The sequence below is a fragment of the Mesorhizobium sp. WSM4840 genome (assembly GCF_055811755.1).
This window is the reverse complement of the sequence record NZ_JBVVQD010000040.1, coordinates 1-52,661: the sequence shown is the minus strand read 5'-3', so window position 1 is coordinate 52,661 and position 52,661 is coordinate 1. Positions and strand designations below refer to the sequence as shown.

Genomic DNA, 52,661 nt, shown 5'->3' with positions numbered 1-52,661 from the left:
GCCGGCGCGACAGACCTTCAAGCTCCTTGCGTTCCTCGGCGCTCAAGTCGATGGTTGCAGCAACTCGTCCCATGCATTGCATCTCCAATCGAATCAACGCAATAATCGCACGAATTACGCGATCATGACACTAGCAGCCTATCTGAAACAGGCCGTTAGCCGTAAGTAGATATCGGGGAAAATGGAGAATGGATGCGCAAAGTCCCGCAATGGGAATTTGATTTTTACGCGTTGTCGCTCCCGCGCGGCCACGACTTCGGTTCCGAACCGCCGGTCGCGGCCTGGGGCGGTTCGGACGGTCGCAGCTGCGGTATCGTCACACACGACGCTACCGCCGACGCGTTCAATACCCTTCTCATGCGACGGCGGGTGGACTCGGTCTGGACCGTCACTCGACAGGAAAGCGGCTTCGCAAATATCGACGCCGCGCGTGACGCTTTGGAGCCCTTTCTCGTTGAAGGTCAGCCGCCTGAGCCAATGCCGGCCGGAGCCATCCGCCGGCCGCCGCTGTTCGATCTGGCCGGACGACAGCCAAGCGAGGTGTTTCGATTGCTTGCCACAACGGCGCGTCGGCCTGCCGGGTGGGCGTTGAACCAGCTTTATCTCGCCATGCCGAAGCCTGACCGCAACTGGGCTAGTGACTGCCAGACTACCAATTTTCACACGCGCCTATGGGAAGCGCATCTTCTCGCGTCATTTCGGGAGCAAGGACTGCTTGTCGAACAGCCGTTTGAATCGCCGGATTTCTATATTGCGAATCGCTTGGGCGAGGAGGCCTGGGTCGAGGCCGTCACCGCTAATCCGCAGGTGCCATACAATCACGTTAACGCGCCCTTCGCGGATGTGCCCACCGAAAGAGAAGAGATATTCTTCGGCACGGCCGCACTACGATTCGCCAAAACCATCGGAAATAAGCTTGAACGACGATACGATCAGCTTCCTCATGTCATTGGAAAACCGTTCATGCTGGCAGTCGCGGATTTTCATGCATCCGGTTCGATGATGTGGAGCCGCGAAGGCTTGATTGGCTATTTGCAGGGCTCAGGCGCAACTGTGGCCGAGGTGGATGGTCGAAAACAAGCTGTGCCAATGCCGGCTGAGTACCTGCTCGGGCCAGCGCAGTTCCCGGCGGGGCTTTTCGCCAATGATCGCCACGGCGAATTATCGGCTGTCATCTCCTCTAATGCCTGCTCGATCTCCAAGCTCAATCGGGTCGCGATCTCCGGCGGCGGTGCGTCTGAGGGTTATCGCTACACAAGACTGGGACATTTCTTCGACCGAACGCCCGGCTCCCTGCGGGGCATACCGTTCTGCCTCGACGTCACTGGCGACGAGTATCGAGGGCTCTGGCCGCACGGCTATGAGCCGTGGACGGCGGAGATTGAGGTTTTTCATAATCCCTTCGCGCGCCATCCAGTCTCCTTCGATTTGCTGCCTGAAGCGCAACATTGGTTCGAAGAGAACGGTGAATGGTTATGCAGCTCGGTTTATGGGACGTCGATCTTATGGTCGCAAACTCTAATCACGAACGCGAATAGGCCGGCACCAACGCTGCAAGATCTAATAGGCGTGGATCTGCATTTCGAAGCCGACTAGACACGGGTCACGACATTCATCTTGCCACCAGTGTCACTTTCCTCAACGAGAAAGCCTGAGGTTCATGGGTAAGTTCCTTCTGCCGCTTAGTGAATACAACCGGATCTATCAGGTAACCCATGGCGTGCTTCAGGGCGTACCAGACGCGTCCGCCGAGAGGGCATGCCTCTTCTTTGCGGCCGTTGGCGGCTATGTTCTTAACCAGTGCTATAAAATCAGAACGGAGGTTATGGGGGGTGCATTCTGCCTTTGCGTGGGTGACGGTGGAGGCGAGGTTGCCACCTTCGGAAAATTGGAGAATGGGCAGTTAGCGTCCGGGCACGATGCATTCCACGTGTGGCTCCAGACCGACACTCATATTATCGATTTCATGGCTCCAATCTATCGAGAGGCATTTGCTGATTACCCGAAATCAGCGGACCTGCCGCGCAAGATGATGCAACGGCGCCTGGATGAAGAAGCCCCCAACCTCGATGCCTTGGCGCACACCGGCGACTTTCGTTATTATCCCGATCCGGCTCTGACGGACAAATTGCTCGACGGTTTTCTCGCCAAGCGGTTCAACGAGGATCTGATCAAAGTTGCGATGGCATGGTACGGGAAACGGCGCGCGAAACAGATGCCGACCTTTGCGATGCAAGACGAGAGAGGCCTTGTGACCCGGCTGTCACTTGCCGCGACGGTCGCCACCAGCTCTTGGTAATCGGCGCTGTGTCGGATCGGAGCATTGACCGTTATGTTGGTGTGCGTGACTGATCCCCCCGCTTGTCCACTGTCCCGGGACTGCGGACAAAGCTCGAAGGCCTCGAACTTATCGGCGTTTTCTCCACCAACTCTGACCAGCTCAATCGGTAAAGCTCCGCTATTGTGGGTAATCTTCGACACGGGTTGGACCCTCTCCGCGATCCTCCAGCTGGAGTAGACCGTTCGGCCTTGATGAGAGGGTCCGTTGAACCGCAAACGGCTCACCTAAGCTGATATTTGGTTCAGACTTCCATGCGGGTCACGACAGTGCCCCCTGGTCCGGCTGCCGCGACGACCGTCAGTCCGGTACCACCCGGGCCAGCAAGATAGAGTACGTGGCCGGCATCCGTCGGCTGAGCGACGGCTTGCGAGCCCACCGACGCCCCGTGCCAGTTAGACGTTCCCGGAACTCTTTCGATTCCGGCCACGGCAAGACCTGTAAGCAGTACCGCAACGGCGGCGCGGGCCGCTATGGACGCGGCCGGCTTGGGCGGTGGAGCGGCAACTTTCTCAATAACGCCAAGACTCAGCAAGGAACGGTAGGTCGGGAGCTCTCGTACTCGAACACGTTCACCGTCACAAGGACGGAGAAGCTCAGCGACGGCTTCGGCGACGACACTCGTGAGCCGTGCGTTATTCTGCGGAGTTCCATTGGAGGTCAGTCCGGCGGCGGCAGCACTCGCGATGGCCAGCGACAGAACCGCGTGGTTGTTGGTGATCCTGCGCTGCCAACCTGCTCCCGGGAGAAATTCCAGAAGTGTGCCGCTGAACTGCGCCAACTCCGTCTCCGACGGAAGCAGTGTCGCCGCCCATTGCAGCGTCAACGGATGACTGGTTTCATCTCGGGCGAGCTCCCAGCCATTTTCCTCGTTGAGAAGTGCAAGGTTGAAGAGCTGCTCTGAGCAGGCAGCCCGCATCGAAACCGCGCGGGCCGCGATCAAGGCGGCTGCACCCTCGGCAACTTGGTAGACACCAGAGCGGACGCCTTGCGCGAACTTTTCAAAGCGATCCAGCGATCGCTTGAAGGTCAGGACGCAGGATTGGCGTACCTCCTGCCGCGTGCGTCCGCCGAGACAGGCCATCGCGGAGTTCATGGCGTCCCATTGCAGATCCGCTTCCATGTACGCGGCCATGGCATAATTCCAGGCACTTCCAGCACTGGCAACTTCGACGAATTCATGAAGCAGCAAGAGGAACCCCTCAAGCATGATTGGGGCACCTCCGTTCGCGAGCTCTTCGCTCAGCCGTTCGTAGGTCTCGCGCCAGAACAGCTCGCGGACAATCGCTTCCCGCGGCAGGCCGAGGATCTCGGCCGAGATCGGGATCATTTGCAGACGAGTCTTGCTCTGTTGGTTGCTCTTGCCGGCGACGACACGGCCAATAGCCTTTTCGTCCAGCCGCAGATTGGAGGGGCTGGTGGCCGCCACGAGTTCCAGCATCCCGGCTTGTGTTCGGCCACATTTGCGGCCGATCGCGACTCCAATCACTTCGGTGTACAGACGTCTCGACACGATTACCTCCAGAGTTCAGGTTCACGCGAGATTTGGCATCAACTTTCCACGAGGAGCCATACCAAAATCGGAAACTTTGGGTGATGAGATCGCAATCCTCAGATCCGTCCCGAAAGCAAAAGGTATGTCCTCCACCATGAAGCGGCGCTGAACGAAATTGCGGCTAACGAATCGCATTTCGGGAGCCGCATCGTGAGCACACTTGACAAGCTTCGCCGCAATATCGCCAATTCTGTGTCCGTGATGTTCGGTCACAGATCAGCTCACTCCGCACCAATCAAAGCCAGCGCCAAACGGCGAATTTTCGTGATCGGAGGCGGTCCAGTAGGCCTCGCTTTTGCAACGTCGCTTCATGAGCTCGCCGGCGATCGCATGGAGATCACGATAGCGGATGGTAGATGGGCATTCGAAGGTCGCGGAATTCGCTGGAGAAGCGCTTCCGAGGGCGTCAATCGCCGTCAGCAAGTGGTGACAATCCAGTCTCTCGTGTTCAGTCGTCTCCCGGCAGCGGTCCGCTCGGCTATGTTCCCGGCCGGTGGCTATGGTGAGATTTGGCCGATCAGCCGAGAATCCCCCACCGGCCTTGGCTATCCAAGAAACGTCCGCATTCATGATCTCGAGGATCGCCTCCTCGAATTGGCCCGTTTACAACAGCTGCGTTTACTCCCCCAGCAGGTGAACGCGGCAGAGCTTTCTCTCGGCGAATGGGACCTCGTGGTGATAGCCGATGGCGCCAATTCTCGAACGCGAGAGCACTTTGCGGCGGCCTTCGGACAGGCTGACGCCACGCCTTATAGCCGACAGGGCGTCCAGGTTGTTGACACCGTACTCGGCTTGCGGGTTCGCTCTGGGATGTCGAGTGCTTCCACCGTTGTGATGACGATCGCTCAGCAGCGTTTCCTCTTCAATGGTCTACCTGACGGCAAGGGACTTCTATACATGCGCCTGACCGACGAGGAGGCAGCCGAGGTCCGTGGCCGCGTGCCAGGAGAGCACGAATTCCGGCCCTGCATGCAGTCGAATCCTTGCCAAGTAACCTGGCGCGCCAACTCCGCGAGCGGGGCCTTCGTATGCGCTAGGCGCGGATCCGAATTCGTACCTGCAAGAAATCCTGATTCCTTCCTGTGGCCGCGCGTGCTTGAGGGACTGAAGCTCTTCGGCATGCCGCAGGAGACGCTCGACGCGATCACCACTTTCCCGCTTGCCATGACCCGACGCGGCGCTTTTAGCGCTGAGATCACGCCGACCGGCACCGCCCATCGTGTCTTCGGAGCACTAATTGGCGACGCCGCAGGCGTAACGCATTTTTGGCCTGGTCGCGGGCTCAATCGTGGCCTCTCCTCGGCTTATGCATTAGCGGTCGTTGCAAGCTGTTTCGATCCCGCAGGCGATCTACGGAGCGCCGACTTCGCGGAATTCGAGGGTGTCATGGCGCAGCTCCAAAGTCGCCACCAAGATCGAGCTTGGCGAGCAATGGTGCAGATGCGCGCGGGCCATGTAGTGCCCGTAAAGACGATCATCGGGGAAGCGATCGCAGGGCCACGCGCCGGCCGCCAGAACCACCTGCGCGAGATGCAGATTCGTACCGCCAACCTTGCCGCAGGGCTGAAGGGCCGGCTTCCATCTCCTCCGGCACTCTCAGAACTCTTCGCCGCTTACGACCTGGTCGATGACGAAACGCTCGCCATCCTCGCGGCCACCGGTCCTTGGGAAACCGTCGGTTCCGGCGGCGCAGAGGTCGACGTCGACGCTATTTTGCGTGTCGAAAAGGCTCCCGGAGCCGACGATGTTCCTCAGGCGGGACCGCTGTTTCAGGTATCCTCGCCTATCTCATCGTCCGCCGTCTCTGTCGCGCCGAACAAAGATTGACCCTCGAAATCACCTGCTAGAAGCCTCTCTTTGCTAAGGAGGCCCGCATCCTCGAGCGCCTCGAAATCCGGAAGGTCGCGCAGAGTGTCGAGGCCGAACTCCAGCAGGAATTCTTTCGTCGTGACATAAGTGTAGGGTGCACCGGGCGTCGGGCTGCGCGGCCCGGAGGCGATCAAGTTTGCGCCGCGTAAATGGCCAATCAGGTCACGCGAAACCTCCTTTCCAAAAAATGACGACAGTTCTCCACGCGTGATGGGCTGGAAGTAAGCGATGCACATCAGCACCAACACTTCGGGCTGCGACAGGTCGGACGGCTTTTCACTGCTGCCTACAGCGGCGCGTATGGCGTCGGCATAGACCGGCCGGGTCAAATGTTTCCAGCCGCCGGCGACGGAAACCAGATCATAGGGTCGACCGCGCAGCTCTTCGCGAATATCGTCGATCAGAAGCTCGATGGCGCAGCCTTTGCCGACGACGCGCGCCAGCGCCTCGCGACCGACCGGTTCACTGGCTGCGAAGATCGTCGCCTCGACGCGATGCATCCATTCGCGCCAGCGCGCCTCAGGCGGCAGATGGTCTAATTCGCGGTCGAACAGTGCATCCCCGGCTGGCTGGCCCCGTCGTTTACGCGCTGCCTCTGCCATGATCGTCACAGCCCGTAGATGCGGAACGCGGGACGGCCGGACAGCTCGCGGACGGCGCCGAGCTCGACCAGCCGGTCGACCAGGCGGCGCAGGCCGCGTCGCTCATTCCGGCGATCTTTTCCGAGGCAACGATCGCGTCGTCGGACAGGAGCTTTTCGACAACAGCATCCGCCGCCTTGGCCCTGAGTTTCGGCGCAACGGCAAGCAGGCGGCCCGCGCGGCGCTCAAGCTCGGCGGAAAGATCAATGGCGCGCAGCGCAGCGCGCGCCTGCGCGGCCAAAAGGCTTTTGGCCCGATCGGATTCCGTTTCGGCACCCGCAGCCAGAGCGGCAGTCACTGGTCGACGCGGCCGGCCGGTACCCACAGCTAAGGCCTCCTCGCCGCCCAGCAAAGGGATTGCATGCGTCCAGCCCAGCCGCTGCGCGAGCAAGGCATCGGCAAGCCAGGCTGCGAGGACGCGCCCGAAGCCATAACGCTCCGCGGCCGCGAAGGCCCCGACCAGCGTTTCGACCGTTCCGGTGTTGGCGGCAAGCTGTCTGAGATCATCCGCTAGTTCGCCGACTGCGTCGTGGTCGCGGCGGAGACCGAGGTCATCCAGCACCGCGCCGATGCTCGCCTCGGTCAGCAGTTTCTCGGCAGGCGTGCCGGCCAGCCGGCGCCAGGCAAGCAGCATCGATCCGGCCGGGCCGACAGACAAAAAATCGCCCGGGCGTGTGAGCAGCACGGCGTCGCGCAGTGCCCTTACATCCTCGACGCGGCCGGCCTGCTTCGCCGTTGCCGCGGCCGCTGAAAGCGCCAAGCGCTGCCGCCAGGCGCCGGCCCAACGCTCCTGCCGACGGACCGCCGCATCGAGCGCGCCGATGGCGGCGCCGGCGGTGAGCGCCACATCGTCAACATCTTTTCCAGCAAGGCTTTGCGCATCCGGGATGGCCCGGCGCAGCCAGGCCGGCACCGTTGCCGTCGGCGCAGGCGAAGGGGCACCGGCAAGCGAGGCGAGGTTGCGTTGGGAGGGCCTGGGACGCAGAATCATCGAAAACACGATGAATCATGGCGGCGCTTTTGGCAACGGAAATAGGCAAAAAGCGCTGTACCTGTCGCTGGAACATAACGAACGATAATGTTGCATTATCGTTCTTACTGACAAGAAGAATGTCGATTATTTCACCGACTGCCGGGAAGTCCTGGGCACCATCCCCTCTTCTCCCGACAGTCTTCAGGTAGGCAAGATAGATCTCGATTCTCATCTATCTCGGTGTCAGCATCTGAGCCGTCGATGTCGGGGCACGGGCGCTTTCGAGCTCTCGGACCTTCTCGTCCGCGATTCCCTCCAGCGCTTTCAAGCGGAACATGACCCGACCGAGATCAACGAAGGCGGCGCTCCCTTGATCATTGTCATAGACCCCGTTCTCGACGTCTGCGATCAGGCGGGCGTTTTGCATGCCATTCCAGGCCAAAGTGGCGCGGTCTTCGCAGCTCTCGTTGGCCACACCCGCCAAATCAAAGTGCTGCGCGGGCAATTGCGGGTTGGTCGCCGCCTCGCGCAGATCATTGGCCACATCCTGCCGGAATTTTGCATTGCCAGAGTTCGCGTTTTCGGCGGCGGTGTTCGCCGGCCCTCGATAACGGCTCAAGTTTCCACGCTAAAGGAGGCGTCGAAGGCGGGGCGAGGAATGCATTGCGGAGCCGTCCGCCGATAGCTCTCCTGCCGTGATCCACCCGTTCACACGTTGCCGCCAGTTTACGCCGAACGAACTTAGTCAGACCGCTTCCGCTTAAGGCCCTTTCCTTCTAAGTCGGCACGACCACTCGCTAGGAACGGCAAGGAGGATGCGGCTTTGTGCTTCGACACCAATACGCCAGGCACCTCAGAGGCGAGACAGCGCGCCCATGAAGAGTGATGCAATCTCATATCCCCCACGAGGTCTAACTCGTGAGGAAGCAGCTCGCTACATCGGTGTCGGAACAACGCTTTTTGATGAAATGGTTGCCGATGGGCGCATGCCGAAGCCCAAGCGCATCAACAGCCGCGCCGTTTGGGATCGTGTGGCCCTCGACTTAGCTTTCACCTCGTTGCCGGATAAAGGTAGCGGTCTTCAAGAACTACTGGAAAGAAGCAAACGGGACAGAGAAAGAAGAAAATAAATACGCTCGTTGCGTATATGCCGCAGGCGTAGTATGGAGATTGCCTGCGAAAGGCATGACATGAACGAGAATGAGAAACTGGCGCAAGAAGTCAAAGCCTGGCGGGCCACGGAAGGGCTCACTGCTGAAGCCGCGGCCAAGGTGCTGGGAATACCGAAGCGCACCTTTGAAGGCATCGAGCAAGGCAGAGGGTTCCCTTACCCGGTGCTCCTGCGCGTTGCCATGGAAAGCAAGGCCGTTTCGTATGATCCGATTCATGAGAAGGTGCATGGTGGTGGGCAACCCCAGCAGAAGCCTCGAAAGATCGTTTGATGGCTAAACATCCTGACTACCCTGGGGCTTCTTCCCGCGTCGTCAACGGCAAGGAGTACTGGCGCTTTCGTGCAAATCGCCATGCTCGGCAGATCGCCTTGCCCGGACAGCCGGGCGACGAAGCGTTTGAAGCCTGCTACCGACGTGCCGTCGAAGGTTGCATAGGCAAGTCGGAAATCATTGACATGCCGGGACGTGTCCTGCCGCGTTCGTTCGGGCACGCAGCACGGCGACTTGAAACCACGATGGAGTGGGCTGACTTCGATCCGGCTACCCAAGCCAAGAACAGCAACTTAATAGAGCGCTTCCTGAATATGCCTGTCGACCCCGAACATGTGCTGACATGGCGCGATGTGCCGGTTGAGTACATGGATGCCGACAGGCTTCGCACGATCATCGAAGGTATCTTTAAGACAAACCGCACCGTCGCCAAACACATGCTGGTAGCCGTCAAAAAGCTCCTCTGGGTGGCTATCGAAGTCGAGAAATGGATAAAGCCGCAGGATGATCCATCGTTGTCGATCCGCGTGCGCATACCAAAATCGACCAAGAACCCGGCTTGGCCAATTGCGATCCGAGAAAAGTATGAAGAGAGACATCCGATCGGTACACCCGCTCGGACCTGCTATGCGCTGGGTTTCTGGCTCGGCAACCGACGAGGGGACATCGCTGACCTTGAATGGGATGATCTGGTGACTGAAGAGATCGAACTATTCGATGGTTCCTTGGCATTGATCGAGGCGTTTGCCTTCAGACAGAAGAAGAATCGTAACCGCCATGGCGGGAGGGAGATGTTCATTCCCGTGGTGGACAAGCTGGCGGCAGCGCTGGACCCACTTGACCGCTCGAAGGGTGGAACCGTCTTGAAGAACGGCTATGGCAACCCGTTTTCAGAGAAGAGCCTGACAGGCATGATGCAGCATTGGGCCCGGCAGGCTGACATTCCTGACGGCTATACACTTCATGGCCTGCGCCGCACGTTCGGCACCTACCTCGCCGAATGCAACATCCAGGCACGCGCTATAATGGAAGCGATGGGACATTCTTCCATGACGGTGACGGACGATTACGTGCGCGAGGCTAACAAAAAAAGAATTGCAGTCGACATTGCGATGGCGATCAACCAGCGTGAGGAAAAGCGCGATCAGATGAAGCGGCGGGCGACTTTGCGGGTCGTGCGGTGAGCCAGAACCTCGAAGCGACTTATGAAAGCGGCTTTCGTCGCTCTCTTCCTCGCCGTGCGTGCCGTGGGCAAAGCGTGGGCAAAGCGTGGGCAAAAGCCGATTTTTCGCAATAAAATCAATGGTCATGGTGGGCCCGGAGGGACTCGAACCCCCAACCAAGCGGTTATGAGCCGCCGGCTCTAACCATTGAGCTACAGGCCCCACACGCGGCTGGATTAATGTTTTTCCCCGAATCGCACAAGGCTTTCCGAACTGGCTGGCCGAGATCGTCCAAATCAGCCCATATTCAGACATTAGAGCGATGTGCGTCCACTTAGACGCGCGAAGCTCTAACGCTTTGAATCTACGCATCGTGCTTCCCGAAATCGATTCCGATTCTTGGGCCGATGCGGTAGTCGACAGCGCCACTGGATCGCAGACCGAGGAGATTTTTATGACCAGACATCTTTTGCCCTTGGCGCTCGCCGCCGCAATCGCGTTTCCGACGATGGCCGGCGCGACCGATTCGCCGCCCCCGCCCCGTATCGTCGTCACCGGCGAAGGCGAAGCGACCGCGGCCCCCGATCTGGCGCTGCTGACGCTCAGCGTCATGCGCGAGGCCAAGACCGCGCGTGCCGCGCTCGATGCCAACAACGACGCCATGGCCTCCGTGATCGCCGCTATGAAGTCGGCTGGCATCAAGGAGCGCGACCTGCAGACAGCCGGCATCCAGATCAGCCCGCGCTACAACTACACCAACAAGCCGGACGGCAGCCAGGAAGCCGAACTCATCGCCTACCAGGTGACCAACACGCTTTCGGTGCGCATCCGCGACATCGACAAAACCGGCGAGATTCTCGACAAGGCGGTATCGCTCGGCGTCAACCAGGGCGGCGGCATCTCGTTTTCCAACGAGGATCCGGCTGCAACTCTCACCGAAGCCCGCAAGAAGGCGGTCGCCGACGCCATGGCCAAGGCAAAGACGCTGGCTGAAGCCGCCGGCGTCAGCATCGGGCGGGTGCTGGAAATCACCGACCAGAATGTCGCGCCGCCGCCGATACCGATGAACGCCAAGGCCTTCGACGCGGCCCGCGAATCGGTCCCGCTGCAGGCCGGCGAGAATTCCTACACGGTGCAGGTCACTGTCACTTTCGAGTTGAAGTGACCGCCGCCTGCGGTTCAGCCTTTGCTGCATCAAAAAAACCCCGGAGGACTGGTCCTCCGGGGTTTTTTCCGAACCACACCCTTCCTCCCGGAAAGGCTCTACTACTCCAGGCCGCTGCCGGTCCGCAACGTGCCGTTTTGCCGGCAGATGAATGATTACCGGTAGATGACCGGGCAGCCGCGCTCGTTGGCGAACACGATCATCACGCGGTCGCCGTACTGGCGGCCCGCGACTTTCACCGTCCGGCGGCTGACGTCGACAATACGGGCGCGGCGCAGACCCAAGCGCTCTGCCTTATTGAGGGCACGGTATGGCGAGCAGGACCGGCGCCAGTCGCGTTCGCGGCGGCGTTCGCGGTAGAAATCATCGTCGTCGCCCGTATAGACGCCGACGCGCGGATCGTCGTTATTGCCGAAGCCGAGATAGATGCTGTCTGCCTGGGCAGTGGCGGGGATAGCGGCAAGCGTGCCGAGGCCGATAAGCGCCGAAAGGGCCGCCGTCTTGATCGTGTTGAACATTGTCTTCTCTCCTTGTTCAGGGCATCCGCCTGTCTTGATCAAACTGGTGTGTCTTGATCGAACCGATGTGTCTTGGTCGAACCGATGGGGAGGAGAATGCGCCTGCGTATCTGAACTTTTTACGAACCAGCCGTTCATATTGGGTTCATGTGGCAACAAGAGGTAATTTCGCAGTTTTCTCCGCTTTCCGGTTCTGAACAACTTTCCGGTTCTGAACAACTGGCCGGTTCTGAACAATCTGGATAGAAAACGCCCTGTCGCGCAGCCGGTTCCGGGTCCTGGCTCAAGGCTCCCCTAAGGCTCGTCGTCCAGCATGTGCTCGAAATAGTCGTCCGGCTCGGCAAGATCGGTCTCGCTGGCGCTGACCCGGCCGCGCATCGAGATGCCGGCCTCATGCACCGTCTCGGCACTCCCCGACACCAGCCTGTGCCACCAGTAGAGATCGTGGCCCTCGGCGACCAGTCGATAGGCGCAGGTCTTGGGCAGCCAGCTGATGGTGCGCACATTCTGCGGCGTCAGCCCGACGCAGTCCGGAACGCGCGCCAGCCGGTTGGCATAGTCCGAACAGCGGCACGTTTCGGAGTCGAACAGCCGGCAGCCGACGCTCGTCCAGTAGATCTCGCCGGTGTCTTCGTCCTCGAGTTTCGACAGGCAGCATTTGCCGCAGCCGTCGCAAAGCGATTCCCACTCGGCCGGGGTCATCGCTTCGAGCGTCTTGGTTTTCCAGAACGGCGTTTCCATTGACGGCATGTGGCCCCCGCCGGCGTCAAGGTCAAGCACCGCGGCGACGCAAACCCCGCCGGCACCATAGGCCGGCACCATAGGAATGACACGAAGTCGCCTTCAAAACGCCGGCCAATCGCCCTTCGTGGCCGTTAATGCCTGCTAACCGGAACCAATCCGGTTGATGAACAGTTTGGGCCGGGATGGGACGCCAAAGGAGGATTTCTAATGAAACGCCAACCACGGATTCTGGCAGGCACGGCACTTGGCCTGTTGATGGCGTCCGCGCCGTTGGGCGCATTCCCGCTGCAGGGCGGCGCCGCGTTCGGCCCACTGCAGCGTACCGCAACGCCCTTGATCCTGGCGCAATCGAATTGCCCCGAAGGCGAGTCGGCGGAAGGCTGCGCAGAGCAGGCAGAACCTGAGCAGAAGCCCCGCAAGAAGCGCGAGCGGCAGACTGAATCGGCTCCTGCGGAACAGGCCGCGCCTTCCGGCGACGAGCAGCAGGGCAATCAACGAAGGAAGAAGCGCGAGCAGCAACAGCAGACAGAATCAGCCCCTGCCGAGCAGGCGGCCCCGGCCGAAGAGCAAAAACCGCGCAGAAAGAAGCGCGACCAACAGCAGATCGAAGCAGCCCCTGCCGAACAGGCCGCCCCGGCTGAAGAGCAAAAACCGCGCAGGAAGAAGCGCGACCAGCAACAGCAGATCGAAACGGCACCTTCCGAAGAGCCTGCCGGACAGGCGGCGCAAGGCGAGAAGGCCGCACCTGCAAATGACAACGAGCAGGTCAAGCCGCGCAAGAAGCGGAACCAGGATCAGCAGATCGAGGCTGCGCCAGCCGAACAGCCAGCCAGGAAGGAAACGCCCGCCGGCGAGCAGGGCGAGCCGCTTCCGACCGACCAGCAAGCGGCTCCGGCTGAGGGCGAAAAGCCCCGGGAGCAGGCTAAGGAACGTCGCAAGAAGCCTATCGGCGAACAGCCGGTGACGGAAGAGCAGCCCACAACCAGCGAACAGCCCGCCGAGGACCAACAGGCCGCGCCCGCCGAAGGGGAAGGTCCGGCCCAGGGCGAGGCTCCCGTGTTCGATAGCCAGAAGGATGCCAGGCGCAAGCGCAAGGGCGGCAGGGACAACGCGCAAGAGACGGTCGGCCAGGACGCGGGTGGTCAGCCCACCCAGCAGAACGGCGAGCAGGCGGAGGCCCCGAAGCCGGCTCCGGTCGACCAGGGACCGCCGCCCACCGACGACAGGACGGCCCAGCAGGCGATCAAGCTTGAGAGGATGGTTCCGGTGACGGAGGAAAAGGGCAAACGCGTCGAGCGTGTGCCCGACGTCGAGGACATTCGCCGCCGTCCCCGTCCGCAAGGGGTCGACGTCGTCAGGGAACTCGGCGACCGCGTTATCCTCCAGTTCAACAACCAGACGATCGTGGAAAGCGACGATACCCCGCGCATGCGCCGTGGCGCGAGGAACGTCTACTATGAGGAGCTGTCGGGCGATCGCACCCGGGAAATCGTCGAGCGTGACAACGGAATCCAGATCGTCACCATCCGCAACCGCTACGGCGACGTCATCCAGCGTTCACGCATCGCGCCCGACGGACGCGAATATGTGCTGAGCTATGTCGACGAGCGGTATTATGAGGACTATGGCGACTGGCGTGATCCGGGTGACGACCTGCCGCCGATTCGGATCGACATTTCGCGCGAGGAGTACATTTTGGATTCCGAAGAGGTCGAGGATCCGGACGACTACTATACCTTCCTCGAACAGCCGCCGGTGGAAAGGGTTCAGCGCCTTTACTCGATCGACGAGGTCAAGCGCTCTGCCCGCGTCCGCGACATCGCCCGCCGCATCGACCTCGACACGCTGAACTTCGAATTCGGTTCAGCCTCGATCCCCGACACCGAGGTGCAGAAACTGGAAGGCGTCGCCAGCGCCATGGAGAAGCTGCTGGAGAAGAACCCGGCGGAAACCTTCCTGATCGAAGGCCATACCGATGCCGTCGGTAGGCCGGAGGCGAACCTCGCTCTGTCCGACCGTCGCGCGGAGGCGGTCGCCGAAGCCCTGACCAATGCCTTCAGCATCCCGCCGGAGAACCTGACGACACAGGGCTATGGCGAGGAGTATCTCAAGGTCGACACGTCGGAGCCTGAGCGCGAGAACCGTCGCGTCGCCATCCGCCGCATCACCTCGCTGGTGGCGCCGGTCGCCAGTGCGAATTAGGCCATGGTCCCGAACCGAAGGTCAGCGACGCAAGGCGGAAACCGGTTTTCGTAAAGACCATGGCCAGCTTAAAAGCAACGATTCCAGAAATCTGAACTGGTTTCTGGAATCTATACGGGAAGACGTAGCCCACCCCGGTTTCACCGGGATGGGCAATTTCCGGCAATGAGCCGAGGTTGAAGGAGAATGTAAGTCGCGATTTAACCAGGCATTGAATCGCGAGGTCGTCCACCCCAGATTCTGGCTAGGGCTTCCCTGCCCTGTCCCGACTCCAGCGGGACACATGAGCCCCGCCGGTACCCCTCGCCGGCGGGGTTTTTGTTTCCGGCTTCGGTGTTGAACTGAAGCCCGAACGGCGTCCGGTGCCCGTCAGTAGATACTTTTGATGTTGGTTTCCGAATTCGCAAACACCTCGTCGGGAACGAAGAAGTCACCGGCGAGCGGACCTGTCGCATCAGGCGCATAGATCGAAAAATCGCTGACGCCCTCGGCGCGCAGCACCTCCTCGTCGATGTAGAAATTGCCGGTCGCTTCGCGCGACGGCCTGAGCAGGATCGCATGCGCGGCATCGGCCATGATATCGGGCGAACGGCTCATCGCCGCCACTGTCGCCCCACCCAGAAGATTGCGCACCGCTGCCGTATCTATTGTCGAGATCGGCCACAGCGAATTGACGGCGATGCCGTCCCTGGCGAACTCCGCGCTCATGCCCAGCGTGCACATCGACATGCCGAATTTGGCCATCGTATAGGCGACATGGTTCTTGAACCATTTGGCCTTCATGTCGAGCGGCGGCGCCAGATTCAAGATGTGAGGATTGTCAGCCAACTTCAGGTGCGGAATGCACATTTTGGAAACCAGGAACGTGCCGCGGGTGTTGATCTGGTGCATCAGATCGTAGCGCTTCATATCGGTTTCCAGCGTGCCGGTGAGTTGGATGGCGCTGGCATTGTTGATGCAGATGTCGATGCCGCCGAATTTTTCGACGGTCCTGGCGACCGCCTCGGCCACCTGCCCCTCCTCGCGTATGTCGCACAACATCGGCAACGCCTTGCCGCCGGCCTGCTCGATCTCTTGCGCCGCAGTGTAGATCGTGCCCGGCAGCTTTGGATGCGGCTCGGCGGTCTTGGCCGCGATCGTCACATTGGCGCCGTCGCGCGCGGCGCGCAGCGCGATCGCCAGCCCGATGCCGCGCGACCCGCCGGAGATGAACAGCGTCTTTCCCTTGAGCGACATGTCTTGCGCCTCCCTTGCAAATCTGTTGGTCGCGATCCTTGCCCGCGCCGTCGCAGGATACAAGAGCGGGGAGCATCGAGAGATGGTGACGCTGCGGAGGCGCCACGAAAGCCATGGACTCAACGGAGGAGTAATATATATATTCTGTAAAAAGAGGTTGAATATAGAATGGCCCTGTCGATCAAGAACACGGAAGTCGAGCAATTGGCGCGGGAACTTGCCCGCCGCCGTCGCGTGTCGGTGACGGAAGCGATCCGTCAAAGCCTCGAGCGCGAGGTTGCGCGCGAGCGGCTTGTGCCGCGCGATGAGGCCGACGACCTTTTTCAGCGCCTGATGGCGATCGCCGAAAGAGCCGCGCAGGTACCGAAACGCCAAGATGCGATGACCGACGACGAAATCCTCGGCTACGACGAACTCGGAATCCCGACGCGATGATCATCGACTCCTCTGTCCTTGTCGCTATTTTGCGTACGGAACCAGGCTATGATCGTTTCGTGCTGGCGATTGCTCAGGCTGAGAGACGGCTGCTCGCGGCACCGACCCTGCTTGAGACGACGATGGTGCTAGTCGGCCGCTGGCAGGACGAGATCGTCGACCGCTTCGAAGCCTTTTTGCGCACCGCTTCGATCGAGACGATTCCTTTTACGGCCGACCACGCCGCTGTGGCCCGTCAGGCCTTCCTGCGCTATGGCAAGGGCCGACATCCGGCCGCTCTCAACTTCGGCGACTGCATCTCCTATGCCACGGCCCGTCTCGAAGCCATGCCACTGCTGTTCAAGGGCGACGATTTCCGGCTGACGGATATCGAACCGGCTGTGTAGTCCACCGTCAGACCAGCACCAGGCCTTGCCGCATGGCGATGGCGATCGCATCGGTGCGGTTGGCCGCACCTAGCTTGATCAGGATCGCCGCGACGTGGAACTTCGCCGTATGCACGGAAATGTTCAAGCGCCGCGCGATCACCTTGTTGGGCGCGCCCTCGGCCAAAAGCGCCAGCACTTCGCTCTCGCGCGGCGACAGCGCCGGCCGGCCGGCCCTGTCGTCGACCGGCTCCTCGTCGGAGAGATCGTCGTCATGGAAAGCGAAATCGTCATGCCGTTCGGACAAGGGGCGGCCCTCGCCCGAGATCCGGTAGCCAGCCGCCGCCAGCCGCGCGGCGGCAGCGATCAGCAGATCGTCAGCTGCCGCCGGCAACACGGCAAACACGGTGTCGGCCGGCCGCTGCCGGCTCACTCGTTGGGACAAGAGCACCTGTGGTATCGCTGGATCAGTCACCCGGCCTTCCAGCCCCCTGCCTTCTAGGCTATTGTCATCGATGATCGCGACATCCGCTCTGTCGCCGCTATCGCTGCTGCCAGCCACAATCGGCAGCAGATCGTCAGTCGCGGCAAGGGCCGTGGACAGGTGTTCGGCACGCACGGCGTCATCGAGCGCGATCAGTACCGTCAGTCGCCGCCTCGTGATCCCGTGACTTGCCATCGATCTTCTCAGTTCAGCGGCTTTTCGCCGATGGTCAGCACGACATCGCGCTGCTCGCCGCCGCGTATCACGCCGAGCGTCACCGACGCGCCGGCGCTGTCCGGCCCGAGCCTGCGGATCAGCTCGCGCGGACCATGCGCGGCTTCGCCGTTCCACGACACGATGATGTCGCCAAGATGCAGGCCGGCCGCTTTCGCCGGGCCATTATCGTCGAGGCTCATCACTATCGCGCCATGCGTGTCGCCATTGCGGATCGGGTGCAGGCCGGCGCCGAGATAGCCGCGCGCGACATGGCCCTTCTCGCGCAGCGTCGCCACCGCCCGTTCGATCGTCTCGTAAGGCATGACCAGCGCCCGCCGGCGTGGTCCGAACAGCAGCATGCCGATCAGTGCGCCCTTGGCGTCGAGCACAGGGCCGCCCTCGAAACGGCCGCCGGCATTGACGGCCAGATTGATGCGCCGGTCGATCGTGCCGCCGCGCATCGAGTGCCAGGCCGGACCGACCTCACCGACCGTGCCGAATGCGACGAGCCCCGCACCGTCGCCATTGCCGACGGCGATGGCCAGATGGCCCGGCCGCACCGGGCCTGCCTTGGCCAGCGGCGGCACGTCCGGCGCGCCGGTCGGCTTCAGAAGGGCCGTCCCAGTGGATGGATCGCGGCCGACCAGCTCAGCCTTCACCTTGTCGCCCGAAGAAAGCGTCAGCTCAATCTCCTCGCCGGCCTCCACCGCCTCCTCGGCAGCGACAAAATAGCCGTCGCGCCAGTGGAAGGCGGTCGCGGTGCGATGCTGATGCGTGGCGAAGCTCGCCGTCGCCGGCGCCGCTGCGGCGGCGATATCGGCGATGGCGTCGGAAAATGCGCTCAGATTGAAGTCGCTCATCTTGGGTCTCCTGGGTTTTTTATCGCATCGGCCCGAAAGTCGGAAATCGATTTCCGGAAAGCACGATGCGAGAACTCAAAGTCTTAGAGCGCACTTGAGCGTCCAATGGACGGCCATCGCTCTAACCCAGATATCGCTCGGCAGCGCGTTGGCGGGTACTCGCCTGACGGCTAGTTGGGCGTTGGACTGGCCATCTGGTCAGGTCGCGGCCGATCCGGCCGCTCCGCACATATAGGCATCCTTTTTCTTGCTCTAAAGACACGGAGCCCTGCCATGTCCCTCCCCGCCCAGCAATTGCAGTTCGACGATGCGCTGCTCGATGATTATTCGGCAACGGTCGCTGATGCCGTGGACCGCATCGGTCCCGCCGTCTGCCGCATAGAGCGCATCGGTGGCGCCGGCGGCCAAGGCTCTGGCTTCGTCATCACGCCGGACGGGCTGGTCGTCACCAATTTCCACGTCGTTGGCGATGCCCGCAGCGTCCGCGTCACCATGCCGGACGGCGTCTCCAGAGAAGGCCACGTTCTCGGCCGCGACCCCGACACCGACATCGCGCTGGTGCGTGCCGACGGCAGCTTTGCCGATATCGCGCCGCTCGGCGATTCCAAGCGCCTGCGGCGCGGCCAGATCGCCATTGCCATCGGCAACCCGCTCGGTTTCGAATGGACCGTCACATCAGGTGTCGTCTCGGCGCTCGGCCGCTCGATGCGTGCCTCCACCGGCCGGCTGATCGACGATGTCATCCAGACCGACGCAGCGCTCAACCCCGGCAATTCCGGCGGACCGCTGGTGTCGTCGGCGGCCGAGGTCATCGGCGTCAACACCGCTATGATCCACGGCGCGCAAGGCATCGCCTTCGCGGTTGCCTCCAACACCGCCAATTTCGTCATTTCGGAGATCATCCGCTTCGGCCGCGTCCGCCGCGCCTTCATCGGCGTCTCGGCCGACACGGCAAACCTGCCGCGCCGCGCCGCCCTTCTGTCGCAGGTGTCGAGCAGCACGGCGGTGCGCCTGCGCAGCGTCGAGGCGAACAGCCCGGCGGCCAAGGCCGGCCTCAGAGAAGGCGACATCATCGCCGCCATCGACGGACGCCCGGTCACCGGCGTCGACGATCTGGTGCGCCTGCTCGACGCCGAGCGCATCGGCCGCGAGACGCTGTGCACGGTGGTGCGCCGCTCCGGCATTACTCAGGTCACGGTGATGCCGGTGGCGCGGACCTGACAACTATCGCGGCGCACAGATCTGGCCAAGCAGCGAAACCATCAGCACTGCCAACTCGCCGGTCGGATCGAGGTCCGGATCGAAAATGGTCATGTCCATTCCGGTACAGCGCGAATCCGCCACCAGCGCCGCGAGGATGGCGATGAGATCGTCGGGATCAATGCCGGGACTGCCTGGTGAATCGACCGCCGGCATCACCGTCTGATCGAGCGCATCGACATCGAAATGCACCCAATAGGGCGAGCCGGTTCGCGCCAGCGTGTTCCAGGTCTTTTCCAGAACCTTTGCCGCGCCAAGCTCTCGCACGGCAAAGACATCGATCAGCGTCATCGCAGTCGAATTGATGTCCGGCCAGGCAAAGTCGGGGTCGCGGTTCTCGCGTTCGCCGATCTGAATCACCTGTTCGTCCGCAACAAGGGGGCTTGCGATATCGGGCCAATCGGTCAGCAACGGCTCGCCACGTCCGGTGGCGAGCGCAAGGTCCATGCCGGCCGCCGAGCCGAGTGAAGCGTTGATGTCGTAATTGCCCGGATGGCGGAAATCGCTGTGGCCATCGACATGGACCAGTGCCACCGGACCAGATCGCCGTGCGCCAGCCAGTGCGCCAAGCAGGACCGCGCAGTCGCCGCCGACGACCAGCGGGAACTCGCCTCGTCCCAGCGCGCCGGCAACAACTTCGGCAAGTTCGAGATTGAAGCTGCGTATCGCGTTGCCGTTGCGCAGCCGGGTGCCCGGCTGCGGCTCCGTGCTATAGGCGGGCCGATCAAGGTCAACCACTTTGAGGGGCGAAAGCGTCTCGATCAAGCCGGCTTCGGTCAATGCCTGCGGCGCACGCCACGTCCCCGGTGTATGACCTGGCCTCAGTGGGCGGAGGCCAAGGTTTGAGGGTGCGCGGACAAGGCAGATTTCACGCATCGAATGGGCCCAGGCTGATGAGCCTCAGCATAGACCGCAAAGACGTGACCGGCCACGCGGCCGAAGGCTTCATATCACATCTACAGACAGTTCCTGCCAGCCTCTCGCTCAGCCCGCCGCGCCTTCGGCATACTGCTCCAGAAACTCGGCGCTTGGCGGGATCGGCTTGATCACATCGATCAGCACGCCATTGGGATCACTGGTGATGAAATGGCGCTGGCCAAAGGGTTCGTCGCGCAGCGTTCGCAGGATCGGCAGGCCGGCGGCGGTGATCCGCTCGTAGACGGCATCCGGGTTCTTGACCTCGAAATTGATCAGCAGGCCGGAGGTACGGCCGCGCCCTTCTTCAGGGATCGTTTCATGATCGCCCTGCACGATGCCGAGATTGACACGGCGATCCGCGACTGAGCGCAGATGCACGTACCAGTCGCTTTCGAACAATGGCTGGAAGCCGAAATGCGTGACATAGAAGGCTGCCGTACCGGCAACGTCGCCCGTCATCAGCACCGGATAATAGCTCGTCGTCCTCATCTTTCCTTCTCCTGTCGAATAACATACAGTCTGCATGTACATTTAATTAACATACAGGCTGCATGTATGCAACAGGAATCCGCGCGCCGTTCCAACCGCGATCGCACCGAAGCGACGCGCGCCGACCTGATCGCCGCGGCGCGAAAACTGTTCACCGAAAAGTCCTATGCAGAGACCGGCACGCCCGAGATCGTGGCTGCGGCCGGCGTCACGCGTGGCGCGCTCTATCATCACTTTGCCGACAAGCAGGCGCTGTTTGCCGCCGTGGTCGAGCAGGAGGCGGCGGCGGTGGCCGAAGAGATCGAGCGTGCCTCGCCACCCTCGCTGTTTGCCCGCGACGCGCTGATCGCCGGTTCGGATGCCTATCTTGCCGCCATGCGCGCACCTGGCCGCACTCGGCTGCTGCTGCTCGACGGACCGGCCGTGCTCGGCCGCGCCGCCATGGACGAGATCGACAACCGCCACGGCAACCGCTCGTTGCGCGAAGGCCTGGTTGCTGCGATGCGCTCGCAGTCCATGATGAGATTGCCGGTGGAAGCGCTGACCGCGCTGCTTGCCGCCGCCTTCGACCGCGCTGCGCTCGCTATCGAGGCCGGCGCTTCAGCCGCGGACTATCGCGCCGTTCTCATGGCGCTGATTGATGGGCTGTCTCATCAGGCACCTGGTTCGGCTCGAACTCGTTGAAACAGCCAAGCTGGCGCTTGAACTGATCAATCAGCCAGGCCGCAGCCGGCTTCGGGCTGCGGTCGGCGCGGTGCATGGCATAAAGTGGCGAGCGGACTTCGCGATACGGCTCCAGATCGAGTTCCACCAGCCGGCCGTTGGCCAGATCGTCAGCAATCAACCATCGCGGCAGTCCGCCCCAGCCCAACCCTTCGCGCATCAGCGCATGCTTGGTTCGCATATCCGTAAGCCGCCAAGTGCGGTAGGCAAAGACGCCGTAATCGCGCCCTTTGGTGCGCTCGGACTGGTCGCTGACGACAAGTTGGATGTGTTCGCGCACCTCCTCGAGCGGCACCGGCTTGGGAAGCAGCGCCAGCGGATGGCTTGGCGCGGCCGCCGGCACCATCGACATGAAGCCAATGCGCACAAGATGCGCGTCGACCTCGCCCAGCAGGCCGCCAATACCGAGATCGGCCTGTCCATTGACGACATGGTCGGGGATCAGCCCGAGCGTGCCGATATGCAGGCGCAGCATTACGGTTGGAAATTGCGCCTCGAACGCCTTCAACACGCGCACCAGCACGGTGGAAGGCAGCGCCACATCGACCGACAGCGCGACTTCAGCCTCAAGCCCTTGCCGATGGCCATCGACGCGCGAGCGAATGCGCTGCAGCACGCCGACCATTCGCCGCGCATCTTCCAGCGTCGCCCGTCCGACATCGGTCAGCTGCGGCTCGCGCGTCCCCTCGCGCTCGAACAGTTTCAGCCCAAGCTGTGCCTCGAGATTGGCGATAGCGTAGCTGATGACCGACTGCGCTCGGTTGAGCTTGCGGCCGGCGGCCGAGAAGCTGCCGGTGTCGGCGACGGTGACAAGGATATGGAGCTGATCGAGCGTCGGGTTTGGCTGCATCGTTATATCCAATGTTTAGATGGAACATACATAAAATATACCGGTTTTTCAAATGGGTCAGCGAGTCCATATAGGTCGGGACAATTCATTCCAACCTTGGAGACCCGCCGTGTCCATCCTTCTCGTCACATCCAGCCCGCGCGGCAATGCCTCGCACTCGACCCGTATCGCCACCGACCTCGCCGAGAAGCTGCTTGCCGCCGATCCTTCGGCCAAGCTTGTCGTACGCGATCTCGTCGCAAACCCGCTACCGCACATCGATGCTGATTATTCGACCGGCATCTATACGCCCGCTGAGGCCCGCACCCAGCGCCAGGCCGAAGTCGTCGGCGTTTCCGACGCCGTACTCGATGAACTGTTTGCGGCCGACACTATCATCCTCGCTACCGGCTTCATCAATTTCGGCATCTCGTCGACGCTGAAATCCTGGGTCGATCACGTCGCCCGCTCCGGCAAGACTTTCGCTTATGGCGAGAATGGCCCGAAGGGCCTCGTCACCGGCAAGAAGGTCTACATCGTCCTTGCCTCGGGCGGCATCTATTCGGAAGGCGCTGCCGTGCAGATGGATCACGCCATCCCTTACCTGCGCAGCGTGCTTGGCTTCATCGGCATGACCGACGTCGACGTCATCCGCATCGAAGGTGTCGGCATGGGCCCCGAGGCCGTCACGGCCGCTCTGGCCAAGGCATCGGCCAAGGTGGATGCGGTGGTGGCCTCGACCGGGGCAGTTGCCGCTGCCGCGTAGCGCGAACAACAGGTAATCAGAACCAAAAAAGGCAGGCGCCGGGTGCCTGCCTTTTTTGCACTTGCCGCCTGATGCCCGACGAGGCGTCGGCGGTTCCTACAGCTTTCTGACGTCGCTCCGCTGTCGCGCGACATCGCCATTCGCCAAGCTAACCGAAGATCTTCTCGCCCTGCTCGTCGACCAGTTGGATACCCTTCTTGATCGAGATGTCGACAGCGTCGTCGAGCCCGGCAAAACGATCGGCGCGGATGAATTTGTGTTCCTTCACCACGCCGTCGATTTCCTTCGAAACCACGCCGCAGGTCTGGTATTGGCCTTCTGCCTTGTAGGGCGTGGCGCTGATCAAAAATCCCTTGTGCTCGATCTGCTTTGCCGGTGCAGCACTCTTTGGTTCGCCCGCGTCACCGCCGCCACCACCGAAAAGACGTTTCAGAAAAGACATGGGAGCGCCCTCCAACGGCAATCATCCTGCATCACATAGCGTGGTGCAGGATGATTTCACTAGCGGTCCTTAGGCAAACGGGCAAGGGCCGCATCCGACCCGGAAGTCAGTCGCGCGACAGCGCTTCGAGGGCTTCGGCCGCCCCTTTCAATATCGCAATCGCCTCGGCCTGCTTTTCCGCGGGCGCGTCGACGATATTGCCGAGGGCTGCGCGCAGCCGGTGGCGCACGGCGCGGAATTCGTCGCGCTTTTCCGAACCGCCGCGGCCGCGCCGTCCGCCGTCTTCGCCGTCGTCGTTCCAGCCGAACCACTCGCGCGCCTTCGCCATCTTGCGGCCGAAACGCTCGAGATGGTCGAGCACGTGGTCGACTATCTCGCGATTATCGTTGAGATGCGCCTGCCCTGCCTCGGTAATCGAAAACACCTTCTTGTTGCCTTCCGCCGATGAGACGGCATAGCCGGCCTCTTCCAGGAAGGTCAGCGTCGGATAGACCACGCCTGGGCTCGGGCTGTAGACGCCGCTGGTACGTTCCTCCAGCGCCTTGATGATGTCATAGCCGTGGCGCGGCGCCTCGGCCAGCAGCGACAGCGTGATCAGCTTGAGATCGCCGTCGGCCAGCATACGCCCGGCGCGGAACATGTCGCCCGGCCCGCCGCGCCCGCCGCCCCTCATGCCGTGGCCGAATGGGCCGAAGCCGCCGCCACGACCGCCGAACCTGCCGGCCATATGCATGAAAACGCGCTCGGCATGCTCGCCGAGATGATGTCCGTGCATTGTCTGCTCCTTGAGTTATGTCTTACGATATATCTCAATTATGCGGATGAGGCCGTTGAGTCAAGATATATCTTACGATGTATCTGAGAACGGTGCCACCAGATTGATTTCGTCACCGAGCTTGGCTAATACCGGTTACCAGCGGCCCTTGCGCCGGTTCCAGGCATAGAGAAGATCGGCGAAGCGATCATAGGCATAGCGCGTCAACGGCAGCGCGGCGGGGTTGCCGAACAGCGTTGCAAGCCAGCCCTCGCCCGGCGTTCTCAGCCAGACGGCAATTGCGACATCGGCGCCAACCAGCAGCTTGCCGTCCGCCTCGGTTGCGTGCAGCCGGCGGCGGATGTCCTCCAGCGACACGCCGTATCCGGCCAGTGCCGCCGGCTCGGCATTGATGTCGCGAAACGTGATCCGCCCGGCCTTGATCGCCTCGACCAGCCGCCGCTTTTGCCGGCTGATCCCGGCATCGCAAACCGGACAACAGGTGTTGTACCAGACGGTCAGTTGAGGCTTGGGCATGTGTTTCGAGACGCGAGCTGAAGGGCTGCGCTGACTATCCGGGAAATCCCTTCGGCCCGCAATATTTCGGACCAGACTGGCCGCGCCGCGGCATCGTGCCGATGAATTGCGGATGTCTCGAAAAAATCAAAATTCGTAGCCGAAGCGCTCGAAATCCCTGGAATAGAGCCGTCGCACGATGCTTTTCGCCTCGCCATCGTAGACGGCGCGATAGTCGTAGGGTGCATTGACGTTTGCCCGTGGAAGCTTCACTTCGCCCGGCAGGTCGAGCCGTTCGACCAGGGCATTGAATTGCTCGGCCAGTGTTTCAAACCGCAAAACCTCGTCGATGATAAGGTTTCCTTGCCTGTCCGAAATCCAGCTCGTCTGGTCCACCTGCACAAAACGGTTCTTGCGTTCGAGATAGCGCAGGAAAGTCTTGAAATCCAGAACCCTGGCTCTGTTCCGGCGCCGGCCGGAGAGATAGTCGCGGCGGAAATAGTAGGTCGAGACAGCAAGTTCGAAAGGGTTGCGCACGACAGCGAACTTGTACGCGCTGTCATAAATCTCGGCCGGCAGCTTGTGCTTCACCCAGCTTGCTTTGTCATGCTGCCTGAGGAACGCATTTTGGGGCGTCTCGCGCACGGGAAGGTGTGACAGCAGGCGACGCCATTGCGTTCGCTGCGGTTTCGGGCTCCACGGCTCCAGCGCACGGGTGACCGAGGTCCCAGCCGTCTTCGGGATATGGATGAAAATGAAGTTCTTTTCGAGCGAGAGCAGCATTCCTCCTCATGATCAGCGGATCGGGCGCCGTCAAGCGGCGCCTGACCGTCGATATCCGGGCTCGGCAGCTTGCGCGGATCTGTAGCCGCGCAAGCCTCAGCCGAGCGAGGCGATGATCTCGCGATACGCCAATTCCGGGAAAGCCTTGAGCGTCCGCGTCCTCACGTTACCGCCTGACGCCAGCATCAGCGAGAAACGAGCGAGCACCGCATCGTCAGGCGCTTCGACGATCGCCACCATATCGCATTCGCCCATGGTGAGATAAAACGCCTTGAACGAGCCGCCCATGTCTCCCAGCAGCTTCTTGGCGGCATCGAGCCGCTTCGGCGACTCGCGCACATTTTTGGCGCCCTGCTCCGTCCAGTTGATCAGCACGATATAGTTTGTCATGCACACCTCCCTCCGGAGCCTCGGAGCACGGCGTCACCGCCGGGGCGGGCATCCGGGTTTGTCGCCCGAAAAATGCATCCGACACGAGATTATCCTCCCACAGCAGGTGTGCTGCAACAACAACCGCACCGTCTGGCGAGACAATTCCTGGCACGAACGAAAAAGGACGCCGCACAGGCTGTGTTAAAAATGATGAGGACCTGCAAAGGCGCTGGCCTTCGCTCGATTTCTTGACGCGTGAACAAGCACGATAAAGTCTGAATCGGGTGGAATGTCGCCTTCCTGCCCCCGAACGGAAGGACTAGGGAGCAATTCGCGAGGTCGAGTTGCGACAAACCTGTAACTGGACATGGCGCAGAAACAGACTAGCATGCCGCGTCATGCGCAGACTTGCCCGCATCTTCGCAATTGTGCTGCTCGTAGTGTTCGCAGCAGGCACGGTTGCGCATGCAACTAACGCAACGAGCATGGCACTGGCGATGTCTTCCGCCGCGATGGCTGACGGAGACATGGGGGCTGACGGAGACATGGGCGATTGTAATGCCTGCCCTCCCGACGACAGCGGCAAGCCTCAGCTATGCAGTGCGGCCTGCCTTGTGCCTTTCGCAGCAATTCCTGCGCGGATCAGTCTCGTGCTTTCCTTTGTGGCAGCCGAAATTGCGACTTCACCGCTGGTGGAATTGGTCGGCCACACCGACCCACCCGATCCCTCTCCTCCCCGAACCATCATCCTGTAGCTGACGCCGGCAGGGCTTGCCCGTTGCCGGTGCAACGACCATGGGCGCGTCGTACCGCCCGTGATCGCAGTTTCGCATGAGGTGTCTTTTCCGCGCCGCCATGTGCGCGAACGACCGACTTTTCAGGATGGTTGAACCATGTCCAGATTTCCCATGCCGGCGCAGACGCGTCGAGCCTTTCTTGCATCGGCAGCCGCGAGTACGGCGGGTGCGGTGCTTCCCGTGTTGTGGCGGTCGCCCGTCCATGCCGCGGCTCCGCACGAGGTGCAATTGCGGGCGGCGCCGGGTCGTACGCGGCTTATGCCCGAACCATCCGGCGAGATTGCCGCCTGGTGCTACGGCGGGACTGTTCCCGGTCCCGAGATACGGGTCCGGCAGGGCGAGCGGCTGCGGGTCGTGGTCGAGAACGGCCTCGCCGAGGAAACGACCGTGCACTGGCATGGCGTGCGCGTGCCGCACGCCATGGACGGCGTCCCGCACCTCACCCAGAAGCCGATCGAAGCGGGAGAGCGCTTCGTCTACGAATTCGATGCGGTCGACGCCGGCACCTTCTGGTATCACCCGCACCAGCGGAGTTTCGAGCAGGTCGAGCGCGGGCTTTACGGACCGCTGATTATCGAGGAACGCGAACCGGCGCACGTCGACCGCGACGTGACCTGGGTGCTCGACGACTGGCGATTGACCAAATCGGGCGCAATCAGCGAGGATTTCGGCAACCGGCACGACATCCACCACAACGGCCGCGTCGGCAACACGGTTACCATCAACGGTCGCGTGCCGGATACCTTCGCCGTCAGGGCGGGTGAGCGCATCCGCCTGCGGTTGATCAACGCCGCCAATGCGCGCATCTTCAGCCCCGACTTCACGGATCTTCAGCCCATCGTCATCGCGCTCGACGGCCAGCCGGTCGCGCCATACCCGCCGGATGGCGGGCTGGTGGTGCTTGGCCCGGCCATGCGCGCCGACCTGATCCTCGACATGACGGGCAAGCCCGGTAGACGGGTTTCGATCTTCGACCGGTTCTACGAAGGGCTGGAATACAAGCTCGTCGATGTCGCTTATTCCGACACTCCGCTCCGCGAGCGCGCGCCCGACTGGCCGCTGGCCTTGCCGGCCAACCCGCTACTGGAGCCGGACCTGGAAACCGCGTCCCGCAACGAGGTCGTTTTCACCGGCGGCATGATGGGCCAGATGGTGGCCCAGGACATGGGTGAAATCATGGGCCCGGGTGCGCCGGGCGACATGACGCGCGACATGAATTCGATGATGGGCGGAGGGATGATGCAGACGATGAATTCCAGCACTGCTTGGTTCATCAATGGCATCGCCGCCGACCAGGCTCGCCACGACATGAAACCGGCGCTGACGCTTGCGCGGAACAAGAGCCATGTCATCGCCATGACCAATGCGACAGCCTGGCATCATCCGATCCATCTCCACGGCCATTCGTTCCGGGTGATTTCCCGCAATGGCCAGCCCACCCGTCATCGCGAATGGCAGGACACGGTGCTGGTTTCGCCCCGCGAAAAGGTCGAGATCGCCTTCGTCGCCGACAACCCCGGTGACTGGATGTTCCACTGCCACATTCTTGAACACCAGGCTGGTGGCATGATGGCGGTCTTCCGCGTCGCCTAATCTTCCGAAAAACCGAAAGGAGAAAAACATGTCCAATATTCTGAAAGCTCTCGCCTTTGCGTCCTTGCTCTCCAGTGCCGCTCCGGCGCTTGCCGGCGAAAAGGACGTCACGCTTTACAAGAACCCGCAATGCGGCTGCTGCGAAGGCTATGCCGATTATCTCAGGGAGAACGGCTTCGCGGTCACCGTCAAGCCGACGCACGACCTTTCTGCCATGAGCTGGGAAGCGGGCATTCCGGCGGAAGCCGAGGGCTGCCATCTTTCCTTCATCGACGGCTATGTGGTGAGCGGCCATGTGCCGGTCGGCACGGTCAACAAGCTCTTGACCGAGCGGCCCGACATCAAGGGCGTGACGCTGCCTGGCATGCCAATGGGCTCCCCCGGCATGAGCGGCACGAAAGAGGGCCCGTTCGAGATTCTCGAAATCCAGAAGTCTGGTGGGACCGGCGGCGTCTACGCCAAGGAATAGGAGGCTGCGATGATGGAAGGCACGAGCGGAATGATGATGTGGGTCATGAGCTTCGCGTGGCTGCTCGCCGTGGTTGTGCTCGTCCTTGGGGCGGCAGCACTGGTCAAGTACCTGTTCTTCGGCGGCAGCAAATGAAAAGAACGCCGGTCCTCTTCTCGATGCTCGGGGTGGCTGCGGCAGTCCTTGGATTTTCCTGGCCCTGGCTCGCGGACCGGATGGCCGGCGGCGCCTCGGCTGCCACTGTCGCGCTCGGAAAGACGATCTATGCCGAGCGTTGCGCCACCTGTCATGGCGCCAACCTCGAAGGACAACGCGACTGGAAAAGCCCGCTGCCTTCGGGACGCATGCCGGCTCCGCCGCACGATGCCTCCGGCCACTCCTGGCATCATCCGGACGGCGTGCTCTTCCGTGTCACCAAGGAAGGACCGGCCGCGGTCGTCGGCGGCGGCTACCAGAGCGACATGCCGGCATTTGCGGGTGTGTTGGCCGACGAGGAAATCCGGGCCGTGCTCACCTTCATCAAGAGCACCTGGCCCGAACGGGAACGGCAATATCAGGCGGAGATGAGCCGCCGGGAGCAGGCGCGGTCCGACCTCGCCCCGCCAAATCCCTCCTCAACTGGAAAGCATGGGTTATGAAAGCAAGAATCCTGATCGCAACGCTTTCTCTGTTGCTGGCCGCCGCGCCGCCCGCGCGAGCGCATCATCCGGGCGCCGATCTCGACAAGATGATGGGCAGTGAGGAGAAGTTCTTTCAGATCATCGACGAACCGGCCGCGCCGCCGTTCGAACTGGCCGACGCGGACGGAAAGGCCGTCCGCCTTTCTGATTTCTCGGACAAGATCGTGGTGCTCTACTTCATCTTCGCGAGTTGCACCGATCTGTGTCCAATCCATTCCGAGGTGATCGCGGACGTTCAGCGCAAGGTCAACGCTACGCTGATAAAAGACAGGGTGCAGTTCCTGGCAGTGACAACCGACCCGGTAAGGGACACGTCCGAAGTCCTCGAGGCCTATGGTCCAGCGCATGGATTGGACGCGGGCAACTGGATGTTTTTGACGACACGGCCGGGCCAACCGGACGATACGACCCGGAAACTGTCAGAGGCTTACAATGTACGCTTCGAGCCGCTGGAAGACGGCCAGCAGATGCATGGGGCCGTCACCCACGTCATCGATCGCGGCGGACGCTTCGCTGCCAAGTTCCACGGCCTCAGGTTCGACCCGCTGAATATGGTTCTTTATATCAACGGCCTCACCAACAACGTCCGGAAACCGGCAAAACCCGAGCTCGGCTGGTGGGACAGGCTCAAGGTAATGTTCCGATGAACATTGACGCCACTTTCAGCGATGCCGCGGTTCACGACATATCCATGAGGAAGCGCTGCAACGCATGAATGATTGCTGGGTGGCCGATTCGAATCTGAGGCGAAAGCGACAATGCGCCGCCGAGCTTCCGGAACCACAAAGCGAATGATGCCAGGCGGCCGGTTCCTCATCAGAAGCCTCAGGGGAATCAGAACCGAAATGGCCCTCTCGGTCCCTATGCATGTCGCGCAAAAGTGCGCAGCGGTTTTGCGATAACGACATGCATAAAAACAAAAGCTTAAAGCGCGTAGCATGAATCCGTTCGAACGCGACGCGCTTTAGCCTACGACATCATCCGCAGCATCAATCTCAGATCAGCCCAATCCGCATAGGGCTGCATCCTCGAAATGACCCCGCCAATCAGCGGGATCGTTTCGATTCTCACACTGCCTGCGCAGCGCCCTTCAGAGATTGCCTATCCGTTACCCGGCATCAGCTGTCGAGGAAGCTCCGCAGCTTGCGCGAGCGGCTCGGGTGCTTGAGCTTGCGCAGCGCCTTGGCTTCGATCTGGCGGATGCGCTCGCGGGTGACCGAGAACTGCTGGCCGACCTCCTCCAGCGTGTGGTCGGTGTTCATGCCGATGCCGAAGCGCATTCTGAGCACGCGCTCTTCACGCGGGGTAAGCGAAGCAAGCACCCGCGTCGTCGTCTCGCGCAGATTGGCCTGGATCGCCGCGTCGATCGGCAGAATCGCCATCTTGTCCTCGATGAAATCGCCGAGATGCGAATCCTCCTCGTCGCCGACCGGCGTTTCGAGCGAAATCGGCTCTTTGGCGATCTTCAGCACCTTGCGCACTTTTTCCAGCGGCATGGCGAGCTTTTCCGCCAGTTCCTCCGGCGTCGGCTCGCGTCCGATCTCGTGCAGCATCTGGCGCGAGGTGCGCACGATCTTGTTGATCGTCTCGATCATGTGCACCGGAATGCGGATGGTGCGCGCCTGGTCGGCGATCGAGCGGGTGATCGCTTGCCGGATCCACCACGTCGCATAGGTCGAGAACTTATAGCCGCGGCGGTATTCGAATTTGTCGACCGCCTTCATCAGGCCGATATTGCCTTCCTGGATCAGATCGAGGAACTGCAGGCCGCGATTGGTGTACTTCTTGGCGATGGAAATGACGAGGCGCAGATTGGCCTCCACCATTTCCTTCTTGGCGATCGCGGCTTCGCGCTCGCCCTTCTGCACCTGGTTGACGATCTTGCGGAATTCCAGGATCGAGATCGCCGTTTCGGTGGCGAGGTTCTGGATCTCGGCGCGCAGGTCGCGGATCGCGTCCTTCTCGTTCTTGGTGAATTCCTTCCAGCCGCGCGACGTCAGATTGCCGATCGAGCGCGTCCAGTTGGGATCGAGTTCCGAGCCCTGATACTCCTTCAGGAATTCCTCGCGGCGCACGCCATAGCTTTCGGCCAGCCGCAACAGCTTGCCTTCGTTCTGCACCAGGCGCTTGTTGATGTCGTAGAGCTGCTCGACCAATGCCTCGATGCGCGCCGTGTTCAAGGACAGCGACTTCACCGCCTTGATCAGCTGATCCTTCAGCTCCTTCAGCCGGCGGTCCTGGCTGGGCGACAGCGTGCCGGCGGCAGCCAGCCGGTTCTCGACCTGCTGGTCCTGCAGCTTGCGCAACTTCTTGTAGGTGTCGGCGATGACGTCGAGCGTCTCCATCACCTGCGGGCGCAGCTCCGCTTCCATCGCCGCCAGCGACAGGCTGGCTTCGTCCTCGTCTTCCTCGTCGTCATCAGTCAGACCGCGCGTGTCGCCGCCGACATTGGTGATGTCGTCCTCGTCCTCGCGCGAACGGCGCGGCTTGTCCTCGGTCTTGGCTTCCTCGATCCGCTCGACCACCGGCGCCTGCTTGGCCTCCGGTCCGGCATAGGTCGCTTCGAGGTCGATGATCTCGCGCAAGAGGATCTTCGATTCGTTGAGCTCGTCACGCCAGATGATGATGGCCTGGAAGGTCAGCGGGCTTTCGCACAGGCCCGCGATCATCGTCTCGCGGCCAGCCTCGATGCGCTTGGCAATCGCGATTTCGCCCTCGCGCGACAGAAGCTCGACCGAGCCCATTTCGCGCAGATACATGCGAACCGGATCGTCGGTGCGATCGGTCGGCTCTTTCTTGGTGGTCGTCGCGGCAACGGCGGTACCGGTCTGCTCGGCCAGTTCGTTGGCGTCTTCCTCGGCGTCGGCAGCCGCGTCGGCGGCTTCGGGCTCCTCGCCCTGCTCGTCGTCCTCGACCACGTTGATCCCCATGTCGGAGAGCATGGCCATCGTGTCCTCGATCTGCTCGGAGGTCACTTCCTCCGAGGGCAGCACCGAATTCAGTTCGTCCATGGTGACATAGCCGCGCTTCTTGGCGGCTTTGATCATCTTCTTGACAGCATCGTCGGAAAGGTCGAGCAGAGGGCCATCGGTGGCGCCTTCACGTTCGGTCTCGACCTCTTCCTTTTCTTTTGTCGCCATTCTTTATTTTCTCCAAGCGGCCAAGTATCAAGCCGCGTAAGCTGCCGTACCGGTTAAATCAGATGCGCTCGCTCTAGAACGCGCTTCCCCGGGCCAGTAACTGCATCTCTCGTTAAGTCCAGATTAACCCTGGTATCTGTGGCAGGCTGACTGCCTGTCCAGTGACCGGTACCTCACATCGCTGCATTTCCCGTCGACGCCGGCACGGGTTAACGTTTCGAATCGTCCTGATTCCGTCATTCTGCCCGAAGGTCAAGCGCCTCTCGCATGATTCGCATGAAAAAAGCGAATCAATTACCCGACTTAAAGCGCCGCGGCTGATTCGACGCGCAAGCACGGTTCTGCACTTTCACTCTTTCGTAAGCTTCGACCTACACCCGCCCGGCCCTGCCCGAAGACACGCCGAACCCTTCGATCAGCGCTTCCGTTGCCTGCACATCACGAAATTGCGCCTGGATCTCGACGAGATGCCGGTAGTTTTCGTCCGTGGGATCGCTGGCGAGCGCCGCTTCCGCCTGTTTCAGCTCCTTATGTAAGGTGCGCGCGCTGCGCTGCAAGTGGAGCGCCTGGCTGAAGGCGTCGCGGGCATCGTCAAGTCCGGCTGTTTCGAGCGCCGGCCATTGCCGCGCCCGTTTGATCAGCGCCACCACGCGCGCCCAGATCTCGCCGCAGCCCGCCCGTTCGATGGTCGCGATCACCGCGTTGCGGTCGTTGGCCATGTCATGCGCCATCGCATCGAGAATGGCCGCATGCAATCGCTTCAGATCGGTGTTGGCGAGGTCGAGGAACTCGACATGTGCGAAATTCTCGTCGATCAGCGCCGGATGATTGACAAGGGCTGCGATGATCGTCGCCTCGCGCACCGACATCCCCTCGCCGCCGCGCTTGACTAGCGCCGAGCGGCCAAGGCTTTCGGTAATCGCGGTGCGTCCACCGGCATTGCCGCCGCGTGCGAACTGTCCGCCAGGAGCTGAGCCCTTGCCCTGAAAGCGCCCGCCGGGCCGGCCATCTTGACGCCCCCCTGGATAGCCTTGGCGCGCGCCACGCTGGGTGCCGAAAAAGCTTAGCACCCGCTCGCGCATTTCCTGTTGGTAGTGATAGCGCAAGCTCTCGTCGCGGATGCGGCTGGTCAGTTCGCGCAGCGTCTTTTCCAGTTCCGCCCGCCGTTCCGGCGTGTCGAAGATGCCGCCGGCCGTTTCGCGCACCCACAAAAGGTCGGCGAGCGGCCGCGCCTCGGAAAGCACGGCGCGAAACGCGTCCGGCCCATCGGCCTTGACCAGATCGTCGGGGTCCTTGCCTTCGGGCAGAAGCGCAAAGCGCACCGAGCGGCCTGCCTGGACCGCCGGCAGCGCCATGTCGGCGGCGCGCCACGCCGCCTTCAGTCCGGCCTGGTCGCCATCGAAGCACAGCACCGGCTCGCCGGCCATCCGCCACAGGAGTTCGAGCTGATTTTCCGTCAGCGCGGTGCCGAGCGGCGCCACCACATTCTCGAAACCGGCCTGCGCCAGCGCGATCACGTCCATATAGCCCTCGACGGCGATGACCGTGCCGCCCTTGGCCAGCGCCCCCTTTGCCAGCGCTTGGCGCGCCCGGGCGAAATTATAGAGCACGTTGCCCTTGTGGAAGAGCTCGGTGTCGGGCGAATTCATGTATTTGGCGAGCGCATCGGCTGCCAGCGCCCGCCCGCCAAAGGCGATTATCTTGCCTCTGGAGTCCGGGATCGGGAACATGATGCGGTCGCGGAACCAATCGTAGGAAACCGGAACGTCGTCGCCATGGCGCACCAGCCCGCATGCCTCGATATCGGCCTTGGGAACGCCCTTGGCGGCAAGATGCTCCTTCAGCGCATTGCGGCTGTCGGGCGCATAGCCGAGCCGGAACGACTGCTGCGTCGCCGGCGTCAGCCCGCGGTCGCGCAGATAGGCGCGGGCTTTTGCGCCTTCCGGCCCTTGCAGCCGCTCCTGGAAGAAGGCGGTCGCCATTTCCATGATTTCGGTCAGGCTGGCGCGTTCCTTTTCGCGCCGTTCCTCCTGGGCATCGCGCACCGGCATCGGCACGCCGGCCATGTCGGCGATCTTCTCGACTGCTTCGGGAAAGCTCATCCCGTCGAGTTCGGTGAGGAATTTGAAGTGGTCGCCCGAAACCGAGCAGCCGAAGCAATGGTAGCGGCCCTTCTTGTCCTCGCAATGGAAGGACGGGCTCTTCTCGCCATGGAAGGGACAGCACGCCCAATAATCGCCGCGCGGCGCGTTGGTCTTCTTCCTGTCCCACGCCACGCGCTGGCCGATCACCGATGAAATCGGCACGCGGTCGCGTATCTCGTCGAGGAAGGCAGGTGGAAAGCGCATCGGGAACGGCTCGTTTGTCCTCCATATAATCACGCCGGCGAAACCCGACGACTCCTAATGCGGACCATACCCGGTTTTCACAGGGCAAAAGAAGGCGGCCGTTGCGGGCCGCCTTCTTTCCTATTCCGGCGACGGTCAGTGCGCGGCGATCGCGCCGAAGATGATGCCGGAGACGACGCTGACCAAGAGATAGTCGTTGCCGACGCGGATCCATTCCTGGCCACGGCCCGGACGACGCAGGCCATAGTGGCGATAGTCGCGGATCGGCTGGTGACGCTTCCAGCTCGAATATTTCTGGCCGTTGCGCCAATGGTTCCCCTTCACGATGACTTTCTTCTTCACCACGACGCGCTTCTTCACGTGCCTGTCCGGCTTCTTCCAGTCGACCTGGCTGTGGGTCGACTGCGGCGCGTTCGTTACGTTCAGCGGCGCGGCCTGGCCCTGCAGCGACGTGGCAGCCAGCATCGAGACGGCGACTGCGGAAAGAATGATGCGTTTCATCACGGGTACTCCTTGGTTGTCGATACCCAAGCAATAGGGCCCGAAGAATGAACCGAAACTGAACATGAGAATTACGTTTTTGTAATGATTTCATATATTTATAATAACTAATTCAACACTCCACTCAAACCGGATCTGAAGGTGTCGCCTGCACTGACTGCGCGGTCATCCGGAAGCCGGCCGGCAATGCAACCATTTTGCGATCCATCCATTTCCGACACGCCCTGTCGCGCACCAACAGCCGGCCGAATTGGGCAAAATTTATTATCCGGCTAAAATTAATCGGAGTAGCATCGATCTTTGTAATGCCCTTGATTCGCTCCCTCTTTTGCTCCTTTGCCGTCACGGTGACCGTATCGCTGGCGCCTGTCAGGCTGCGAGCCTGATATGAGCGGTTCAGTCGTTTTGCTGCATCTTGCCGGCGCGGTGGCGCTGATGCTGTTTGCCACCCGGTTGGTGAAGACCGGCGTCGAGCGCGCCTACGGCGATGTGCTGCGCCACAAGCTGCGCGCCACCATGCGCAATCCTTTCATGGCGGTTCTGGCCGGCTGCGGCCTGGCGATCGCGCTGCAAAGTTCCACCGCCGTTACCTTGCTGGTCGGCTCCTTCGCCGGCGCCGGCATTGTCAGCGGCATATCGGGCCAGCTTGCCGTGCGCGGCGCCGAGATCGGCTCGGCGCTGGTGGTCAAGCTGCTCACCTTCGACCTGTCGCTGCTGGTGCCGATCTGTCTTGTCGCCGGCACTGTCATGTTCATGGCCACCGAGCGGCGCGATTGGCGCCAGTTCGGCCGTATCCTGGTCGGCATCGGCCTGCTGGTATTGTCGCTGGAGATGATCGGCCAGGCATCGGAGCCGCTGCGCCAGAGCACGCTGATGCCGGTCATCGTCGATTACTTTTCCAGCGACCCGGTCACCGCCTATCTCCTGGCGGCGCTGGTCACCTGGCTGTTTCATTCCTCGATCGCCGCGGTGCTGCTGATGGTGACGCTGGCCGGTCGCGGCTTCATCCCGCCCGAACTTGGCATCGTGCTGGTGCTCGGCGTCAATCTGGGCTCGTCGATCATCGCACCGCTGCTCACCCGCAACGCAGACCCGGGTGTGCGTGTCGTACCGATCGGCAATCTCCTGATGCGCGGCATGGGCTCTCTGGCCATGCTGATCCTGTTTATGTGGTTGAAGCCGCCGGTCGCCTTTATCGGCGCCACCGTGCCCGACCAGATCGTCAACGCGCATGTTCTGTTCAACATCCTGATCCTGGTTGCCGGCCTGCCACTGGCCGGCCTCGTCTACCGCGTTTCGGAAAAGATCGTGGCGCTCGGCACCAAACCGGCGCCGGCCGATGCGCTCGACGTCGTCGAGCTTTCCGCGCTCAACGACAGCGCCCTGGACGTGCCGAGCCAGGCGCTGGCCAACGCCACCCGCGAGGTGGTGCGGGTCTGCGAGACGGTCGAGATCATGCTGAAGCGCATCATCGAGCTCTATGAGAGCGCCGACGCCGACAAGATCAAGGCGCTGGCCGCGCTCGACGACCGCGTCGACAAGAAACATGCGTCGATAAAGCTCTACCTGGCCAAGGTGACCAGGAACCCGCTGAGCGAGGACGAGGCGCTGCGCTGCCAGGAGTTGATCGGCGCCTGCGTCAAGCTCGAACAGGTCGGCGACATCATCGTGCGCAACATGCTGGTGCATGTCAGAAAGAAGCTCGAGCGCGGGCTGGAGTTCACGCCCGAGGGCTGGCGCGAGCTTAGCGCCTTCCACGCCTCGGTGCTCGCCAACGCACGGCTTGCCTTCAACGTGCTGGTCTCGCGCGATCCGGAGACCGCCCGCCAGCTGGTGCTCGAAAAGGATCGGCTGCGCGACCGCGAGAAGGAGACCAGCGCCAGCCATTTCGTGCGGCTGCGCGACGGCACCGCCAAGAGCGTCGAGACCAGTTCCATCCATCTCGACACCATCCGCGACCTGAAGCAGATCAACTCACTGCTCGCCTCGATGGCCTATCCCGTGCTCGAGGAACGCGGCCTGCTCACCGGTTCGCGGCTGAAGGCGGGATAGACTGGGCCTGCAGGCGGAAGCCAATTGCCCGACCATCAGCGCGGCAATTGCTTCGAGCCAGCCGCGAAAATTAGCCTTTGCTCAACCTCCCGTCTGTCGGCTAGAGCATTTTGCAGCCAGACGCCTTCATTTGGCGTCCGACAGAATGCCTCAACAAAGACGTGGGGCGCGGTTTTGGCTCCACCAAACGCAAAGCGCTCTAAGGATCGGTCAATCCGCCGGGAGAAAAGTAAATGGATACCCACTCGCGCAGTTTCGCCAAGGCGCTTTCCTGGCGCGTCACCGGCACCATCGACACGATGATCATTTCGCTCGTCGTGACAGGCAGCATCAAGCTCGCTGCGGCCATCGGCCTGACCGAAGTCATCACCAAGTCGCTGCTCTATTATTTTCACGAGCGGGCGTGGCTGAAAATTCCCTATGGGAGGAAGACGACCATCTAGCGCTTGCCGGATGCGGCCGGAGCCTGCCTGAACCGATCAAGAAAACCTAAAGCGGCGTCGACAATTTCTGGATTGCCCGCGGCTCTCGTTCGTGATTTGAGGCCATCTCATTCAAGGATCGCCTCCCAGCGCCATGCTTCCCCTTATCGCCCTGTTCATCGCTGCGTTCGCATTCGGCACCACCGAATTCGTCATCGCCGGCGTGCTGCCGCAAGTTGCCGATGGCCTCGGCGTCTCCATCCCAACTGCCGGCTACCTCGTCTCCGGCTACGCCGGTGGGATCGCGATCGGCGGACCGCTGTTGACGCTCGCCACCAAGACGATTTCCCGCAAGGCCTTGCTGGTTGGCCTTGCCGCAGCCTTCACCATCGGCCAGGCCGCCTGCGCCCTTGCACCCGACTTCGCCTCCATGTTGCTGCTGCGGATTGCGGTGGCCGTGGCGCACGGCGCCTATTTCGGCGTCGCGATGGTGGTCGCGGTCGGCCTGGTCCGCCACGACCAGCGTGGAATGGCCGTGGCGCTCATCCTGTCGGGCCTCACGGTCTCCAATGTCATCGGCGTGCCGGCCGGCACGGCGATCGGCAACATATGGGGTTGGCGCGCGACGTTCTGGGTGATGTGCGCGCTTGGAGTGGCGTCCATCGCTGCCATGACCGTGCTGCTGCCGCGCAAGACGGGATCGTCGCGCCAGTCCGTCAGTTTAGGCAGCGAGGTTCGCGTGCTCGCACGCCAGCAGGTCTGGACGTCGCTGATCCTCATGCTGATGCTGATGATCGGCCAGTTCGGCCTCTTCACCTACATCACACCGACGCTGCTTGAAATCACCGGCCTCGACAAGAGCCTCGTGCCCTGGGTGCTCCTGCTCAACGGTGTCGGCGCGACGATCGGCGTCTTCCTTGGCGGGCGGCTCGCCGACTGGAAACTGATGCCGTCGCTCATCACCATGCTTTTCATGCAGGCGGTGACACTTGCCGTCATTTACGCCGTCAGCCCGTACCCGGTGCCGATGGTCGTAGCGATCACTATCTGGGGCGGTCTCAGCTTTGCCATCGGCACGCCGATCCAGACCCGGATCCTGACCTGGACGGCGGATGCCTCCAACCTCGCCTCATCGCTCATCCCGGCCGGCTTCAATGTCGGCATCGCGCTGGCCGCCTCGCTCGGCGCTGCCATGCTCAATGCCGGTTATGGCTATCGCAGCCTGCCGGTGGTTGGCGCCATAGCCATGCTGGTCGCCGTGGCGGTCGCGCTTGCCTCGCATGTCTGGGAGTGGCGCCGCAACACGACGCCACCGCTACCGGCTGCAGCCGAGTAGACAGCAGACTCTACAAATCGATCTGGCGTAGGCTTTCGGCGCCGCCATAGGCAGCATCCTCGAAGAAACGCCCGACGAGCCGTCCGCCATTGGCCAGCACCACCTTCTGCGGGGCGAGATTTACGGGTCTGGGCGGAGATCAACAGGATTCGGAAGTTGATCTTCAGGGACGGCTTTCTAAAATCAGATATCATCGACTACACACTACCACTTGGAGTGAACCCAATGGCCGGCAACACGTCCGAGAAATCGGCGAAGGCCGTCGCCGAGCGGGCCGCTACGAAGGCGACCAAACCGCGCAAGGCGACGCCGAAGCCGCAGTCCGGCAAGGCCGCGAAGCCGACCCTCCTCGCAGGCGGCAACCCCCAGATCGCGAAGGCCGAAGGCGACGCTCCCGTGCAGGCCTACATCGCGGCCATGCCGGGCTGGAAAAGCGACATCGGGCGCCGTCTCGACGCGATCATCGAGCGCACCGTGCCGGGCGTGCACAAGGCAGTCAAATGGAACTCGCCGTTTTACGGCATCGAAGGCCAGGGCTGGTTCCTGTCGCTCCACGTCTTCACCCGCTACGTCAAAGTGACCTTCTTCCGAGGCACGTCGCTGCGTCCTCTTCCTCTCGGCGAGTCCAAGCACAAGGAAGTGCGCTATCTCGATATTTATGAGGACCAGCTCGACGAAGCTCAGTTCGCCGCTTGGGTGAAGCAAGCCAGCCAATTGCCAGGCGAACGACTGTGAGATGCATCGCGAATTAGCCAAGGGCGTCCGCAAGAACCTCATTCAAGCGTGCAAACGCGGTGGGCTCGTCTGGCGCATGGGCCGGATTAACTTCTGTGACGGTCAGGCCGCGCCATTGCTGCAGGGCGGTCAACTGCTTTAGCACGAAGGCGGCTTGCTCCAGTTTGAGACCGTCGCAACGGCGCACATTCTCAGCAATCGGGAAATCGATAAAGGAGAGCACATCGACATCGAAGTGAATAAGCACGCAGTCAAAGCGCGCCGCCCATTCGGCCGCGCGCGCCGCCGCCGCCTCGATATCACTCAAAGCCTCCTCACGCGATATAACCTTGACCGCATTATCTCTGATGGCGGCGGCTTCGGGCGGAGTGATATTCTCGACGCCGAAATAGAGGAGCTGCTGAGGCACGAGCATCGGACGGGTTGGGCCGAGCCCGGCGAGCGAAGGCTCGCGTCCCGGGATGTCGAGCAGATGAGCGACACCAGTCCAGTCCAAGGCGCCGTCGCTCGTGTCAGGTGTGTTGAGATCGGCGTCAAAGTCTATGTAGACGAGTCCGATCCGCGCGCCGGCCGCGTTCGCTCCAGCGACCGTTCCCAGCTCCACAGTACAATCGCCGCCTAAGACGAGCACGTCTTCCTGCGCTGCAATCGCCGTCGCCACGTGGCTTGCGACCAAGTCACAGGCCCCGCGCACGGCCTCCAGGTTCATGGCCTGCGGCCGCGAGGGATCCGGCCGCCACCGGAACGATGCAACATCGCCATGGTCCCTGACGGCTCTGCCTCGGCTCGCGAGCGCTTCTGCGAGCCCATGTCGCCGAAACGCCGCGGGGGCTCGTTCCTGCCCCGGCGAATAGGCGCCGGCGCTGGTGGCGGCGCCGATAATGTTCAACAGACGCGCCGCCAAAATCGAAGCTCCATTTTCGTATGATCCTCGTTGCAAAACGGGTCTGGAGGGAGGAAGGTTCCTCCTCGACGTCGAGAGTTTGTCGCCCGCGCCGGAAGGGCAAACGGCTTGCCGCATTGATGCCGTCGTGAGACGCCGGACGCCGAACGTTCTCAAAGCCACTGGGACCAATCATGACCAAAGCGACAACAGCCATGAAGAAGAGCGGCTCGATGGAAGGAGCAGGAGGAGACACTCCCTCTCAGTTGATAGATGCGAGAATCAACGAGCTGAGCGATTGGCGGGGCGAGATGCTCGCTCGGGTCAGAACCCTCATCAAGCAGGCCGATCCCGAAGTGGTCGAGGAGTGGAAGTGGAGAGGGGTTCCGGTGTGGGAGCACGCCGGAATAATCTGCACCGGTGAGACGTACAAGAATGTCGTCAAGATGACCTTCGCCAAGGGCGCCTCGCTGGAGGATCCTTCAGGCCTCTTCAACTCCAGCCTCGAAGGCAACACCAGGCGCGCTATCGATATCCATGAGGGCGACAAGATCGATGAAGAGGCGTTGAAGGCGCTCATTCGCGGCGCCGTGGCACTGAACATGTCGGGGCGAGCTACCGCCCGCTCTCAGAAACCAAAGGGCGCTTGAGGATCATCAACAACCGGCCAGCGCTGCTCCTTGCGGCCGCCTCCTTCACGGCCTTGAGCATCGCTGCAGCCGGGAAAATCCCTACTGCAGCAGTCCCTTGACGATGCCGCTCGCCTTGGAGAAATCCATCTGGCCCGCGTATTTCTCCTTGAGTGCAGCCATCACCTTGCCCATGTCCTTGACGCCGCTGGCACCGGTCTCGGCGATGGCGGCGCGGATCGCCGTTTCGGTTTCTGCCTGACCCAGTTGCGTCGGCAGGAAATCGCGGATGATGGCCATCTCGTCGCGCTCCTGCGCGGCAAGCTCCGGCCGCTTGCCGTCGTCGAAAGCCTTGGCCGACTCCTCGCGCTGCTTTACCATCTTGGCCAGGATCTGCAGGATCTCGTCATCGCTGGCCGGTTCTTTGCCGGCGCCGCGATTGGCGATGTCGCGATCGTGAATGGCCGCCTGGATCAGCCGCAATGTCGGCAGCCGGCGCTTGTCCTGCGCCTTCATCGCGCTCTTCAGGGATTCGGCGATTTTGCCGCGCATGATGCTTTCTCCTTCGAATGCGACGAACAATAGCCGTGCCGAAACCCCAAGGCAATTCGACGCCGCCCGGCAAACTGCTGATATTGTTCGACGAAATAAATCGCGCCTGCGGGCGTAGCGTCATTGACCGCTCTGGCGCCTTCCCCTATGTACTGGGCCTTGCATGAACTGAATTTTTGTTGCGCGCGCTGGCTGCGAAATCGCCGCTGCGCGCGGTTTGCTGCGCACAATGGTTCGCCGGACCGATTGAAGGGCGCAGCCTTTTAGGAGTGCCGCCATGGCAACGATGACCGCCGCGTCGACCCCCCCTTGGGCCACCGAGAAGCCGACCGCCTTGCTGGTGCTGGCCGACGGCACCGTCATCGAGGGCCGCGGCCTTGGCGCCACCGGCTCCGCCGTCGCCGAGGTTTGCTTCAACACCGCGCTGACAGGCTATCAGGAAATCCTCACCGACCCGTCCTACGCCGGCCAGATCGTCACCTTCACCTTTCCGCATATCGGCAATATCGGCACCAATGACGAGGACATCGAGGATCTCAATCCGGTTGCCCGCGCCGGCGCCGTCGGCGCCGTGTTCAAGGCCGATGTCACCAACCCGTCCAGCTATCGCGCCGCAGCTGGTCTCGACCAATGGCTGAAGAAACGCGGCATCGTCGCGCTTTCGGGCATCGACACCCGTGCGCTGACCGCGCTGATCCGTGAAAAGGGCATGCCCAACGCCGTCATCGCGCATGCGCCCGACCGCATGTTCGACATCGATGATCTGAAGCGCCGCGCCGCCGCCTGGTCCGGCTTGATCGGGCTTGACCTGGCCAAGGACGTCACTTCCGGCCAGTCCTCGGTCTGGCGCGAGACGCCCTGGGTCTGGGACGAGGGCTTTGGCGAACAGATCGATCCGTCCATGCACGTCGTCGCCATCGACTACGGCGTCAAGCGCAACATATTGCGCCTGCTTGCCGGTCTCGGCGCCAAGGTCACCGTAGTGCCGGCCAACACCGGCGCCGTGGAGATCCTCGCCATGCGGCCCGACGGCATCTTTCTTTCCAACGGTCCCGGCGACCCGGAAGCCACCGGCGACTATGCCGTTCCGGTCATCCAGGACCTGCTGAAGACCGACATTCCGGTCTTCGGCATCTGCCTCGGCCATCAGATGCTGGCGCTGGCGCTGGGCGGCAAGACCGCCAAAATGCATCAGGGCCATCACGGCGCCAACCATCCGGTCAAGGATCACACCACCGGCAAGGTCGAGATCGTCTCGATGAACCACGGCTTTGCCGTCGATGCCGACTCGTTGCCCACGGGCGTCGAAGAAACCCATGTCTCGCTGTTCGACGGCTCGAACTGCGGCATCACGCTGACAGGAAGGCCGGTGTTCTCGGTCCAGCATCATCCCGAAGCCTCGCCCGGCCCGCAGGATTCGCACTATCTGTTCCGCCGCTTCGTCAACCTCATCCGCGAAAAGCGCGGCGAGCCGGTGCTGGCAGAGCGCTGACTATCTGTACGCGAGAAGCCTTGGCAATAATATCGCTTAACTTTCCGCGATAAATCTGCGATATCATCACCGTGAAGACGATCATCCTCTCGGTGTCGGCGGCTCGCGATCTCGACAACCTGCCGGCCGATGTCCGCGAGCAGATCGCCGAAGGCCTGATCTCCTATGCCGTCAGCGGGCGGGGAGATATCAAGCGCCTTGCTGGCAGGGACGGCTACAGACTGCGGATCGGTCGCTACCGCGTCATATTCGATGAAGACCGCACGACGATCCTCGCGATCTATATCGGCAAACGCAAAACGACAACCTACCGTCGGTCATAGCAGGACAGGACACCATGAACGCCCCGCAAATCATAAAGACGCCAACCGGAGAAGAGCTGGTCGTTATCCCAAAGGCGGACTACGAGGCTCTGTTGCATGCGGCCGAAGAGGCTCTTGAAGACGCTGCGGATGTGGCGATTTACGACGAGCGAAAGGCTAGTCTCAAAACGGAAAAACCCCTGCCTGCGGATGTGACCATGGAAATTCTGCGGGGCTCCAGCCGGCTCAAGGCGCTGCGCAACTGGCGGCGCCTGACGCAGGCCGAATTGGCGACCACGGTCGGTGTCAGCCAGGGTTTTCTGTCGGATCTTGAATCCAATCGCCGTAAGCCATCGGCGCAGACCAGCGCGATGCTGGCGAAGGCACTGGATATTCCGGGCGAATGGATTGAATCCTAGTGAGCATGGCCCTTAGGCCACCGTCGCCGTCGTGACGTCTTTCACCGCGACTGGCCTTTCGACCCTGAGCACGAATGCGATCAGCGACAGAGTGAGAAAGATACCGCCGAGCACGAAGGGCGCGCCGCCGAACGCCACCGGCGCGCTTGGCCCGGTGAACCAGGCGAAGATTCCCGTATAAAGCAACGGCGTGATGATGCTGGTGATCGAAAACACGCTCGTCATCGCACCCTGCAATTCGCCTTGCGCGGAGGGCGGCACCTTGGCCGCCGCCAGGCTCCGCAGCGGCGGGTCGGCCAGCGCCTCGAGGCAGGTCGCCACGATCACCGCATAGATCATCCAGCCCTTCCATGCCGCGGCATAGCCGAAGGCGGCGAGCGCGGTAAAAGCAAGGCCGATGGCAGCGGTCCGCCATTCGCCGAGCCGTGGAATGACGCGCGGCAGGACAAAACCCATCACCAGTGCGCCGCCGAGGCCGAAGACGCCGAGCGAGAAGCCGATCTGCTGTTCGCTCCAGCCGTAGCGATAGCTGCCGACGAACGACCACACGGCAGGGTACATCATGTGGCCGAGCGTCATCAGGAAGAACACCAGCCCGATCCAGCCGATGCCATGATAGTTGCGCATCTGCTTCAGGGCGCCGAGAGGATTGGCGCGGCGCCACTCGAATCGCCGACGGTGGTGCTGCTCCAGGGTTTCCGGCAGGAAGAACCAGCCAACGATGAAGTTGATGAGAGCAAGCACCGCCGCGCCCCAGAACGGCACCCGCGGCCCGAACTCGCCAAGCAACCCGCCCAGCACCGGGCCGATGATGAAACCGACACCGAAGGCGATGCCAAGCAGGCCGAAATTCTTCGCCCTGTTCTTGTCGGTGCTGACATCAGCGATGAAGGCGGAGGCAGTCGAATAGCTGGCGCCGCTGATGCCGGCCAGCACCCGGCCGATGAACAGGACCGAATACGACCAGGCCACCGCGCAGATCAGATTGTCGATGGCGAAGGTCAGCACCGAGGCCAGCAGGATCGGGCGCCGGCCAAAGCGGTCGCTGAGATTGCCGACCAGCGGCGCGAACAGGAACTGCATGGCCGCGTAGACGAAGAACAGCCAGCCGCCTTCGATTGCCGCTTCGCTGACGCCGACGCCAGTCAGCTCCTGCAGATAGGCCGGCAGCACCGGCATGATGATGCCGATGCCGGTGATGTCGAGCAGCAGCGTGGTGAAAACAAGCGCAAGACCCCGCCTGGCGGTTTTGGCTTCGATCATGACGGTATCGACTCCCGGAGCCGCCTCGGAGCGAAGGCGAAAGGGCTCGTTATAGGCGAGTCAGCCGCTCAGAACAATAAGGGAACACGCCAGGAATTTTTATCCTGACATCAACTGTCGACATGAATGCGGCCACAACCCTGCATAACCGCCGGCGCTTCAACGGTCATTCGACAGGAAGGTCCGAGCACCTCAGATCGGAGTTTTGAACGTGTCGCAGTCCGAAAGCTTGCCGCTCCTGTAGCCGCGCGCCAGCCAGGTCTGCCGCTGCTGCGAGGTGCCATGATTGAAGCTTTCCGGCACGACATAGCCCTGCATCTTCTTCTGCATCGTGTCGTCGCCGATCTGCTGGGCGGCGTTCAGCGCCTCGTCCATGTCGCCCTGCTCCAGGATTCCCTTCTGCCCGGTGAAATGCGCCCAGACGCCGGCGAAGCAATCGGCCTGAAGCTCGACCTGCACCGACATGTGGTTGGCCTCGGCCTCGCCCATTTGCTGCCGCATCTGATTGAACTTGGGCAGGATACCGGTGATGTTCTGCACATGGTGACCGACCTCATGCGCGATCACATAGGCCTGGGCGAAATCGCCCGAGGCGCCGAATTGCTGGTCGAGTTGCTGGAAGAAAGTGGTGTCGAGATAGACCTTGCGGTCGCCGGGGCAGTAAAACGGGCCGGCCGCGGAAGAGGCGAAGCCGCAAGCCGAACGGATTTGCCCGCTGAACAGAACCAGTTTGGGGTCTTCGTAGGTGAGGCCCTCGGCCTTGAAAAGGCCGGTCCAGGTCTCCTCGGTCTCGGCCAGCACCGTCGAGACGAACTGCTTCATCTCGTCGGAGGCCGGCGCGCCGGTGCCACCGCCCTGTTCTCCGCTGTTGTCGGTGATCTGATCGCCGCCCGGCAGCAAGCCGCCACCGCCGCCGGCCAGGATCTGCAGAGGGTCGATGCCAATGGCCTTCAGCCCGAAATAGAGGATCACGAGAATGATGATGGTCGACAGCGACATCCCACCGCCGGAGCGGCCGCCGACCGGGATGCGGAACCGACCGGGGCCGCCGCCCGGCAGGTTGAACCCGCCGCCCTGGCCGCGTCGGTCCTCGACATTGTCACTTTGACGACGACCCTTCCAGAGCATGGCAACTCTCCGCGACGCGCGTATCGGTAACCTGCCGATCTCATGGCCCGATCCGACCCAACAAACAATTATCTCAATGGTTGCGCCAAGTCACAGTATTTTTCGCATGAAGGGCCGCCGGCTCTGGGGTGGATCGATGCACGACACCCGCGGCTGAGAAGCCTGCCGGCGCCTTTTTTGGTCCGTACTTGGCGTTACGCTCAGATCTTCTGCTTGGTACCCGCGCTCTTGCCGTCCGAGCTCTTCGAGCGCTCCTCGAAGCGGGCCTCACCCTTCTTGAGCGGGCGTCCAGTATCCGCTTCGGTCTTGCGTTCGTCCTTCGCCGCAGCCTGCTTCAATCCCTTGGCCGCTTGCTTGCCCTTCGCTGTCGGTGCCTGTTCAACGCCCATGGTATCCTCCTCGGTCTCGCTCCAATCGCGTGGCACGATCTCAAACGCAGCGGCAACGCGGCGGTTCCGGCAGGACTGTCGGCAATGGCGGTAGACTTAGCGTGTCGCCATCATTGCGTTGCGAAACGCTTCTAGCGTCTCGGCGCCGACATGGTGCTCGATGCCCTCGGCATCGACGCGACAAATCGGCAGTCTGCGCTATCTTGATGCCATGACCGATCTCGCCGATGTGCGCCGCTTTTATGCGCGACTGATGGCTGCCAATGCAGGTTGGGCCGATCCACGTCTCGAAGCAGCTTTCGCCGCGGTGTCGCGCGAAGCCTTTCTCGGGCCTGGGCCGTGGACGGTCGTCGCCGGCAACGGCAAGGTTGAAACGCCGAGTGCCGATCCTGTTCACGTCTATCAGAACGTGCTGGTGTCGCTCGACGCCGACAAGGGCATCAACAATGGCGAGCCGTTCCTGCACGCCATGTGGATCGGCAAAGTGGCGCCAAAACCCGGCGAGACGGTTACCCATGTCGGCGCCGGCACCGGCTACTACACAGCTCTGCTGGCACAGCTGGTTTCGCCGGGCGAAGTCGCCGCCTTCGAACTGGAATCCAGTCTCGCCGACCGCGCGAGAAAGAATCTCGAAGCCTATGGCAATGTGACCGTCATCCATGGCGATGCGGTCATCGGCAGCCTGCCACCGTCCGACATCATCTATGTCAATGCCGGCGTCGCAGCACCCCCGGCCGAGTGGCTGAAGGCGCTGAAGCCGGGCGCCCGCATGGTCTTTCCGTGGCGCCCGGCCGAGCGCGTTGGCCTTGCGGTGATGGTGACCCGCACCCAACAGGGTTTTGCCTGCGACCCGTTCATGCGGTCATGGTTCATCCCTTGCATCGGTGCCTCGGCAGCAACACCCGCAACGAAATTCCCCAATCGCGACAAGGCGGCACGCAGCCGCTCGATCTGGCTGACGGCCGACAAGGCACCGGACCGCACCGCCATTGCCGTCATCGGCGACGTCTGGTTCTCGTCGCAAGATGTTGGCGGCAGGCGGTCGCAATGACGTCGCCGAGGCGAGGCATCCGATGCTTGCCCGTCGCCGGCTGGAGCGCTGGAAGTTTTTTCCGGCCCTGTCGGACAGACGTCCGCTCGCACGTCCTTTGGCCGAAATCCGGCACCGACGGCACGGATAATGAAAAGGGAGAATCCAATGAGGAAGATCATCACTGCGACATTCGTCAGCCTCGACGGCGTCATGCAGGCGCCTGGCGGGCCGGAAGAAGACCCGGTCGGTTGCTTCGAATTCGGTGGCTGGACGTTCCATTACTGGGACGACGTCGGGGGCGCCTTTATCGGTGAGATCTTCGCAAAACCCTTCGCGCTGCTCCTCGGCCGCAAGACCTACGACATCTTCGCCGCGCATTGGCCGTACCAGAAGAGCGGTCCGATCGCCGACAGCTTCAACGCCGCCACCAAATATGTGGCCACCCACCGGCCCGATAGGCTGTCGTGGCAAAACAGCCAGTCGCTGGGCGACGACGTCGTGGCCGCACTGCGCCAGCTCAAGCAGGAGGACGGCCCCGACCTGCTCGTCCAGGGTTCGAGCGAGCTGATCCAGACCTTGCTCGCCAACGACCTTATCGATGAGATCAGCCTGCTGACCTTCCCGCTGGTGCTGGGCAAGGGCAAGCGGCTGTTTGGCAGCGGCGCAATCCCGGCGGCTTTCAAGCTGAACCGCTCACAGGCATCGACCACCGGCGTCATTATGGCGACCTACCAACGCGCCGGTGAGATCAAGACTGGATCCTTCGCCCAGGAACAGCCGTCCGAAGCCGAGATCGAGAGACGCCGAACCTGGAAATAGACGACCGCACAAGCGCGCACCGCGTTAACAACAGGGATGGCCGAGCACCGGCTGTCCCCTTGCTATTTTGCCGATCACGCCGCCTGTTGCCGCCGGGCCAGTCCGTCGCGGATACACGCGGCAAATTCCCGCGCCGCCGGCCCGACCCCATGCTTCGGCAGATGCAAATTGATCGAGAAATTTGGCAAGGCCGGCAGCTCCGGATCGGCGGCCAGAATATCAAGGTCGGCCGGCACCGTGGAGGCCAGCCAGGTCGTGACGGCCAGATCCGAACGCACAGTCGCCGTCGTCGCGTCGAGGTTGCCGTTCTCGAACACGGTCCGCCATTCCAGCCCGTGCTCGTTGAGCGCCGCCAGCACCGCAGGGCGGAAGGCACAGGTGTCGGCCACCATCGAAACCGGCAAGGGCCGCTTGCGGCGGGCTATGCCGCCTTTGGCGCCGACCCAGACCAGCCGGTCGATGGCGAGACATTCGCCGGCGGACGGACCGACCGGTTCCTCGATTACGGCAAGGTCTATCGTGCCAGCTGCCAATGCCGCCGCAAGCTCCGGCGACGAGGCGCAGACCAGCGAAATCTCGACCTGCGGAAAGGTCTCAGCATAGGTCTTCAGCACCGGCGCAAGCATGGTGCCAACCAGATCATACGGCACGCCGAGCCGCACCTCACCCGCGACCGCGCTGATCGCCATCTCGGCCCAGATCTCGTCATTCAGGGAGAGCAGGCGCTTGCCCTTACCGAACAGTCGCTCCCCGGAACGGGTCAGTCTCAGGCCGCGCCGGTCGCGCTCGAAGAGGCTGCAGCCGAGAACCTCCTCCAGCCGCTTGATCTGCTGGCTGACGGCGCCCTGCGTCAGGTGCAGCGCGTTCGCCGCCGCCGTCATGCTGGCCGTGTCGGCGACGGTGACGAAGGTCCGGATCAGGGCCGTGTCGAGATTGCGGATCATAGTTGCATTATATTCTCTAATGCCAACCATGACAAACATTGCATTTACTGATGCACGCTCATGCTTAGCATGCTGGTTCCCAACAGAGGAAACAGCATGCTTGAGGCCATCCTTCCGCTCGTCCTGTTTGCGCTGGTCTCGACCTCCACGCCCGGCATGGCCACGACCTTGTCGACAGCGTCCGGGGCACAGTTCGGCTTTCGCCGCTCGGTTCCGCTGATGGCCGGCAGTGCGGCCGGCCTAGCCACGGTGGCTGCGGCAGGTGCGGCCGGGCTCGCCGGCCTGTTGGCAGCCGCTCCGTCCCTGCAGCTGGCGATGAAGATAGCCGGATCACTCTATCTGATCTGGCTCGCATGGAAGATCGGCCGCAGCGGTCCACCCAATCTGGACGTGTCCATGTCCAAGCCGAACAGCTTTTTCGGTGGCGCGGGCCTGCAATGGATGAACCCCAAGGGTTGGGCCATGGGTCTGGGAGCGGCGGCATCCTTTACCGCCCTCGCCAACGGACCGCTGCAGCTCGCCTTTCTGCTCGGCACGGTCTTCGGCCTGGCAGCCGCGCTGTCACTGTCGGCGTGGTGCGTGGCGGGCACGCTGCTCGCGCGGTTGCTCAGAACCGAGCGGCAGTGGCGCGTGCTCAACGCCGTGCTTGGGCTGCTGCTGGCCGCCTCGATCATTCCGATGTGGCAGCCAGCATAGATGCTGATGTTCAGGCGGCGTAGCCCAGCAGCGTTTCGAAGACATAGTCGACAAGGAGCAGGCGGCAAGCCTGCGCGCGGCGCTGGATGACATCGCCGCGCTGGATTTTGGTATACCGCCGGCAGCGCCCCTGAGGTCTCGGACGGCCGGCGGTAGCCACACTTACTCCGCCGGCATGGCAATCGCCCGCGCCGCCCGGTGGCTGGCCAGCATGACGCCAAGACCCAGGATCGGGAACACTGCTGCGACCAGGCCGAGATCGGCTGGCGCGCCATAGCGCAGCACCGCGCCACCGACGACGGCGCCCAGCGCCACGCCGAGATAGAGCGCCGACCCGTTGAGCGACAGCACGATGGGCGCGGCGTCGGGCGCCAGCCTGATGATGCGGCTGGCCTGCGCCGGAGGGAAGGCCCAGCCGACGATGCCCCACGGCACCATCATGGCCATCAGCGCCGGCCCGGCGATGCTGTGCGGCAGGAAGGCCGGGATGACCGAAAGCATGACCAGCATGACCGCACTCAGCGCCAGCGACCAGCTGACGGTGCGCGTCGCGCCGAAGCGATCGGCAGCCTGCCCGCCGGCGATGTTGCCGATAACGGCGCCGACGCCGAAGGCAAGCAGCATGCCGGGCAGCGCGATCGGGCTCAAGCCGCCGCCTTCGATGGCTAGCGGCGCGACAAAGGCAAAGACCGTGAAGGCGCCGGTGAGCGCCAGCAGCGTGGTCAGCAGGATCGATGGCACGCCGGGGCGAAGGATTGCGGCCAGCCGCTGCCTGAGCGGCAGCTTGGTGCCGACAATGCCGCGCGGCAGCCGGTACCACAGGATTGCGCCGGCCAGTGCGCCGAGCCCGGCGATGGCAAAGAACGTGCCGCGCCAGCCGGCAACGGTCGCGACAAGCGCGCCGAGCGGTGCGCCGACCGCCACCGCCACCGTAGTGCCGCCGACAACGACGGCAATGGCGCGGGCGCGGTGATGATCATCGACAAGCGCCACGGCCGTCCCCTGCGCCGTCGCCGCAAACAGGCCGGACGACAGCGCCATGACGATGCGCGCGATCAGCAGCAATTCGAAAGAGGAACTCAGCGCCGCCGCCAGATTGCCCAGCACGAAAAACACCAGTGTCCATAAGATGACGCGCCGCCGGTCCCATTCGCCGGTCAGCGTCGCCAGGATCGGCGTGCCGAGCGCATAGGCGAGCGCAAAGGCGGTGATCAGCGCGCCGGCGAGTGGAACGGAGATGGCGGCATCGGCCGCGATGTCGGGCAACAGGCTTGAAATGACGAAACCTTCGGTCGCGATCGTGAAAGACCCGAGCGCAAGCCAGATGAGGCGCTTGTCCATAGCGGCAAATCCTTAGTTCAAAAGTTATTGAACAATTGTACATAATGGGGCATGGTGTCAATGAAGCCACCCGAGAATAGCGGAACTCTCCTGACAGCTCTATGTCAGGACAAGGTGGCAGGAGGTAGAAACTGCGTGCATCCGCCAAGGAGGAGATGCGTTGAAATCGGTCCTGATTGCGCTTAGTTCTCCGGCATGACACTGCCCCACCCCGCCGCCGACCAAATCAGCCTGTCGAACGTTCTTGCCGTGCTCGGCGATCCCACCCGGCTGGCCATTGTGCGCTATCTCGCCAGCAAGGAAGGCGTGCCGCTGAATTGCAGCCAGTTCCTCGATCTCGGTTCGAAGACCAACCTCAGCTACCATCTGGCCAAATTGCGCGAGGCCGGTGTCACCCGCACCGAGGTGGTCGGCACCAGCCGGCTGATCACGCTGCGCCGCGACGATCTCGATGCCCGCTTTCCGGGGCTGCTCGATAGCGTCATTGCCGCTGCCGTCGATGACCCAGCTCTGCCCGCGGTAGGCGCCTCCGAGATCGAAGTCCGCGCCTGAAGCCGTAACTCGTCGTCCGTGAAGAACGCGGAACGCTTTGATTTAATTTAAGATTTTCGCCTGAATTTGGGTTTCGTTTTGCCGGAAA

57 protein-coding genes, 1 tRNA gene and 3 pseudogenes are annotated in these 52,661 nt (G+C 62.2%); 31 read left to right on the top strand and 30 right to left on the bottom strand.

Annotation, left to right across the window (positions count from 1 at the left end):
• Positions 1-192: 192 nt before the first annotated feature.
• Positions 193-1,596: a hypothetical protein gene (locus AC0L3I_RS32715; RefSeq protein ID WP_473529660.1), complete on the top strand. Its 1,404-nt coding sequence runs from the start codon at positions 193-195 to the stop codon at positions 1,594-1,596.
• A 64-nt stretch (positions 1,597-1,660) separates the two neighbouring features.
• Positions 1,661-2,299, top strand: a complete 639-nt coding sequence (locus AC0L3I_RS32710; RefSeq protein ID WP_473529659.1) for a DUF2026 family protein — start codon at positions 1,661-1,663, stop codon at positions 2,297-2,299.
• Positions 2,300-2,582: 283 nt separating this feature from the next.
• Here AC0L3I_RS32710 and AC0L3I_RS32705 read toward each other — a convergent pair whose 3' ends face one another.
• Positions 2,583-3,851 carry a hypothetical protein gene (locus AC0L3I_RS32705; protein ID WP_473529658.1) on the bottom strand — a complete coding sequence of 423 codons (1,269 nt, stop codon included), beginning with the start codon at positions 3,849-3,851 and terminating at the stop codon, positions 2,583-2,585.
• A 192-nt stretch (positions 3,852-4,043) separates the two neighbouring features.
• On the opposite strand from AC0L3I_RS32705, the gene AC0L3I_RS32700 reads away from it, so the two are divergent.
• Positions 4,044-5,720 (top strand): Rossmann-fold NAD(P)-binding domain-containing protein, encoded by a 1,677-nt coding sequence (locus tag AC0L3I_RS32700; RefSeq protein ID WP_473529657.1) that lies wholly within the window; start codon positions 4,044-4,046, stop codon positions 5,718-5,720.
• On the opposite strand, the gene scpB is transcribed toward AC0L3I_RS32700, so the two are convergent.
• The 3 genes and pseudogenes from scpB to AC0L3I_RS32685 form a co-directional block, all read right to left on the bottom strand.
• Complete coding sequence (gene scpB / locus AC0L3I_RS32695) at positions 5,663-6,364, bottom strand: SMC-Scp complex subunit ScpB (RefSeq protein ID WP_473529656.1); 702 nt, start codon at positions 6,362-6,364, stop codon at positions 5,663-5,665. The genes AC0L3I_RS32700 and scpB overlap by 58 nt on opposite strands.
• Positions 6,365-6,369: 5 nt before the next feature.
• Positions 6,370-7,394: pseudogene (locus tag AC0L3I_RS32690) on the bottom strand (DUF1403 family protein).
• Positions 7,395-7,608: 214 nt separating this feature from the next.
• Entirely contained in the window at positions 7,609-7,995 is a 387-nt protein-coding gene (locus AC0L3I_RS32685; protein WP_473529655.1) for an NEL-type E3 ubiquitin ligase domain-containing protein, read from the bottom strand.
• Positions 7,996-8,251: 256 nt separating this feature from the next.
• Between AC0L3I_RS32685 and AC0L3I_RS32680 the strand changes: the two genes are divergently transcribed.
• The 3 genes from AC0L3I_RS32680 to AC0L3I_RS32670 are packed head-to-tail and all read left to right on the top strand — an operon-like array spanning position 8,252 to position 10,002.
• Positions 8,252-8,506 carry a helix-turn-helix transcriptional regulator gene (locus AC0L3I_RS32680; RefSeq protein WP_473529654.1) on the top strand — a complete coding sequence of 85 codons (255 nt, stop codon included), beginning with the start codon at positions 8,252-8,254 and terminating at the stop codon, positions 8,504-8,506.
• Between the two features lie 60 nt (positions 8,507-8,566).
• Positions 8,567-8,818, top strand: a complete 252-nt coding sequence (locus tag AC0L3I_RS32675) for a helix-turn-helix domain-containing protein (protein WP_473454468.1) — start codon at positions 8,567-8,569, stop codon at positions 8,816-8,818.
• Positions 8,818-10,002 (top strand): tyrosine-type recombinase/integrase, encoded by a 1,185-nt coding sequence (locus tag AC0L3I_RS32670; RefSeq protein ID WP_473454467.1) that lies wholly within the window; start codon positions 8,818-8,820, stop codon positions 10,000-10,002. The genes AC0L3I_RS32675 and AC0L3I_RS32670 overlap by 1 nt, the downstream gene beginning before the upstream one ends.
• A gap of 125 nt (positions 10,003-10,127) precedes the next feature.
• On the opposite strand, the gene AC0L3I_RS32665 is transcribed toward AC0L3I_RS32670, so the two are convergent.
• A tRNA-Ile gene (locus AC0L3I_RS32665) sits at positions 10,128-10,203 on the bottom strand.
• A gap of 232 nt (positions 10,204-10,435) precedes the next feature.
• Between AC0L3I_RS32665 and AC0L3I_RS32660 the strand changes: the two genes are divergently transcribed.
• Positions 10,436-11,146, top strand: a complete 711-nt coding sequence (locus AC0L3I_RS32660) for an SIMPL domain-containing protein (protein WP_123148533.1) — start codon at positions 10,436-10,438, stop codon at positions 11,144-11,146.
• 155 nt (positions 11,147-11,301) lie between these two features.
• Here the strand turns inward: AC0L3I_RS32660 and AC0L3I_RS32655 are convergent, their stop codons facing one another.
• Both AC0L3I_RS32655 and AC0L3I_RS32650 read right to left on the bottom strand, forming a co-directional pair.
• Entirely contained in the window at positions 11,302-11,664 is a 363-nt protein-coding gene (locus AC0L3I_RS32655) for a hypothetical protein (protein ID WP_473489176.1), read from the bottom strand.
• A 294-nt stretch (positions 11,665-11,958) separates the two neighbouring features.
• A complete protein-coding gene (locus AC0L3I_RS32650) occupies positions 11,959-12,405 on the bottom strand; it encodes a YcgN family cysteine cluster protein (protein ID WP_473529661.1) in 447 nt (148 codons plus the stop codon).
• Between the two features lie 210 nt (positions 12,406-12,615).
• Between AC0L3I_RS32650 and AC0L3I_RS32645 the strand changes: the two genes are divergently transcribed.
• Positions 12,616-14,610, top strand: a complete 1,995-nt coding sequence (locus AC0L3I_RS32645; RefSeq protein ID WP_473529653.1) for an OmpA family protein — start codon at positions 12,616-12,618, stop codon at positions 14,608-14,610.
• A 369-nt stretch (positions 14,611-14,979) separates the two neighbouring features.
• On the opposite strand, the gene AC0L3I_RS32640 is transcribed toward AC0L3I_RS32645, so the two are convergent.
• Complete coding sequence (locus tag AC0L3I_RS32640) at positions 14,980-15,846, bottom strand: SDR family oxidoreductase (RefSeq protein WP_473489178.1); 867 nt, start codon at positions 15,844-15,846, stop codon at positions 14,980-14,982.
• A gap of 168 nt (positions 15,847-16,014) precedes the next feature.
• On the opposite strand from AC0L3I_RS32640, the gene AC0L3I_RS32635 reads away from it, so the two are divergent.
• A complete protein-coding gene (locus AC0L3I_RS32635; RefSeq protein ID WP_473489179.1) occupies positions 16,015-16,281 on the top strand; it encodes a type II toxin-antitoxin system VapB family antitoxin in 267 nt (88 codons plus the stop codon).
• A complete protein-coding gene (locus AC0L3I_RS32630; protein WP_473489180.1) occupies positions 16,278-16,667 on the top strand; it encodes a type II toxin-antitoxin system VapC family toxin in 390 nt (129 codons plus the stop codon). Before AC0L3I_RS32635 ends, AC0L3I_RS32630 begins: the two co-directional genes overlap by 4 nt.
• A 7-nt stretch (positions 16,668-16,674) precedes the next feature.
• Here AC0L3I_RS32630 and AC0L3I_RS32625 read toward each other — a convergent pair whose 3' ends face one another.
• Both AC0L3I_RS32625 and AC0L3I_RS32620 read right to left on the bottom strand, forming a co-directional pair.
• Positions 16,675-17,325, bottom strand: a complete 651-nt coding sequence (locus AC0L3I_RS32625) for a helix-turn-helix transcriptional regulator (protein WP_473529652.1) — start codon at positions 17,323-17,325, stop codon at positions 16,675-16,677.
• Between the two features lie 8 nt (positions 17,326-17,333).
• Positions 17,334-18,206, bottom strand: a complete 873-nt coding sequence (locus tag AC0L3I_RS32620) for a S1C family serine protease (RefSeq protein WP_473529651.1) — start codon at positions 18,204-18,206, stop codon at positions 17,334-17,336.
• A 273-nt stretch (positions 18,207-18,479) separates the two neighbouring features.
• On the opposite strand from AC0L3I_RS32620, the gene AC0L3I_RS32615 reads away from it, so the two are divergent.
• Positions 18,480-19,427 (top strand): S1C family serine protease, encoded by a 948-nt coding sequence (locus AC0L3I_RS32615; RefSeq protein WP_473529650.1) that lies wholly within the window; start codon positions 18,480-18,482, stop codon positions 19,425-19,427.
• 3 nt (positions 19,428-19,430) lie between these two features.
• On the opposite strand, the gene AC0L3I_RS32610 is transcribed toward AC0L3I_RS32615, so the two are convergent.
• Positions 19,431-20,246 carry an arginase family protein gene (locus tag AC0L3I_RS32610; RefSeq protein ID WP_473529649.1) on the bottom strand — a complete coding sequence of 272 codons (816 nt, stop codon included), beginning with the start codon at positions 20,244-20,246 and terminating at the stop codon, positions 19,431-19,433.
• Between the two features lie 204 nt (positions 20,247-20,450).
• Positions 20,451-20,873, bottom strand: a complete 423-nt coding sequence (locus AC0L3I_RS32605; protein ID WP_473529648.1) for a VOC family protein — start codon at positions 20,871-20,873, stop codon at positions 20,451-20,453.
• Positions 20,874-20,939: 66 nt separating this feature from the next.
• Between AC0L3I_RS32605 and AC0L3I_RS32600 the strand changes: the two genes are divergently transcribed.
• Entirely contained in the window at positions 20,940-21,557 is a 618-nt protein-coding gene (locus tag AC0L3I_RS32600; RefSeq protein ID WP_473529647.1) for a TetR/AcrR family transcriptional regulator, read from the top strand.
• Here the strand turns inward: AC0L3I_RS32600 and AC0L3I_RS32595 are convergent.
• Positions 21,499-22,446 (bottom strand): LysR family transcriptional regulator, encoded by a 948-nt coding sequence (locus AC0L3I_RS32595; RefSeq protein WP_473529646.1) that lies wholly within the window; start codon positions 22,444-22,446, stop codon positions 21,499-21,501. The genes AC0L3I_RS32600 and AC0L3I_RS32595 overlap by 59 nt on opposite strands.
• A gap of 109 nt (positions 22,447-22,555) precedes the next feature.
• Here AC0L3I_RS32595 and AC0L3I_RS32590 point away from each other — a divergent pair, with 109 nt between their 5' ends.
• Entirely contained in the window at positions 22,556-23,191 is a 636-nt protein-coding gene (locus AC0L3I_RS32590) for an FMN-dependent NADH-azoreductase (RefSeq protein WP_473489188.1), read from the top strand.
• A gap of 148 nt (positions 23,192-23,339) precedes the next feature.
• Here AC0L3I_RS32590 and AC0L3I_RS32585 read toward each other — a convergent pair whose 3' ends face one another.
• The 5 genes from AC0L3I_RS32585 to AC0L3I_RS32565 form a co-directional block, all read right to left on the bottom strand.
• On the bottom strand, positions 23,340-23,633 hold the full coding sequence (locus AC0L3I_RS32585) for an HlyU family transcriptional regulator (RefSeq protein ID WP_095491489.1): 294 nt from the start codon (positions 23,631-23,633) through the stop codon (positions 23,340-23,342).
• Positions 23,634-23,739: 106 nt separating this feature from the next.
• Positions 23,740-24,408 (bottom strand): PadR family transcriptional regulator, encoded by a 669-nt coding sequence (locus AC0L3I_RS32580; protein ID WP_473489189.1) that lies wholly within the window; start codon positions 24,406-24,408, stop codon positions 23,740-23,742.
• A gap of 135 nt (positions 24,409-24,543) precedes the next feature.
• Positions 24,544-24,924, bottom strand: a complete 381-nt coding sequence (locus AC0L3I_RS32575) for a thiol-disulfide oxidoreductase DCC family protein (RefSeq protein ID WP_473489190.1) — start codon at positions 24,922-24,924, stop codon at positions 24,544-24,546.
• 126 nt (positions 24,925-25,050) lie between these two features.
• On the bottom strand, positions 25,051-25,686 hold the full coding sequence (locus AC0L3I_RS32570; RefSeq protein WP_473489191.1) for a sulfotransferase family 2 domain-containing protein: 636 nt from the start codon (positions 25,684-25,686) through the stop codon (positions 25,051-25,053).
• A gap of 96 nt (positions 25,687-25,782) precedes the next feature.
• Positions 25,783-26,076: a GYD domain-containing protein gene (locus AC0L3I_RS32565; protein WP_095491492.1), complete on the bottom strand. Its 294-nt coding sequence runs from the start codon at positions 26,074-26,076 to the stop codon at positions 25,783-25,785.
• A 380-nt stretch (positions 26,077-26,456) separates the two neighbouring features.
• Here AC0L3I_RS32565 and AC0L3I_RS32560 point away from each other — a divergent pair, with 380 nt between their 5' ends.
• The 6 genes from AC0L3I_RS32560 to AC0L3I_RS32535 all read left to right on the top strand — a co-directional run bounded on the left by AC0L3I_RS32560 (position 26,457) and on the right by AC0L3I_RS32535 (position 30,244).
• Positions 26,457-26,813 (top strand): hypothetical protein, encoded by a 357-nt coding sequence (locus AC0L3I_RS32560; protein WP_473489192.1) that lies wholly within the window; start codon positions 26,457-26,459, stop codon positions 26,811-26,813.
• Between the two features lie 138 nt (positions 26,814-26,951).
• A complete protein-coding gene (locus AC0L3I_RS32555; RefSeq protein ID WP_473489193.1) occupies positions 26,952-28,448 on the top strand; it encodes a multicopper oxidase family protein in 1,497 nt (498 codons plus the stop codon).
• A gap of 28 nt (positions 28,449-28,476) precedes the next feature.
• Positions 28,477-28,917, top strand: a complete 441-nt coding sequence (locus AC0L3I_RS32550; protein ID WP_473489194.1) for a DUF411 domain-containing protein — start codon at positions 28,477-28,479, stop codon at positions 28,915-28,917.
• 9 nt (positions 28,918-28,926) lie between these two features.
• On the top strand, positions 28,927-29,052 hold the full coding sequence (locus tag AC0L3I_RS32545) for a hypothetical protein (RefSeq protein ID WP_473489195.1): 126 nt from the start codon (positions 28,927-28,929) through the stop codon (positions 29,050-29,052).
• On the top strand, positions 29,049-29,555 hold the full coding sequence (locus AC0L3I_RS32540) for a c-type cytochrome (protein WP_473529645.1): 507 nt from the start codon (positions 29,049-29,051) through the stop codon (positions 29,553-29,555). Before AC0L3I_RS32545 ends, AC0L3I_RS32540 begins: the two co-directional genes overlap by 4 nt.
• Positions 29,556-29,587: 32 nt before the next feature.
• Positions 29,588-30,244: an SCO family protein gene (locus AC0L3I_RS32535; RefSeq protein WP_473529644.1), complete on the top strand. Its 657-nt coding sequence runs from the start codon at positions 29,588-29,590 to the stop codon at positions 30,242-30,244.
• Between the two features lie 471 nt (positions 30,245-30,715).
• Here AC0L3I_RS32535 and rpoD read toward each other — a convergent pair whose 3' ends face one another.
• The 3 genes from rpoD to AC0L3I_RS32520 form a co-directional block, all read right to left on the bottom strand.
• Positions 30,716-32,737 carry an RNA polymerase sigma factor RpoD gene (rpoD, locus tag AC0L3I_RS32530; RefSeq protein ID WP_029350162.1) on the bottom strand — a complete coding sequence of 674 codons (2,022 nt, stop codon included), beginning with the start codon at positions 32,735-32,737 and terminating at the stop codon, positions 30,716-30,718.
• Positions 32,738-33,108: 371 nt separating this feature from the next.
• Positions 33,109-35,085, bottom strand: a complete 1,977-nt coding sequence (dnaG, locus tag AC0L3I_RS32525; protein ID WP_473489198.1) for a DNA primase — start codon at positions 35,083-35,085, stop codon at positions 33,109-33,111.
• 135 nt (positions 35,086-35,220) lie between these two features.
• Positions 35,221-35,586: an RcnB family protein gene (locus AC0L3I_RS32520; protein ID WP_473529643.1), complete on the bottom strand. Its 366-nt coding sequence runs from the start codon at positions 35,584-35,586 to the stop codon at positions 35,221-35,223.
• A 387-nt stretch (positions 35,587-35,973) separates the two neighbouring features.
• On the opposite strand from AC0L3I_RS32520, the gene AC0L3I_RS32515 reads away from it, so the two are divergent.
• The 3 genes from AC0L3I_RS32515 (at position 35,974) to AC0L3I_RS32505 (ending at position 39,396) form a co-directional block, all read left to right on the top strand.
• Positions 35,974-37,638: a Na/Pi cotransporter family protein gene (locus AC0L3I_RS32515; protein ID WP_473489200.1), complete on the top strand. Its 1,665-nt coding sequence runs from the start codon at positions 35,974-35,976 to the stop codon at positions 37,636-37,638.
• A gap of 233 nt (positions 37,639-37,871) precedes the next feature.
• A complete protein-coding gene (locus AC0L3I_RS32510) occupies positions 37,872-38,081 on the top strand; it encodes a DUF2061 domain-containing protein (protein ID WP_095491496.1) in 210 nt (69 codons plus the stop codon).
• A 133-nt stretch (positions 38,082-38,214) separates the two neighbouring features.
• On the top strand, positions 38,215-39,396 hold the full coding sequence (locus tag AC0L3I_RS32505) for an MFS transporter (RefSeq protein ID WP_473529642.1): 1,182 nt from the start codon (positions 38,215-38,217) through the stop codon (positions 39,394-39,396).
• Between the two features lie 10 nt (positions 39,397-39,406).
• Here AC0L3I_RS32505 and AC0L3I_RS32500 read toward each other — a convergent pair.
• Positions 39,407-39,526, bottom strand: a pseudogene (locus tag AC0L3I_RS32500) (GNAT family N-acetyltransferase); the annotation flags it as partial.
• Between the two features lie 95 nt (positions 39,527-39,621).
• Here AC0L3I_RS32500 and AC0L3I_RS32495 point away from each other — a divergent pair.
• A complete protein-coding gene (locus tag AC0L3I_RS32495) occupies positions 39,622-40,131 on the top strand; it encodes a DUF1801 domain-containing protein (protein ID WP_473529641.1) in 510 nt (169 codons plus the stop codon).
• 13 nt (positions 40,132-40,144) lie between these two features.
• Here AC0L3I_RS32495 and AC0L3I_RS32490 read toward each other — a convergent pair whose 3' ends face one another.
• The gene (locus AC0L3I_RS32490; protein ID WP_473489203.1) at positions 40,145-41,035 is read right to left on the bottom strand and encodes an arginase family protein; all 891 of its coding nucleotides are present in this window, start codon (positions 41,033-41,035) and stop codon (positions 40,145-40,147) included.
• A gap of 173 nt (positions 41,036-41,208) precedes the next feature.
• Here AC0L3I_RS32490 and AC0L3I_RS32485 point away from each other — a divergent pair, with 173 nt between their 5' ends.
• A complete protein-coding gene (locus AC0L3I_RS32485) occupies positions 41,209-41,664 on the top strand; it encodes a DUF1801 domain-containing protein (RefSeq protein ID WP_473489204.1) in 456 nt (151 codons plus the stop codon).
• 81 nt (positions 41,665-41,745) lie between these two features.
• Here the strand turns inward: AC0L3I_RS32485 and AC0L3I_RS32480 are convergent, their stop codons facing one another.
• The gene (locus AC0L3I_RS32480; RefSeq protein ID WP_292163708.1) at positions 41,746-42,195 is read right to left on the bottom strand and encodes a GatB/YqeY domain-containing protein; all 450 of its coding nucleotides are present in this window, start codon (positions 42,193-42,195) and stop codon (positions 41,746-41,748) included.
• A 277-nt stretch (positions 42,196-42,472) separates the two neighbouring features.
• Here AC0L3I_RS32480 and carA point away from each other — a divergent pair, with 277 nt between their 5' ends.
• From carA to AC0L3I_RS32465, 3 genes are all read left to right on the top strand, one after another.
• The gene (carA, locus tag AC0L3I_RS32475; protein ID WP_473529640.1) at positions 42,473-43,687 is read left to right on the top strand and encodes a glutamine-hydrolyzing carbamoyl-phosphate synthase small subunit; all 1,215 of its coding nucleotides are present in this window, start codon (positions 42,473-42,475) and stop codon (positions 43,685-43,687) included.
• Positions 43,688-43,758: 71 nt separating this feature from the next.
• Positions 43,759-44,010, top strand: a complete 252-nt coding sequence (locus AC0L3I_RS32470) for a type II toxin-antitoxin system RelE family toxin (protein ID WP_473489206.1) — start codon at positions 43,759-43,761, stop codon at positions 44,008-44,010.
• Between the two features lie 14 nt (positions 44,011-44,024).
• Positions 44,025-44,408, top strand: a complete 384-nt coding sequence (locus tag AC0L3I_RS32465; protein ID WP_473489207.1) for a helix-turn-helix transcriptional regulator — start codon at positions 44,025-44,027, stop codon at positions 44,406-44,408.
• A gap of 12 nt (positions 44,409-44,420) precedes the next feature.
• Here the strand turns inward: AC0L3I_RS32465 and AC0L3I_RS32460 are convergent, their stop codons facing one another.
• The 4 genes and pseudogenes from AC0L3I_RS32460 to AC0L3I_RS32445 form a co-directional block, all read right to left on the bottom strand.
• Entirely contained in the window at positions 44,421-45,671 is a 1,251-nt protein-coding gene (locus AC0L3I_RS32460; protein ID WP_473529639.1) for a TCR/Tet family MFS transporter, read from the bottom strand.
• Between the two features lie 192 nt (positions 45,672-45,863).
• The gene (gene ypfJ / locus AC0L3I_RS32455) at positions 45,864-46,799 is read right to left on the bottom strand and encodes a KPN_02809 family neutral zinc metallopeptidase (protein ID WP_473529638.1); all 936 of its coding nucleotides are present in this window, start codon (positions 46,797-46,799) and stop codon (positions 45,864-45,866) included.
• Positions 46,800-46,999: 200 nt separating this feature from the next.
• Positions 47,000-47,188, bottom strand: coding sequence for a hypothetical protein (locus AC0L3I_RS32450; RefSeq protein ID WP_123148374.1), 189 nt, complete (start codon positions 47,186-47,188; stop codon positions 47,000-47,002).
• 96 nt (positions 47,189-47,284) lie between these two features.
• Positions 47,285-47,368: pseudogene (locus tag AC0L3I_RS32445) on the bottom strand (manganese-binding transcriptional regulator MntR); the annotation flags it as partial.
• A gap of 31 nt (positions 47,369-47,399) precedes the next feature.
• On the opposite strand from AC0L3I_RS32445, the gene AC0L3I_RS32440 reads away from it, so the two are divergent.
• Both AC0L3I_RS32440 and AC0L3I_RS32435 read left to right on the top strand, forming a co-directional pair.
• Positions 47,400-48,239 carry a protein-L-isoaspartate O-methyltransferase family protein gene (locus AC0L3I_RS32440; protein WP_473489210.1) on the top strand — a complete coding sequence of 280 codons (840 nt, stop codon included), beginning with the start codon at positions 47,400-47,402 and terminating at the stop codon, positions 48,237-48,239.
• 147 nt (positions 48,240-48,386) lie between these two features.
• Positions 48,387-49,040 (top strand): dihydrofolate reductase family protein, encoded by a 654-nt coding sequence (locus AC0L3I_RS32435; protein WP_473529637.1) that lies wholly within the window; start codon positions 48,387-48,389, stop codon positions 49,038-49,040.
• Positions 49,041-49,114: 74 nt separating this feature from the next.
• On the opposite strand, the gene AC0L3I_RS32430 is transcribed toward AC0L3I_RS32435, so the two are convergent.
• Positions 49,115-49,984 (bottom strand): LysR family transcriptional regulator, encoded by an 870-nt coding sequence (locus tag AC0L3I_RS32430; protein ID WP_473529636.1) that lies wholly within the window; start codon positions 49,982-49,984, stop codon positions 49,115-49,117.
• Between the two features lie 96 nt (positions 49,985-50,080).
• On the opposite strand from AC0L3I_RS32430, the gene AC0L3I_RS32425 reads away from it, so the two are divergent.
• The gene (locus tag AC0L3I_RS32425) at positions 50,081-50,680 is read left to right on the top strand and encodes a LysE family translocator (RefSeq protein WP_473489213.1); all 600 of its coding nucleotides are present in this window, start codon (positions 50,081-50,083) and stop codon (positions 50,678-50,680) included.
• Positions 50,681-50,842: 162 nt separating this feature from the next.
• Here AC0L3I_RS32425 and AC0L3I_RS32420 read toward each other — a convergent pair whose 3' ends face one another.
• Positions 50,843-52,021 carry an MFS transporter gene (locus tag AC0L3I_RS32420; RefSeq protein WP_473489214.1) on the bottom strand — a complete coding sequence of 393 codons (1,179 nt, stop codon included), beginning with the start codon at positions 52,019-52,021 and terminating at the stop codon, positions 50,843-50,845.
• 195 nt (positions 52,022-52,216) lie between these two features.
• On the opposite strand from AC0L3I_RS32420, the gene AC0L3I_RS32415 reads away from it, so the two are divergent.
• Complete coding sequence (locus tag AC0L3I_RS32415) at positions 52,217-52,573, top strand: ArsR/SmtB family transcription factor (RefSeq protein ID WP_473489215.1); 357 nt, start codon at positions 52,217-52,219, stop codon at positions 52,571-52,573.
• Positions 52,574-52,661: the final 88 nt, after the last annotated feature.

What these genes read in the sequence shown, in the direction of transcription:
- AC0L3I_RS32425 (WP_473489213.1), top strand. Translation starts at nt 50,081, where the DNA reads ATGCTTGAGGCCATCCTTCCGCTCGTCCTGTTTGCGCTGGTCTCGACC.
- AC0L3I_RS32715 (WP_473529660.1), top strand. Translation starts at nt 193, where the DNA reads ATGCGCAAAGTCCCGCAATGGGAATTTGATTTTTACGCGTTGTCGCTC.
- AC0L3I_RS32575 (WP_473489190.1), bottom strand. Translation starts at nt 24,924, where the DNA reads ATGCCCAAGCCTCAACTGACCGTCTGGTACAACACCTGTTGTCCGGTT.
- scpB (WP_473529656.1), bottom strand. Translation starts at nt 6,364, where the DNA reads ATGGCAGAGGCAGCGCGTAAACGACGGGGCCAGCCAGCCGGGGATGCA.
- AC0L3I_RS32655 (WP_473489176.1), bottom strand. Translation starts at nt 11,664, where the DNA reads ATGTTCAACACGATCAAGACGGCGGCCCTTTCGGCGCTTATCGGCCTC.
- AC0L3I_RS32520 (WP_473529643.1), bottom strand. Translation starts at nt 35,586, where the DNA reads ATGAAACGCATCATTCTTTCCGCAGTCGCCGTCTCGATGCTGGCTGCC.
- AC0L3I_RS32505 (WP_473529642.1), top strand. Translation starts at nt 38,215, where the DNA reads ATGCTTCCCCTTATCGCCCTGTTCATCGCTGCGTTCGCATTCGGCACC.
- AC0L3I_RS32580 (WP_473489189.1), bottom strand. Translation starts at nt 24,408, where the DNA reads ATGCACGGACATCATCTCGGCGAGCATGCCGAGCGCGTTTTCATGCAT.
- AC0L3I_RS32585 (WP_095491489.1), bottom strand. Translation starts at nt 23,633, where the DNA reads ATGTCTTTTCTGAAACGTCTTTTCGGTGGTGGCGGCGGTGACGCGGGC.
- dnaG (WP_473489198.1), bottom strand. Translation starts at nt 35,085, where the DNA reads ATGCGCTTTCCACCTGCCTTCCTCGACGAGATACGCGACCGCGTGCCG.
- AC0L3I_RS32675 (WP_473454468.1), top strand. Translation starts at nt 8,567, where the DNA reads ATGAACGAGAATGAGAAACTGGCGCAAGAAGTCAAAGCCTGGCGGGCC.
- AC0L3I_RS32570 (WP_473489191.1), bottom strand. Translation starts at nt 25,686, where the DNA reads ATGCTGCTCTCGCTCGAAAAGAACTTCATTTTCATCCATATCCCGAAG.
- AC0L3I_RS32620 (WP_473529651.1), bottom strand. Translation starts at nt 18,206, where the DNA reads ATGAGCGACTTCAATCTGAGCGCATTTTCCGACGCCATCGCCGATATC.
- AC0L3I_RS32660 (WP_123148533.1), top strand. Translation starts at nt 10,436, where the DNA reads ATGACCAGACATCTTTTGCCCTTGGCGCTCGCCGCCGCAATCGCGTTT.
- carA (WP_473529640.1), top strand. Translation starts at nt 42,473, where the DNA reads ATGGCAACGATGACCGCCGCGTCGACCCCCCCTTGGGCCACCGAGAAG.
- rpoD (WP_029350162.1), bottom strand. Translation starts at nt 32,737, where the DNA reads ATGGCGACAAAAGAAAAGGAAGAGGTCGAGACCGAACGTGAAGGCGCC.
- AC0L3I_RS32650 (WP_473529661.1), bottom strand. Translation starts at nt 12,405, where the DNA reads ATGGAAACGCCGTTCTGGAAAACCAAGACGCTCGAAGCGATGACCCCG.
- AC0L3I_RS32485 (WP_473489204.1), top strand. Translation starts at nt 41,209, where the DNA reads ATGACCAAAGCGACAACAGCCATGAAGAAGAGCGGCTCGATGGAAGGA.
- AC0L3I_RS32670 (WP_473454467.1), top strand. Translation starts at nt 8,818, where the DNA reads ATGGCTAAACATCCTGACTACCCTGGGGCTTCTTCCCGCGTCGTCAAC.
- AC0L3I_RS32625 (WP_473529652.1), bottom strand. Translation starts at nt 17,325, where the DNA reads ATGGCAAGTCACGGGATCACGAGGCGGCGACTGACGGTACTGATCGCG.
- AC0L3I_RS32415 (WP_473489215.1), top strand. Translation starts at nt 52,217, where the DNA reads ATGACACTGCCCCACCCCGCCGCCGACCAAATCAGCCTGTCGAACGTT.
- AC0L3I_RS32555 (WP_473489193.1), top strand. Translation starts at nt 26,952, where the DNA reads ATGTCCAGATTTCCCATGCCGGCGCAGACGCGTCGAGCCTTTCTTGCA.
- ypfJ (WP_473529638.1), bottom strand. Translation starts at nt 46,799, where the DNA reads ATGCTCTGGAAGGGTCGTCGTCAAAGTGACAATGTCGAGGACCGACGC.
- AC0L3I_RS32615 (WP_473529650.1), top strand. Translation starts at nt 18,480, where the DNA reads ATGTCCCTCCCCGCCCAGCAATTGCAGTTCGACGATGCGCTGCTCGAT.
- AC0L3I_RS32430 (WP_473529636.1), bottom strand. Translation starts at nt 49,984, where the DNA reads ATGATCCGCAATCTCGACACGGCCCTGATCCGGACCTTCGTCACCGTC.
- AC0L3I_RS32545 (WP_473489195.1), top strand. Translation starts at nt 28,927, where the DNA reads ATGATGGAAGGCACGAGCGGAATGATGATGTGGGTCATGAGCTTCGCG.
- AC0L3I_RS32680 (WP_473529654.1), top strand. Translation starts at nt 8,252, where the DNA reads ATGAAGAGTGATGCAATCTCATATCCCCCACGAGGTCTAACTCGTGAG.
- AC0L3I_RS32595 (WP_473529646.1), bottom strand. Translation starts at nt 22,446, where the DNA reads ATGCAGCCAAACCCGACGCTCGATCAGCTCCATATCCTTGTCACCGTC.
- AC0L3I_RS32560 (WP_473489192.1), top strand. Translation starts at nt 26,457, where the DNA reads ATGCGCAGACTTGCCCGCATCTTCGCAATTGTGCTGCTCGTAGTGTTC.
- AC0L3I_RS32605 (WP_473529648.1), bottom strand. Translation starts at nt 20,873, where the DNA reads ATGAGGACGACGAGCTATTATCCGGTGCTGATGACGGGCGACGTTGCC.
- AC0L3I_RS32510 (WP_095491496.1), top strand. Translation starts at nt 37,872, where the DNA reads ATGGATACCCACTCGCGCAGTTTCGCCAAGGCGCTTTCCTGGCGCGTC.
- AC0L3I_RS32495 (WP_473529641.1), top strand. Translation starts at nt 39,622, where the DNA reads ATGGCCGGCAACACGTCCGAGAAATCGGCGAAGGCCGTCGCCGAGCGG.
- AC0L3I_RS32645 (WP_473529653.1), top strand. Translation starts at nt 12,616, where the DNA reads ATGAAACGCCAACCACGGATTCTGGCAGGCACGGCACTTGGCCTGTTG.
- AC0L3I_RS32420 (WP_473489214.1), bottom strand. Translation starts at nt 52,021, where the DNA reads ATGGACAAGCGCCTCATCTGGCTTGCGCTCGGGTCTTTCACGATCGCG.
- AC0L3I_RS32435 (WP_473529637.1), top strand. Translation starts at nt 48,387, where the DNA reads ATGAGGAAGATCATCACTGCGACATTCGTCAGCCTCGACGGCGTCATG.
- AC0L3I_RS32640 (WP_473489178.1), bottom strand. Translation starts at nt 15,846, where the DNA reads ATGTCGCTCAAGGGAAAGACGCTGTTCATCTCCGGCGGGTCGCGCGGC.
- AC0L3I_RS32540 (WP_473529645.1), top strand. Translation starts at nt 29,049, where the DNA reads ATGAAAAGAACGCCGGTCCTCTTCTCGATGCTCGGGGTGGCTGCGGCA.
- AC0L3I_RS32480 (WP_292163708.1), bottom strand. Translation starts at nt 42,195, where the DNA reads ATGCGCGGCAAAATCGCCGAATCCCTGAAGAGCGCGATGAAGGCGCAG.
- AC0L3I_RS32565 (WP_095491492.1), bottom strand. Translation starts at nt 26,076, where the DNA reads ATGACAAACTATATCGTGCTGATCAACTGGACGGAGCAGGGCGCCAAA.
- AC0L3I_RS32450 (WP_123148374.1), bottom strand. Translation starts at nt 47,188, where the DNA reads ATGGGCGTTGAACAGGCACCGACAGCGAAGGGCAAGCAAGCGGCCAAG.
- AC0L3I_RS32440 (WP_473489210.1), top strand. Translation starts at nt 47,400, where the DNA reads ATGACCGATCTCGCCGATGTGCGCCGCTTTTATGCGCGACTGATGGCT.
- AC0L3I_RS32460 (WP_473529639.1), bottom strand. Translation starts at nt 45,671, where the DNA reads ATGATCGAAGCCAAAACCGCCAGGCGGGGTCTTGCGCTTGTTTTCACC.
- AC0L3I_RS32550 (WP_473489194.1), top strand. Translation starts at nt 28,477, where the DNA reads ATGTCCAATATTCTGAAAGCTCTCGCCTTTGCGTCCTTGCTCTCCAGT.
- AC0L3I_RS32630 (WP_473489180.1), top strand. Translation starts at nt 16,278, where the DNA reads ATGATCATCGACTCCTCTGTCCTTGTCGCTATTTTGCGTACGGAACCA.
- AC0L3I_RS32515 (WP_473489200.1), top strand. Translation starts at nt 35,974, where the DNA reads ATGAGCGGTTCAGTCGTTTTGCTGCATCTTGCCGGCGCGGTGGCGCTG.
- AC0L3I_RS32600 (WP_473529647.1), top strand. Translation starts at nt 20,940, where the DNA reads ATGCAACAGGAATCCGCGCGCCGTTCCAACCGCGATCGCACCGAAGCG.
- AC0L3I_RS32465 (WP_473489207.1), top strand. Translation starts at nt 44,025, where the DNA reads ATGAACGCCCCGCAAATCATAAAGACGCCAACCGGAGAAGAGCTGGTC.
- AC0L3I_RS32635 (WP_473489179.1), top strand. Translation starts at nt 16,015, where the DNA reads ATGGCCCTGTCGATCAAGAACACGGAAGTCGAGCAATTGGCGCGGGAA.
- AC0L3I_RS32710 (WP_473529659.1), top strand. Translation starts at nt 1,661, where the DNA reads ATGGGTAAGTTCCTTCTGCCGCTTAGTGAATACAACCGGATCTATCAG.